This is a genomic window from Klebsiella sp. GN_Kp190 (assembly GCF_040061795.1).
Classification (GTDB): domain Bacteria; phylum Pseudomonadota; class Gammaproteobacteria; order Enterobacterales; family Enterobacteriaceae; genus Klebsiella; species Klebsiella michiganensis.
In genome coordinates this window covers 1-57671 of the sequence record NZ_JBEAFN010000068.1, presented here as the reverse complement: position 1 = coordinate 57671, position 57671 = coordinate 1, and the positions used below count along the sequence as shown (strand labels likewise).

Annotated in this window: 47 protein-coding genes and 1 pseudogene (1 of these 48 running past the window's edge); 17 read left to right on the top strand and 31 right to left on the bottom strand. The window is 56.8% G+C overall.

What is annotated here, in order from left to right; all coding sequences use genetic code 11:
- Positions 1 to 366, bottom strand: the 5' portion of a protein-coding gene (gene nfuA, locus ABLU67_RS25150) for a Fe-S biogenesis protein NfuA (RefSeq protein ID WP_004106660.1). Its footprint begins 210 nt before the window's first position; the window shows 366 of its 576 coding nt (coding positions 1-366); the start codon lies at positions 364 to 366; the stop codon falls past the left edge of the window.
- 58 nt (positions 367 to 424) lie between these two features.
- The gene (gene gntX / locus ABLU67_RS25145; protein ID WP_348852578.1) at positions 425 to 1099 is read right to left on the bottom strand and encodes a DNA utilization protein GntX; all 675 of its coding nucleotides are present in this window, start codon (positions 1097 to 1099) and stop codon (positions 425 to 427) included.
- Between the two features lie 38 nt (positions 1100 to 1137).
- Between gntX and bioH the strand changes: the two genes are divergently transcribed.
- Positions 1138 to 1920, top strand: a complete 783-nt coding sequence (bioH, locus tag ABLU67_RS25140) for a pimeloyl-ACP methyl ester esterase BioH (protein ID WP_048263487.1) — start codon at positions 1138 to 1140, stop codon at positions 1918 to 1920.
- Positions 1921 to 2031: 111 nt separating this feature from the next.
- Complete coding sequence (locus tag ABLU67_RS25135) at positions 2032 to 2301, top strand: YdgH/BhsA/McbA-like domain containing protein (protein WP_014227147.1); 270 nt, start codon at positions 2032 to 2034, stop codon at positions 2299 to 2301.
- 231 nt (positions 2302 to 2532) lie between these two features.
- On the opposite strand, the gene feoC is transcribed toward ABLU67_RS25135, so the two are convergent.
- From feoC to greB, 5 genes are all read right to left on the bottom strand, one after another.
- Positions 2533 to 2769: a [Fe-S]-dependent transcriptional repressor FeoC gene (gene feoC, locus ABLU67_RS25130; RefSeq protein WP_014227148.1), complete on the bottom strand. Its 237-nt coding sequence runs from the start codon at positions 2767 to 2769 to the stop codon at positions 2533 to 2535.
- Positions 2770 to 2778: 9 nt separating this feature from the next.
- Positions 2779 to 5097 carry a Fe(2+) transporter permease subunit FeoB gene (feoB, locus tag ABLU67_RS25125; protein ID WP_032694240.1) on the bottom strand — a complete coding sequence of 773 codons (2319 nt, stop codon included), beginning with the start codon at positions 5095 to 5097 and terminating at the stop codon, positions 2779 to 2781.
- Positions 5098 to 5124: 27 nt separating this feature from the next.
- Positions 5125 to 5352 carry a ferrous iron transporter A gene (gene feoA / locus ABLU67_RS25120; protein WP_004126281.1) on the bottom strand — a complete coding sequence of 76 codons (228 nt, stop codon included), beginning with the start codon at positions 5350 to 5352 and terminating at the stop codon, positions 5125 to 5127.
- Between the two features lie 411 nt (positions 5353 to 5763).
- Positions 5764 to 8094, bottom strand: a complete 2331-nt coding sequence (locus tag ABLU67_RS25115; RefSeq protein WP_064378243.1) for a Tex family protein — start codon at positions 8092 to 8094, stop codon at positions 5764 to 5766.
- 101 nt (positions 8095 to 8195) lie between these two features.
- Positions 8196 to 8675, bottom strand: coding sequence for a transcription elongation factor GreB (greB, locus tag ABLU67_RS25110; RefSeq protein ID WP_004106676.1), 480 nt, complete (start codon positions 8673 to 8675; stop codon positions 8196 to 8198).
- A 237-nt stretch (positions 8676 to 8912) separates the two neighbouring features.
- Here greB and ompR point away from each other — a divergent pair, with 237 nt between their 5' ends.
- Both ompR and envZ read left to right on the top strand, forming a co-directional pair.
- On the top strand, positions 8913 to 9632 hold the full coding sequence (ompR, locus tag ABLU67_RS25105; protein WP_001157751.1) for a two-component system response regulator OmpR: 720 nt from the start codon (positions 8913 to 8915) through the stop codon (positions 9630 to 9632).
- Positions 9629 to 10990, top strand: coding sequence for a two-component system sensor histidine kinase EnvZ (gene envZ, locus ABLU67_RS25100; protein ID WP_014227153.1), 1362 nt, complete (start codon positions 9629 to 9631; stop codon positions 10988 to 10990). Before ompR ends, envZ begins: the two co-directional genes overlap by 4 nt.
- A gap of 111 nt (positions 10991 to 11101) precedes the next feature.
- On the opposite strand, the gene ABLU67_RS25095 is transcribed toward envZ, so the two are convergent.
- On the bottom strand, positions 11102 to 12373 hold the full coding sequence (locus tag ABLU67_RS25095; protein WP_348852577.1) for a phosphatase PAP2 family protein: 1272 nt from the start codon (positions 12371 to 12373) through the stop codon (positions 11102 to 11104).
- A gap of 309 nt (positions 12374 to 12682) precedes the next feature.
- Here ABLU67_RS25095 and ABLU67_RS25090 point away from each other — a divergent pair, with 309 nt between their 5' ends.
- Positions 12683 to 13525, top strand: coding sequence for a 23S rRNA (adenine(2030)-N(6))-methyltransferase RlmJ (locus tag ABLU67_RS25090; protein ID WP_348852576.1), 843 nt, complete (start codon positions 12683 to 12685; stop codon positions 13523 to 13525).
- Between the two features lie 71 nt (positions 13526 to 13596).
- Complete coding sequence (gene gorA / locus ABLU67_RS25085; RefSeq protein ID WP_116280830.1) at positions 13597 to 14949, top strand: glutathione-disulfide reductase; 1353 nt, start codon at positions 13597 to 13599, stop codon at positions 14947 to 14949.
- A 67-nt stretch (positions 14950 to 15016) separates the two neighbouring features.
- On the opposite strand, the gene ABLU67_RS25080 is transcribed toward gorA, so the two are convergent.
- The 10 genes from ABLU67_RS25080 to ABLU67_RS25035 form a co-directional block, all read right to left on the bottom strand.
- Entirely contained in the window at positions 15017 to 16081 is a 1065-nt protein-coding gene (locus tag ABLU67_RS25080; RefSeq protein WP_224266271.1) for a galactitol-1-phosphate 5-dehydrogenase, read from the bottom strand.
- Between the two features lie 157 nt (positions 16082 to 16238).
- Positions 16239 to 16508 carry an HPr family phosphocarrier protein gene (locus tag ABLU67_RS25075; protein ID WP_134898765.1) on the bottom strand — a complete coding sequence of 90 codons (270 nt, stop codon included), beginning with the start codon at positions 16506 to 16508 and terminating at the stop codon, positions 16239 to 16241.
- Positions 16509 to 16531: 23 nt separating this feature from the next.
- Positions 16532 to 17392, bottom strand: coding sequence for a class II aldolase (locus ABLU67_RS25070; protein WP_134898767.1), 861 nt, complete (start codon positions 17390 to 17392; stop codon positions 16532 to 16534).
- 11 nt (positions 17393 to 17403) lie between these two features.
- On the bottom strand, positions 17404 to 18141 hold the full coding sequence (locus ABLU67_RS25065) for a GntR family transcriptional regulator (RefSeq protein WP_134898769.1): 738 nt from the start codon (positions 18139 to 18141) through the stop codon (positions 17404 to 17406).
- A gap of 189 nt (positions 18142 to 18330) precedes the next feature.
- Positions 18331 to 19365 carry a zinc-dependent dehydrogenase gene (locus ABLU67_RS25060; protein WP_224266273.1) on the bottom strand — a complete coding sequence of 345 codons (1035 nt, stop codon included), beginning with the start codon at positions 19363 to 19365 and terminating at the stop codon, positions 18331 to 18333.
- Entirely contained in the window at positions 19365 to 20876 is a 1512-nt protein-coding gene (locus tag ABLU67_RS25055) for an FGGY family carbohydrate kinase (RefSeq protein ID WP_224266274.1), read from the bottom strand. Before ABLU67_RS25055 ends, ABLU67_RS25060 begins: the two co-directional genes overlap by 1 nt.
- A gap of 79 nt (positions 20877 to 20955) precedes the next feature.
- Positions 20956 to 22350, bottom strand: a complete 1395-nt coding sequence (locus tag ABLU67_RS25050; RefSeq protein ID WP_224266275.1) for a PTS transporter subunit IIC — start codon at positions 22348 to 22350, stop codon at positions 20956 to 20958.
- 11 nt (positions 22351 to 22361) lie between these two features.
- Positions 22362 to 22646: a PTS sugar transporter subunit IIB gene (locus ABLU67_RS25045; protein ID WP_224266276.1), complete on the bottom strand. Its 285-nt coding sequence runs from the start codon at positions 22644 to 22646 to the stop codon at positions 22362 to 22364.
- Positions 22647 to 22682: 36 nt separating this feature from the next.
- Positions 22683 to 23147 (bottom strand): PTS sugar transporter subunit IIA, encoded by a 465-nt coding sequence (locus ABLU67_RS25040; RefSeq protein WP_134898776.1) that lies wholly within the window; start codon positions 23145 to 23147, stop codon positions 22683 to 22685.
- A 437-nt stretch (positions 23148 to 23584) separates the two neighbouring features.
- Positions 23585 to 24208 (bottom strand): glutathione S-transferase, encoded by a 624-nt coding sequence (locus ABLU67_RS25035; protein WP_014839737.1) that lies wholly within the window; start codon positions 24206 to 24208, stop codon positions 23585 to 23587.
- 121 nt (positions 24209 to 24329) lie between these two features.
- Here ABLU67_RS25035 and ABLU67_RS25030 point away from each other — a divergent pair, with 121 nt between their 5' ends.
- The 4 genes from ABLU67_RS25030 (at position 24330) to ABLU67_RS25015 (ending at position 28496) form a co-directional block, all read left to right on the top strand.
- Complete coding sequence (locus tag ABLU67_RS25030; protein WP_048263481.1) at positions 24330 to 25478, top strand: iron-containing alcohol dehydrogenase; 1149 nt, start codon at positions 24330 to 24332, stop codon at positions 25476 to 25478.
- Positions 25479 to 25744: 266 nt separating this feature from the next.
- Positions 25745 to 27397: an alpha,alpha-trehalase gene (locus ABLU67_RS25025; RefSeq protein WP_014227158.1), complete on the top strand. Its 1653-nt coding sequence runs from the start codon at positions 25745 to 25747 to the stop codon at positions 27395 to 27397.
- Between the two features lie 68 nt (positions 27398 to 27465).
- A complete protein-coding gene (locus ABLU67_RS25020) occupies positions 27466 to 28014 on the top strand; it encodes a GNAT family protein (protein ID WP_014227159.1) in 549 nt (182 codons plus the stop codon).
- Positions 28015 to 28067: 53 nt separating this feature from the next.
- Positions 28068 to 28496: a lysozyme gene (locus ABLU67_RS25015; protein ID WP_025106817.1), complete on the top strand. Its 429-nt coding sequence runs from the start codon at positions 28068 to 28070 to the stop codon at positions 28494 to 28496.
- On the opposite strand, the gene ABLU67_RS25010 is transcribed toward ABLU67_RS25015, so the two are convergent.
- Positions 28493 to 29101: a response regulator transcription factor gene (locus ABLU67_RS25010; protein ID WP_033836812.1), complete on the bottom strand. Its 609-nt coding sequence runs from the start codon at positions 29099 to 29101 to the stop codon at positions 28493 to 28495. The two genes, ABLU67_RS25015 and ABLU67_RS25010, sit on opposite strands and share 4 nt — an antisense overlap.
- 349 nt (positions 29102 to 29450) lie before the next feature.
- Positions 29451 to 30208 (bottom strand): annotated as a pseudogene (locus ABLU67_RS25005) (SDR family oxidoreductase).
- 119 nt (positions 30209 to 30327) lie between these two features.
- On the opposite strand from ABLU67_RS25005, the gene ABLU67_RS25000 reads away from it, so the two are divergent.
- From ABLU67_RS25000 to ABLU67_RS24990, 3 genes are all read left to right on the top strand, one after another.
- Positions 30328 to 31227, top strand: coding sequence for a LysR family transcriptional regulator (locus tag ABLU67_RS25000; RefSeq protein ID WP_014227163.1), 900 nt, complete (start codon positions 30328 to 30330; stop codon positions 31225 to 31227).
- A gap of 272 nt (positions 31228 to 31499) precedes the next feature.
- Positions 31500 to 32531, top strand: coding sequence for an inner membrane protein YhjD (yhjD, locus tag ABLU67_RS24995; RefSeq protein ID WP_004134249.1), 1032 nt, complete (start codon positions 31500 to 31502; stop codon positions 32529 to 32531).
- A gap of 270 nt (positions 32532 to 32801) precedes the next feature.
- Positions 32802 to 34124 (top strand): MFS transporter, encoded by a 1323-nt coding sequence (locus tag ABLU67_RS24990; protein ID WP_004126314.1) that lies wholly within the window; start codon positions 32802 to 32804, stop codon positions 34122 to 34124.
- A gap of 49 nt (positions 34125 to 34173) precedes the next feature.
- Here ABLU67_RS24990 and ABLU67_RS24985 read toward each other — a convergent pair whose 3' ends face one another.
- Positions 34174 to 36225 (bottom strand): AsmA family protein, encoded by a 2052-nt coding sequence (locus tag ABLU67_RS24985; RefSeq protein WP_048263471.1) that lies wholly within the window; start codon positions 36223 to 36225, stop codon positions 34174 to 34176.
- 195 nt (positions 36226 to 36420) lie between these two features.
- Between ABLU67_RS24985 and ABLU67_RS24980 the strand changes: the two genes are divergently transcribed.
- Positions 36421 to 37350 carry a sugar kinase gene (locus ABLU67_RS24980; protein ID WP_042946099.1) on the top strand — a complete coding sequence of 310 codons (930 nt, stop codon included), beginning with the start codon at positions 36421 to 36423 and terminating at the stop codon, positions 37348 to 37350.
- A gap of 191 nt (positions 37351 to 37541) precedes the next feature.
- Here ABLU67_RS24980 and ABLU67_RS24975 read toward each other — a convergent pair whose 3' ends face one another.
- From ABLU67_RS24975 to bcsR, 9 genes are all read right to left on the bottom strand, one after another.
- Complete coding sequence (locus ABLU67_RS24975; protein WP_049071605.1) at positions 37542 to 39047, bottom strand: pitrilysin family protein; 1506 nt, start codon at positions 39045 to 39047, stop codon at positions 37542 to 37544.
- Positions 39048 to 39268: 221 nt separating this feature from the next.
- A complete protein-coding gene (gene dctA, locus ABLU67_RS24970) occupies positions 39269 to 40555 on the bottom strand; it encodes a C4-dicarboxylate transporter DctC (RefSeq protein WP_014227166.1) in 1287 nt (428 codons plus the stop codon).
- Between the two features lie 154 nt (positions 40556 to 40709).
- Positions 40710 to 42716, bottom strand: a complete 2007-nt coding sequence (gene hmsP / locus ABLU67_RS24965; RefSeq protein WP_025106810.1) for a biofilm formation regulator HmsP — start codon at positions 42714 to 42716, stop codon at positions 40710 to 40712.
- A 703-nt stretch (positions 42717 to 43419) separates the two neighbouring features.
- Positions 43420 to 46905 (bottom strand): cellulose synthase complex outer membrane protein BcsC, encoded by a 3486-nt coding sequence (bcsC, locus tag ABLU67_RS24960; RefSeq protein ID WP_348852575.1) that lies wholly within the window; start codon positions 46903 to 46905, stop codon positions 43420 to 43422.
- Positions 46887 to 47996, bottom strand: coding sequence for a cellulose synthase complex periplasmic endoglucanase BcsZ (gene bcsZ / locus ABLU67_RS24955; protein WP_181919023.1), 1110 nt, complete (start codon positions 47994 to 47996; stop codon positions 46887 to 46889). The genes bcsC and bcsZ overlap by 19 nt, the downstream gene beginning before the upstream one ends.
- 3 nt (positions 47997 to 47999) lie before the next feature.
- Positions 48000 to 50342 carry a cellulose biosynthesis cyclic di-GMP-binding regulatory protein BcsB gene (gene bcsB, locus ABLU67_RS24950; protein WP_049070380.1) on the bottom strand — a complete coding sequence of 781 codons (2343 nt, stop codon included), beginning with the start codon at positions 50340 to 50342 and terminating at the stop codon, positions 48000 to 48002.
- A gap of 10 nt (positions 50343 to 50352) precedes the next feature.
- Positions 50353 to 52971 carry a UDP-forming cellulose synthase catalytic subunit gene (bcsA, locus tag ABLU67_RS24945; RefSeq protein ID WP_348852574.1) on the bottom strand — a complete coding sequence of 873 codons (2619 nt, stop codon included), beginning with the start codon at positions 52969 to 52971 and terminating at the stop codon, positions 50353 to 50355.
- Positions 52968 to 53705, bottom strand: a complete 738-nt coding sequence (bcsQ, locus tag ABLU67_RS24940) for a cellulose biosynthesis protein BcsQ (protein WP_032694187.1) — start codon at positions 53703 to 53705, stop codon at positions 52968 to 52970. The genes bcsA and bcsQ overlap by 4 nt, the downstream gene beginning before the upstream one ends.
- A gap of 11 nt (positions 53706 to 53716) precedes the next feature.
- Positions 53717 to 53905, bottom strand: coding sequence for a cellulose biosynthesis protein BcsR (bcsR, locus tag ABLU67_RS24935; protein ID WP_004855289.1), 189 nt, complete (start codon positions 53903 to 53905; stop codon positions 53717 to 53719).
- A gap of 167 nt (positions 53906 to 54072) precedes the next feature.
- Between bcsR and bcsE the strand changes: the two genes are divergently transcribed.
- The 3 genes from bcsE to bcsG are packed head-to-tail and all read left to right on the top strand — an operon-like array spanning position 54073 to position 57496.
- Positions 54073 to 55629: a cellulose biosynthesis protein BcsE gene (bcsE, locus tag ABLU67_RS24930; protein ID WP_025106804.1), complete on the top strand. Its 1557-nt coding sequence runs from the start codon at positions 54073 to 54075 to the stop codon at positions 55627 to 55629.
- Positions 55626 to 55823 carry a cellulose biosynthesis protein BcsF gene (bcsF, locus tag ABLU67_RS24925; protein WP_014227175.1) on the top strand — a complete coding sequence of 66 codons (198 nt, stop codon included), beginning with the start codon at positions 55626 to 55628 and terminating at the stop codon, positions 55821 to 55823. The genes bcsE and bcsF overlap by 4 nt, the downstream gene beginning before the upstream one ends.
- Positions 55820 to 57496: a cellulose biosynthesis protein BcsG gene (gene bcsG / locus ABLU67_RS24920; RefSeq protein ID WP_025106803.1), complete on the top strand. Its 1677-nt coding sequence runs from the start codon at positions 55820 to 55822 to the stop codon at positions 57494 to 57496. Before bcsF ends, bcsG begins: the two co-directional genes overlap by 4 nt.
- A gap of 83 nt (positions 57497 to 57579) precedes the next feature.
- Here bcsG and ABLU67_RS24915 read toward each other — a convergent pair.
- Positions 57580 to 57671, bottom strand: a 92-nt coding sequence (locus ABLU67_RS24915) for a type I toxin-antitoxin system toxin Ldr family protein (RefSeq protein ID WP_075209344.1), incomplete at its 5' end; no start/stop codon positions are given.

Here is a 57671-nt window from a genome sequence, read left to right as displayed (position 1 = left end):
CTGCGGGTTAATCTGCGACTGCAGCAGGTACTCAACGCGCTCCATGAGCGGGGCATCGTCGGACACTTTGCGCATCTTGGCGTTTGGCGCTTTCAGCGTCAGCTGGGAGCCCAGCTGGTCGGTAACAAAATCGATTTCAGCGTCTTCCAGGTACGGCGCGCTAAGCTCATCGACGTAGGCGGTGAGTTGCTCAAACTTCAGCGCGGTATCGGAATCTTCCACCGCATCCGGTGGGCAGTAGGACACGCCGCACTCGGCGTTAGGGGTGCCGGGATTGATCACAAATACGCGAATTTGTGTCCCTTCTTCCTGATTTGCCAGCAGTTTGGCAAAGTGCGCTTGTGCAGCATCGGAAATACGGATCATAGCGTTGGCCTAATAGTTGACTATTTTACTGGGTTATTATACGCCCATCAGCAGGGGTCTACAAGGTACGGCATATACACCATACCTGAACCGTCGCGGCGCCGTTTCGCAAAAGCAGGCGGGATATCTCGGCGACGGTGCTTCCGGTTGTGACGACATCATCCACAATGGCGATATGGTGGCCCTGGAGCGACAATTCAAGCTGGAAGGCGTTTTTCAGGTTCCGTTTGCGCAATCTGGCGCTGAGCTGATGCTGGGTGGCGGTGCGGCGCCGGCGGGTTAGCGCATCGCTGCGCCAGGCGCAGTCCAGCCAGCGGGAGAGCGGTCGGCACAGCAGATCGCTCTGATTAAATCCCCTCTTCCACTGACGACGCTGCCAGAGCGGCACGCTAATTATCCGGTCCGGGCGGGGAAGATCCCGACGCTGGCGAATGCGCAACAGCAGCAGACGCGCCAGCGCCGGGGCCAGCTCGGGCCGCTTATTGAATTTCAGTTGGTGAATCAGGCCGCTCAGCGGCGGTCGATAGTCATTCACCGTCACCAGCCGCTGCCACGGCGGCGGTTTTTGCAGGCAGCGCCCGCAGGGCAGCGTGCTTGATTGGGCCGGCAGGCCGCACTGCGGGCACAACGGTTCAGACGCCAGCAGCGCCGACGCGCATCGCGAGCAGATCCCCCAGTTGGCGATGGCCAGCGGCATTTGGCATAGCCAGCATAAGCTGTGTGCTGTTAGCATATTTCCCCCTCGTATTGGTGGAAAGAGAACAGTAACTGATGAAAACGATCGCGTGGCAGACCACGGGCGAAGGAAATTGTCATCTTGTGCTGCTGCACGGATGGGGGCTGAATGCCAAAGTGTGGGATTGCATCACGCCGCAGCTGGCTTCGCATTTTACGCTGCACCTCGTCGACCTGCCTGGCTATGGCCGCAGCGGCGGCTTTGGCGCGATGTCGCTGGAAGAGATGGCCCAGCGGGTGCTGGAAAACGCGCCAGAGCGCGCTATCTGGCTGGGCTGGAGCCTCGGCGGGCTGGTGGCCAGCCAGGTCGCGTTATCCCATCCCGATCGCGTGCAGGCGCTGGTCACCGTGGCCTCTTCCCCCTGCTTTAGCGCTCACGACAGCTGGCCCGGCATTAAGCCCGACGTGCTGAGCGGGTTTCAGCAGCAGCTGAGCGAAGATTTTCAACGCACCGTCGAACGCTTTCTGGCGCTGCAAACCCTGGGTACCGAAAGCGCGCGTCAGGATGCGAGAGCGCTGAAGAGCACGGTGCTGTCGCTACCGATGCCGTCGCCGGACGTTTTAAACGGCGGGCTGGAGATCCTCAAAACCGCCGATTTACGCCAGCCGTTGACCGCCCTCGACATGCCTTTTTTGCGCCTGTACGGTCGGCTGGACGGTCTGGTACCGCGTAAAATCATTCCGCTTCTCGATGCGCTGTGGCCCAAAAGCACGTCGATTGTCTTCGATAAAGCCGCCCATGCGCCGTTCATTTCACATCCGCAGGCGTTTTGCGCTCCGCTGATCGAGCTGAAGCGTGAGATCGATAAATTTTTTTAGCGGGACGTGGTAAAAACGCTGGGTGCAGCAATACTTAGGTTGTTGCGGGGGTTGACTATTTCATGCTGGCCCCGTGACCTAAAAAAAACAACCTAATGGAGAGTAGAGGCTATGAAACTTGTTACAGGAATTGTTGCATCTCTGGTGATTGGCTCCCTGTCCTTCGGCGCGTTCGCCGCCAAGGAAATTCAAAAAGACGAAGTGGCTAAGTTGAACCTGACCAAAATTGGTTCGATTACCACCTCCAGAACAACCTCTCCGATGGATGCAAAGCGCGATCTGTCGAAAAAAGCGGATGAGCTGGGCGGCACCTATTTTGTGGTGATTGCAGGCGAGAAGAACGAGAAAACGGTTCACGCTAACGCGGACGTCTACAAGTAAGCCAGAAAGCGGGTCTCAGGACCCGCTTGCGGTATATGCCGCAGTCGGTTCCCGGAGGCGGCGCGTTGCGCCTGTCCGGGCAACCCACCCCAGAACCGTACAAATCTGTGGTCGAATCTCCCGGGTCGCGGCGTAAACGCCTTACCCGGGCTACCAAGCCCAAAACCGCACAAACTCGTAGCCCGGATAAGGCGTTAGCCGCAAACCGGGAAACCTGCCTTCACAGCCCAATCAGCGCAGCGACCACCACTCCCGCAGGCAGGCTTTGCCTTCCGGGCAGCTTTTACAGCTGCCGGAGAGGCAGCCATCGGCATCTTCGGTCACTTTCACCGCTTTCCCCATCGCTTGCAGGCGGCCCAGCATGGCGTCAATCAGCGGCTGCGGCGTATTCAGGCGGACGCTGAGCTGCTTTGCCTCCATCCTCCCCTGCAGGGCCAGCATATCGCGGACTTCAATTAATGACGCCATCATCGCTCCTTAGTGGCAATCGCCCGCCGGACTCTGGCAGCAGGTGGACGGCGTTTTGCGCGTCGCCAGCAGCGAGACGTCCACCCGGCTGCGCGCTCTGCGCAGCAGGCCAAAGATCACGATATTGAACAGCACCACCGCCAGAATGCACACCAGGCTATAGCGCGGATGCTGGCTAAAGCTGACGGTCTGGTAGTACAGCGTAGAGAGCGAGTAAGCGATATTCAGCCCCCACAGGACGGAGAACATCATCCAGCCGCGGCTCGACTCGCGGGCAATCGCCCCCATTACCGAGATGCAGGGAATATAGAGCAGGACAAAAATCAGGTAGCTGTACGCCGCAGCGGCGCTACCGAATTTGCTGCCCATGACGCCCATCGCGCCGGTTGCCATTTCGCCGTCGCCTTTACTGGCTTCGATAGGGTTGGCCAGCACGCTCAGGCTGAACGTATCTTTCAGGCTCTGCCAGGTCTCATCTACCGCGGCCAGCAGCTCGTCGCCGAGGCTAAACGTCTGCGGATTAAACGCTTCGTTCTGGATATCTTCGGCGGTGTAGAGGGTGTTCAGCGTCCCCACCACCACTTCCTTGGCCATCGCGCCGGTGAACAGCCCGACGGTCGCCTGCCAGTTATCCTCATGTACGCCAATCGGTTTAAATACCGGGGTAATCACCCGGCTGACCGACGCCAGCGCCGAGTCGTTGATGTTATCGACGATCTTACCGCTCAGCGAGAAGCTGTTCAGCGCGCTGAGGAAGATACTGACGATAACGATCACTTTACCCGCGCGCAGGACGAAGCCTTTCAGGCGCTGCCAGGTCTGGATAATCAGACTCTTCACGTGCGGAACGTGATACACCGGCAGCTCCATCACGAACGGCGACGCTTCGCCGCGCATAATGGTATGCTTCAGCATCAGTCCGGTCGCAATCGCCATCACGATCCCCAGTACGTACAGCGAGAAGACCGCCAGCGCGCCGTTCTGGCCGAAAAAGGCGGCGGCGAAGACGGCGAAAATCGCCAGCCGCGCGCCGCAGGACATAAACGGTGCCATCATAATGGTCATCAAACGTTCGCGCGGCGCATCAAGCGTACGCGCGCCCATCACCGACGGAACGTTGCAACCAAAACCGACGATTAACGGCACGAAGGATTTCCCCGGTAGCCCCAGCGCCTGCATCAGGCGGTCCATCACAAACGCCGCCCGCGCCATATAGCCAGAGTCTTCAAGGAAAGAGAGGAACAGGTACATCATGCCGATCTGCGGTACCAGCGGCAGTACGGTATTGATACCGCCGCCAATCCCCTGGGCGAGGAACACCGTCAGCCAGTCCGGGAAATGCAGGGTATAGCCAACCCACTGAATACCGTGGATAAAGATAGCCACGGAACCGGCATCAAAAATGGGCTGCAGCGCGCCGCCGATATTAATCGCCAGCAAGAACATCAGGTACATAACGAACAGGAAGACCGGCAGGCCGAGGAAGCGGTTGAGGATCACTTTATCCATCGCCGCGGTAAAGCGGCTGGGCTCGGCGGTAAGGGTGTTACTGACCGCATCGCAAATGGCGGCAATGCTTTGGTAACGGGCATCGGCGATATGCAGCGCGGGGTCATCCATCTCTTCGCTCAGGTGCGCCAGGGACACGTCCAGCTTGTGGGCAGCGTCACCGGCGTAGGCGCGGCTGTAAATATCGCCTTCAAGCATCTGTAAACCCAGCCAGCGACGCTGGCGCTGCGGAATATCCGCGGCCATGGCCTGCGCCAGCTTGTCCGCCTCCCGCAGCAGCGGCTGCGGATAGTGCACCAGTTCGATAGCCTGGTTCTGCTGATGGCGATCGATCGCCATTTTTAAGGCCTCGATACCGCGCCCGCGGGTGGAAACCAGCGGGATCACCGGGCACCCGAGACGCGCGGCCAGCGCGTCGACATCGATGCGGATCTTCTGTTTTTCCGCGATATCGAGCATATTCAGCGCGACCACGCAGGGGATGCCAAGCTCCAGCAGCTGCAGCGTCAGATAGAGGTTACGTTCCAGATTGGACGCATCGACCACGTTAATCAGCATGTCGGCGTCGCCGCTGAGAATATAGTGGCAGGCAATCTGCTCATCCAGCGAGGTTTGCGAGGAGATGGTGGTCAGGGAATACGTGCCCGGAAGGTCTACCAGCGTGACCTGATGATCGGTGGTGTTGAAACCACCCTCTTTGCGTTCAACGGTCACTCCCGCCCAGTTACCGACGCGCTGGCGCGCGCCGGTGAGCTGATTGAACAGCGTGGTTTTACCGGAATTAGGATTACCAATTAAGCCAAGGGTTAATTTTTTCATATTCATACTCTTAGTGCCGGTCAGGCATTATTGTGCAACCGCTTCCAGCTCAATTAACGCAAGATCCTTTTTACGTAATACCAGGCTAACGCGTCGGGTTTCAATATGAATAGGGTCGCCGAGCGGCGCCACGCGAACCACATTGAAAGAAGAACCCGGCAGCATCCCGAGGGACAGCAGCTTCTGCCGATACGCCGGACTAATATCGCGGGAGAAACCGGTGATTTTCCACGCACTATCAGGTGTAAATTGCATAGGACCTACTTGTTTATCGCCAACTGAAAAGAGAGTTTTCCGTATGCGCCGGAGACGCGGCGCCAGGGACCGTAGCTAACGAAGAAGAAAAAATACTCAATGCAAATAATGATAATGAGAATAGTTTTTATCATCAATACATATAATGCGGCCGTTTCGCTTTTTAAAGAGAAAATTGAGCTTTTGTTGATATTGAGCAAACTCTTTTTTCTCGCCGTCGCGGAGGTGATGATTATTCTTAATGACTAAATGTTTAATTAAAGTTTCGATAGTTAACGAAATGAAAATAATAATATCGCCGTCCGTAATTCGCGCTTATTACGACGTTATAAGAAAATACTGATGCTTGTTTGCACAATATGGCGAATGCCGGAAGAAATGCGGCCCCTTAGCAAAAGGGGCCGGAAAGAATTAACGTTTTTTACCCATTGCCGCCGCCAGCGCATCCATCATCGCGCTGTTACCCGCAGGCTGCGCCTCGCGACCGCGAGGTTTAGCGGCCTTCGCCGCCGGGCGGTTGCCCTGAGGACGATCGCTTCCGCCGCCGCGGCGCGCGTTGCTGTCGCCAGGCTGTTCGTCCAGACGCATCGTCAGCGCGATGCGCTTACGCGGCAGGTCGACTTCCATCACTTTCACCTTCACGATATCGCCCGCTTTGACCACCGTGTGCGGGTCTTCAACGAACTTATTCGACAGGGAAGAGATATGCACCAGGCCGTCCTGATGAACGCCGATATCAACGAACGCGCCGAAGTTGGTGACGTTGGTCACCGCGCCTTCGAGGATCATCCCCGGCAGCAGGTCGTTCATCGTCTCTACGCCATCGGCGAACTGGGCGGTTTTAAACTCAGGGCGCGGGTCGCGGCCCGGCTTCTCCAGCTCTTTGATGATGTCGGTCACCGTCGGCACGCCGAATTTCTCATCGGTGAAATCAGCGGCTTTCAGATGACGCAGTTCACTGCTGTTGCCCATTAAATCTTTCAGCGCCTGCTGAGTCGCCGCCAGAATGCGCTCCACCACCGGATACGCTTCCGGGTGCACGGTTGAGGCGTCCAGCGGGTTGTCGCCGTGGTTGATACGCAGGAAGCCCGCGCACTGTTCAAAGGCCTTCGGCCCCAGACGGCTGACCTTCAGCAGCTGCTGGCGATTCTGGAACTGGCCGTTCTCATCGCGCCAGGAGACGATATTCTGCGCCATCATGCGGGTCAGACCGGCGACGCGGGTAAGCAGCGGGACGGAAGCGGTATTCAGATCGACGCCGACGGCGTTTACGCAGTCTTCCACCACCGCGTCCAGCTTACGCGCCAGCTGGGTCTGGCTGACATCGTGCTGATACTGGCCGACGCCAATGGATTTCGGATCGATTTTCACCAGTTCGGCCAGCGGGTCCTGGAGACGACGGGCGATAGAGACCGCGCCGCGCAGGGAAACGTCGAGATCCGGGAACTCCAGCGCCGCCAGCTCGGAGGCGGAGTACACGGACGCGCCCGCTTCGCTGACGATGACCTTCTGCGCGGTCACTTTCGGGAACTGCTTCTGCACGTCGAGGAAGAAGCGCTCGGTTTCACGCGAGGCGGTACCGTTGCCGATCGCCACCAGCTCAACGTTGTACTTTTCACACAGCGCGGCAACCGCCACCGCCGCTTTTGCGGCCTGGCCGGTATGCGGGTAAATGGTATCGGTAGCCACCAGCTTGCCGGTACCGTCAACGACGGCGACTTTGACGCCGGTGCGCAGGCCCGGATCGAGGCCCATGGTGGCGCGCAGCCCGGCCGGCGCGGCCATCAGCAGGTCGTGCAGGTTGCGGGCAAAGACGTTAATGGCTTCGTCTTCCGCGCGTTCGCGCACGGTCCCCATCAGCTCGGTTTCGAGGTGCATCAGCACCTTGATACGCCACGTCCAGCTCACCACGCCCTTACGCCAGCCGTCCGCTGGGGCGTTGTTCAGGCGCAGGCCGAGATGGTCGATAATGATTTGCTCGCCGTGGCTCTCTTTCGGCGGCTCGTCGAACTGCGGGTCGGCGTTTAAAGAGAGCTGCAGCACGCCTTCGTTGCGGCCGCGGAACATCGCCAGCGCGCGGTGCGACGGGACGGTGGAGATCGGTTCATGGTGATCGAAGTAGTCGCGGAATTTCGCCCCTTCCTCTTCCTTACCGCTGACGACGGTCGCCACCAGGTGGGCGTTTTTCCACAGATAGTCGCGCACTTTCGCCAGCAGGCCCGCGTCTTCAGCAAAGCGCTCCATCAGGATATAGCGCGCGCCGTCGAGAGCGGCTTTTGTGTCCGCTACGCCGTTGTCGGCGTCGATATATTTAGCGGCTTCGGTTTCCGGGTCGTGAGAGGGTTCGTTCCACAGCAGATCGGCCAGCGGTTCCAGCCCGGCCTCAATGGCGATCTGCCCGCGCGTGCGCCGCTTCGGCTTGTACGGCAGATAGAGATCTTCGAGCTCGGTTTTACTCAACGTCCCGTTGATGGCTTTTTCCAGCGCCTCGGTCAGCTTGCCCTGCTCGCCGATGGACTTCAGGATCGCCTGACGACGGTCTTCAAGTTCACGCAGATAGCCCAGGCGGGTTTCCAGATTACGCAGCTGCGTGTCATCCAGACCGCCGGTGACTTCTTTACGATAGCGTGCGATAAACGGCACGGTATTCCCTTCATCAAGCAGGCGAACGGCAGCTTCTACCTGTTCAGCCCTGGCCTGAAGTTCACCCGCAATAATGCGGCAGAGCGAATCATTCATCATCGGTTTAATTCATCTTTAGGATCAAAAATCAGGGGGATAGTTATACGGACTGGCACGCTAAAATGCCAGCCGCGACCAAAGCCTCTCGGAATGTTCCGGACCTATTTGGCTTTGACGTATTCAATTTCGTTCACGTACCAGGCCGCCTCGCCCGCGGGGGTGTTCACGATAGCTAAATCACCGACCTCTTTTTTCAGCAGCGCGCGCGCCATTGGCGAATCAATGGAGATGTAGTCGTTGCGGCCAAAGATTTCATCGTAGCCGACAATCCGGAAGCGCTTCGTCTCGCCCGCATCGTTTTCAATCTCCACCCACGCGCCGAAAAAGACCTTACCCTCCTGCTGCGGCGAATAATCGACGATTTTCAGCTGCTCAAGGCACTTGGTCAGGTAGCGCACCCGGCGGTCGATTTCACGCAGGCGCTTTTTATTGTATTGGTAATCGGCGTTTTCACTGCGGTCGCCGAGGCTCGCCGCCCAGGTCACCTTTTTGGTGACTTCCGGACGTTCTTCGCGCCACAGGGTATCCATCTCTTTCTTCAGTTTTTCATACCCTTCACGGGTGATCAGCGGCGTTTTCATCGAAGGTTCCGGCTCCTGATTACAGATCTTTGTGCAATGCTGCGCACAATTCGTCGCACGTCATCATACCAACAGGATAAATAATGTGTCTTATGCTTAAATGTATACTTAAGCTGCTGTTAAATATGCTTTGTAACAATTTAGCCTGGAATATATACCAGATTTCGCTGGTGGGCGACCCGGGCTTTTTTGAGAATACGTACTGACAATTGCAGTGAACCTTTGGGAGTATAAACAATGCAAGAGAATTATAAGATTCTGGTTGTCGATGACGACATGCGCCTGCGTGCGCTACTCGAACGTTATCTGACCGAGCAGGGCTTCCAGGTTCGTAGCGTGGCGAACGCTGAACAGATGGATCGCCTGCTGACCCGTGAATCCTTCCACCTGATGGTGCTGGATCTGATGCTGCCGGGCGAAGATGGCCTGTCCATTTGCCGCCGCCTGCGCAGCCAGAGCAACCCGATGCCGATCATTATGGTCACGGCGAAAGGGGAAGAAGTTGACCGTATCGTGGGCCTGGAAATCGGCGCCGACGACTACATCCCAAAACCGTTCAACCCGCGCGAGCTGCTGGCCCGTATCCGCGCCGTACTGCGCCGTCAGGCTAACGAACTGCCGGGCGCGCCTTCGCAGGAAGAAGCGGTTATCGCCTTTGGTAAGTTCAAGCTGAACCTCGGCACCCGCGAGATGTTCCGCGAAGATGAGCCTATGCCGCTGACCAGCGGTGAATTCGCGGTACTGAAAGCGCTGGTGAGCCATCCGCGCGAACCATTATCCCGCGATAAGCTGATGAACCTCGCTCGCGGCCGTGAATATTCGGCCATGGAGCGCTCCATCGACGTACAAATCTCCCGCCTGCGCCGCATGGTGGAAGAAGATCCGGCGCATCCGCGCTATATCCAGACCGTTTGGGGCCTGGGCTACGTTTTCGTCCCGGACGGCTCTAAGGCATGAAACGCGTGCGCTTTTCGCCGCGAAGCTCGTTTGCCCGCACCCTGTTACTGATCGTCACCCTGCTGTTCGCCAGCCTGGTGACGACATATTTAGTGGTGCTGAATTTCGCGATCCTGCCCAGTCTCCAGCAGTTTAATAAGGTTCTGGCCTACGAAGTGCGTATGCTGATGACCGATAAACTCCAGCTGGAAGACGGCACTCAGCTGGTGGTGCCGCCGGCGTTTCGCCGCGAGATTTACCGCGAGCTGGGCATTTCGCTCTATTCCAACGAAGCGGCGGAAGACGCAGGCCTGCGCTGGGCGCAGCATTATGAATTCTTAAGTCAGCAGATGGCGCACCAGCTCGGCGGGCCAACCGAAGTGCGGGTCGAGGTAAACAAAAGTTCCCCCGTGGTGTGGCTGAAAACCTGGCTTTCTCCCAATATCTGGGTGCGCGTACCGCTGACCGAAATCCACCAGGGCGACTTCTCGCCGCTGTTCCGCTACACCCTGGCCATCATGCTGCTGGCGATTGGCGGCGCCTGGCTCTTTATTCGTATTCAGAACCGACCGCTGGTCGACCTGGAGCACGCGGCGCTTCAGGTCGGGCGAGGGATTATTCCCCCGCCGCTGCGCGAATATGGCGCATCGGAAGTGCGATCGGTGACCCGCGCCTTTAACCACATGGCGGCTGGCGTGAAGCAGCTGGCGGATGACCGCACGCTGCTGATGGCCGGGGTGAGCCATGATTTACGCACTCCCCTTACGCGTATCCGCCTGGCGACGGAGATGATGGGCGAAGAGGACGGCTACCTCGCCGAGTCGATTAATAAAGATATTGAAGAGTGTAACGCCATTATCGAGCAGTTTATCGACTACCTGCGCACCGGCCAGGAGATGCCGATGGAGCTGACGGATCTTAACGCGGTGCTGGGGGAAGTGATTGCGGCGGAGAGCGGCTACGAGCGAGAAATCGCCACTGACCTGCAGCCGGGCGAGATCCCGCTGCGCGTGCATCCGCTCTCCATCAAGCGCGCGCTGGCGAATATGGTGGTCAACGCCGCCCGCTACGGCAACGGCTGGATTAAAGTCAGCAGCGGCAGCGAGGGGAACCGGGCCTGGTTCCAGGTGGAAGATGACGGTCCGGGAATTAAACCGGAGCAGCGTGAGCATTTGTTCCAGCCGTTCGTGCGCGGCGATAGCGCCCGTACGATTAGCGGGACCGGCCTCGGCCTGGCTATCGTTCAGCGCATTATCGATAACCATAACGGTAAGCTGGAACTTGGCTCCAGCGAACGCGGCGGATTATTAATTCGCGCCTGGCTGCCGGTGCCGATGCAGCGCGCCCTGCCCGCGATAAAGCCCGCCAAAGAGATCTAATTCTGCCGGTACGCCCGCATTAAAACACCCGGCGGCGCCACGCTGTACGCCGCCGCATTGCCCTTGTATCCAGGAGAGGTGCGCCAGCACCGCCTCCGGACTGCACCAGGTTTAATGCGCTTTATTCGCCATCGCATACGCCGCTGGCAAATTCAGCCGCTGCCAGAACTGCTGCGCGTCGTTATCACCGGATAGCGGATACCCTGCGGGCAACGCCGTTTTGATCATCAGCGCCCGACGCTGCGCGGCGGACAGATTCGGCAGCGCAGCCTCCAGCAGCACTTCAGCCCCTTGCGGCACCTTCAGGCTCTGTTTTTCGCCCTTCTGCTGCGGCAGATCGTAGGTCATGGTAAAGCGATAAAACGCGACCATCGCCGGGTCGCGATACGGATCGTCTTTCGCAGGCACTTTCGCGCACTCCGCCAGCGTCGTGCCGCACTCTTTCTCCAGCGCGGTACGCAGCTGGTCGCGGGCCTCATTAAACATCCCGCGATACTTCGCGTCATTCAGGTAGTGGGCGACATTGCGCTGCGCCACCATCCGCGAACCCATCACGTCCAGCGGATAGTGCACGCCCAGCACGATGCGCGAATAGCCATAGCGGGCGCCGCGCGTCACCAGCGCGTCGAAGCGCTCCGGGATCATCTCCGCCATCAGCAGAGCGTCGGTATAGCCGGTGTTGGTGTGCCCGCTCGGAAACGAGCCGCCGTCGGCGGTATAGGGCTTATTGTCCTTAACCACCACATCGTCCGGCACCAGATGGATGGTATTGCCCTGAATCAGGAACGGGCGCGGGTTATTGAAGTGCTTTTTCGCCGCCCCGGTACTCACTTCCGAAGCTTTGATCAGCGCCGCCGCCTTACCAAGCTCGCCTTTGTCGTAGGCGGCGAGGAACGCTTTGCCGAGGCGCGGCCCCAGCGCATCGCTGAGGAAATAGAGATAGCTGATGCCTTCGGCATCCGCCAGCGCCTGGTGGCGAGCGCTCTGTGCGGCATCGCGGTTAATGGCGGTGACGGTCGCCAGGTTTTGCTGTATGACCGCCTTCGGCAGCGCGCTGAACGCTGAGAGCAGCTCGATTCCCGCCTGCTGGTTGGCTTTTGTCTGGAAGTCATAACCGCTGGCCTTCAGCCACGCAGTATCCGCCTGTGTTTTATTCTGTCTGGCGTGTTCAAGCTGGTCGCGAGTCAGGGTTGCCGCATCGCCCTTCAGCGCGTTGCGCAGCTGCGACAGGCTTTGGCTCTCCAGCGCGTCAAACCCCGGACTGGCGGCGGCTGGCGTCACGCCGTTGGCGATTGCCGCCGCCTGATTCAAAGGAACCTCTTTCGCCAGCGCCGGCAGCGCCAGCATGAGCGCCGATGCGAGAAGCGTGATGTGCAGTTTCATTATTTTCCTTTTATACCCTAAATAATTCGAGTTGCTTAAAGGCGGCAAGGGAGTGAGTCCCCGGGAGCATAGATAACTATGTGACCGGGGTGAGCGAACGTAGCCAACACATAAGCAGCTTGAAGTATGACGGGTAAATTCAAACCATTACCTTGCCTTTACGTGACGCTAGCCCTTCTGTTTGACGCTTTTATGACACGGTTATGTTTTGCAACGCTTTAAGCGGAATGGAAACAGCGCGGCGGTAATCCAGGCCGATCTGCGGTAAACTATCGGTCATCTTGTCTCAATCCCGGAATCACCGTATCCATGCTCAGTTATCGTCATAGCTTTCACGCAGGCAACCACGCCGACGTTCTTAAACACACCGTTCAGAGCCTGATCATTGAATCGCTCAAAGAGAAAGAAAAACCGTTTCTCTATCTGGACACCCACGCCGGCGCAGGCCGCTATCAGCTGAGCAGCGAACACGCCGAGCGTACCGGTGAATATCTCGAAGGCATCGCCCGCATCTGGCAGCAGGATGACCTGCCCGCCGAGCTGGAGACGTATATCTCCGTCGTTCAGCACTTCAACCGTAGCGGCCAGCTGCGCTACTACCCCGGCTCGCCGTTGATTGCCCGCCAGCTGCTGCGTGAGCAGGACAGCCTGCAGATGACCGAACTGCATCCCAGCGATTTTCCGCTGCTGCGCGCCGAGTTTCAGAAAGACGACCGCGCCCGGGTTGAAAAAACCGATGGCTATCAGCAGCTGAAGTCGAAGCTGCCGCCGGTTTCTCGTCGTGGACTGGTGCTGATCGACCCGCCTTACGAAATCAAAAGCGACTACCAGGCGGTCGTGACCGGTATTCATGAAGGCTACAAACGCTTTGCTACCGGCACCTACGCGCTGTGGTATCCGGTGGTGCTACGGGCGCAGATTAAGCGCATGATCAAAGAGTTAGAGGCCACCGGCATTCGCAAAATTCTGCAAATCGAGCTGGCGGTGCGTCCGGATAGCGACCAGCGCGGGATGACCGCCTCCGGGATGATCGTCATCAACCCGCCGTGGAAGCTGGAGCAGCAGATGAACAACGTTCTGCCGTGGCTGCATAAAAAGCTGGTGCCGACCGGCATCGGCCATACCACCGTCAGCTGGATCGTGCCTGAGTAATCGCAGTCATCGGTGGAAACTATTGATTTCAGGTATACAATCGCGCCAATCAGACATTAAGGATAAGACTCATGAGCAAGCATTATGACTATATCGCCATTGGCGGCGGCAGCGGCGGTATCGCCTCCATTAACCGTGCCGCTATGTACGGCCAGAAGTGCGCGCTGATTGAAGCCAAAGACCTGGGCGGTACCTGCGTGAACGTCGGCTGCGTGCCGAAAAAAGTCATGTGGCATGCGGCGCAGATCCGTGAAGCCATCCATCTGTATGGCCCGGATTACGGTTTTGATACCACTATCAATCACTTCGACTGGGACAAACTGGTCGCCAGCCGTAGCGCCTATATCGATCGTATCCACACCTCCTACGATAACGTGCTGGGCAAAAATAAGGTCGATGTGATTAAAGGCTTCGCCCGTTTTGTCGATGCGAAAACCATCGAAGTTAACGGCGAGACGATAACCGCCGATCATATTCTGATCGCCACCGGCGGCCGCCCGAGCCATCCGAATATCCCCGGCGTCGAATACGGCATTGATTCCGATGGTTTCTTCGAACTGCCGGCGCTGCCGAAACGCGTTGCGGTTGTCGGCGCGGGCTATATCTCCGTTGAGCTGGCGGGCGTGATTAACGGCCTGGGCGCGGAGACGCACCTGTTCGTGCGTAAACACGCGCCGCTGCGTAGCTTCGATCCGCTGATCGTGGAAACGCTGGTTGAGGTGATGAACGCCGAAGGCCCGCAGCTGCATACCCATGCCATTCCGAAAGCGGTTGTGAAGAACGCCGACGGCAGCCTGACCCTGGAACTGGAAGATGGCCGCAGCCAGACCGTGGACTGCCTGATTTGGGCGATCGGTCGCGAACCGGCAACCGATAACTTCAACCTCGCCGCGACCGGAGTGGAAACCAACGATAAAGGCTATATCGTCGTCGATAAATTCCAGAATACCAACGTTCGGGGTATTTACGCCGTCGGCGATAATACCGGCGCCGTCGAGCTGACCCCGGTCGCCGTTGCCGCAGGCCGTCGTCTCTCCGAGCGCCTGTTTAACAACAAGCCGGACGAACATCTGGACTACAGCAATATCCCGACCGTGGTGTTCAGCCATCCGCCTATCGGCACCGTCGGCTTAACCGAGCCGCAGGCGCGCGAGCAGTACGGCGATGAAGCGGTGAAAGTGTATAAATCCTCTTTCACCGCCATGTATACCGCCGTGACCTCACACCGCCAGCCGTGCCGCATGAAGCTGGTCTGCGTCGGCCCGGAAGAGAAGATTGTCGGTATTCACGGTATCGGCTTCGGAATGGACGAGATGCTGCAGGGCTTCGCGGTGGCGCTGAAGATGGGCGCAACCAAGAAAGACTTCGACAATACCGTGGCGATCCACCCAACCGCCGCGGAAGAGTTTGTGACGATGCGGTAAGACGCGGAACCCCGTGCTGGCACGGGGTTTTTTCCTTAATCATTCCAGCCCGTAGAATTTCGCACCCTCACTCGTTGTCTCTACCACTTCCTATATCGATCAGTACCTTCACAAAAAAGTTCTGCCGGTTATATAAATCCGGGAAAACGGCAGGAGCGTCCTTAAGAGCAATTTGCCGACTGATTAATGGCTTTATATCAATCGCTCCAGAGCTCAGATAGCGTATCGAGGTTGTCCACTCCTGTCCTGGAAATGGGGCTGATATTGAGTTCCATGAACCAAGCACTCTCAGCTCATTACGCACAATTTTCTCGAAGTTAAGTCTCGGCAAACTGACATCACCATAAGGAATGCCCATCAGGACGATGGCACCGCCTTTTGCCGCAAGAAGCAGCGCGCTGGCAATACCGCCCGCGTTTCCGGAAGACTCGATAACTATATCCACACCGAGATTTTCGGTCAGCGTCTGAAAACGGGTAAGATAGCCTTCATCGAGTACCGAAAATACATGGCTGGCCCCCGTACGCTTAGCAATAGCAAGCTTCTGCTCATCAGTATCAAAAGCAAAAACGTCCCCAGCCCCGCATATTTTTGCCCACTGCACGGCTAAAAGACCGATCGTTCCGCAACCCACTACGGCCACCCGGCTGCCGGCTTTGATATCAACCTGCCGTAGCCCATGAACCACCACGCTGGAAGGCTCAATAAAGCTTGCTGTGGCGAAATCCATGGCGTCAGGTAGCTTCAGAACGTTGCGCGCAGGCACAAGAATATACTCGGCAAAAGCGCCATTTTTATGGCCACCTAGCACTTTAAGATCGGTACACCGCGCGTAATATCCCTGCTGGCAATAACAACACTCAAAACAGGGGAAGCAGTTACATGCCGTCACCCGATCGCCCTTTTTCAGGTCGGTCACGGCAGACCCCGCTTGCTCTATAACGCCAGAGAATTCATGCCCCCACGTTAACCCAGGGTGATAGGAACCCAGCTTTCCAAACCGTGAAATATCCGAGCCGCAGATACCGGCAATCTTAACCTTAATTAAGACATCACGATCGTTAACTAAGGCTGGTTTTTCCACTTCCTCATATCTTACGTCCTGTATGGAATAAAGATTTAACGCTTTCATATAATCACTCCTGGGCAACTAAAATGAACTGGCATTAAAGGAAAAAATAAAATCTGGGTGAGAAGTGGCAATGAAACACCCAAGAGCAAACAGCAAATTAGTCGCTCTCTTATATGAAAACCAATTCTCACCCAAAAATAAAAAATCTCTTTTAAAACTAATCCTTTTCACCAAAACCAGCAGCAAATGCTGTTTTTAATTCCGTCATTAATTCATGCTCATCCTCGCCATTGCAGATAAGGTCAACCATGGTATTACCTTTCACTCCTGCGCCAAGAATGCTCATCATCCCTTTAATTTGAACCTCTTTACCATTGTTTACCAAGGTTAATGAAGAGGTATACTTCTTCACAATTTTGGCAAGAGAGGCTGCCGGTCTGGCGTGTAACCCGGTACTGTTCACTACTCTGACACTTTGTCTAATCATGATTCTTCCAGCTACAATTATTTTCAGGATGCCTGACGTAAAAAATGATGACCTTTATTCATCATCAGGATCTTAGAATACACATCATCTTCCACCGCCTGCTTGGCTGTGGCCATAACTCGAGCAAGGTTGGCTTCATTATTATTATGTTCATAAGCTTTCCCCACCGATGTGATAAATGCTTTACGCAGATCGCTGGCAATATTCACTTTGACAACGTTATAGTTAACAAAGCTGCGCAGGATCTCCGCATCAATCCCCGAGCCGCCGTGAATCACTAAAGGGACCGGGGAAACTTCAGCAATTTTTTGTAATAACGGAATATCAATACGTGGGATATCATCCAGACCATGTACGTTGCCAATAGAAATCGCCAGCATATCGCAGCCGGTTTGCTCAACAAAGGTACGAACTTTTTCTGGCTCCGTTTTACAGTCGGCTTCGCTGACGTGATCGTCCTCTTTACCAAGAATTGCGCCGAGTTCGGCCTCAACCGGGACGCCGTAAGATTTGCAGAAATCTACGGCAGCAGCGGTAAAAGCGATGTTTTCTTCGAAGGAAAATGCTGCGCCATCAATCATAACGGAGGTAAAACCTGCCCGCACGGCTTGCTTAACGTCGTCAAAGGTTTTGCCGTGATCAAGATGCAAACTGACTGGAACATCCATCTTATCAGCATGACGTTTAACGATTTCATAAATATAGTCGTAGCCTGATAGCTGCGCATTCGTCGGTGCAATCTGAATAAAATTCGGTAACCCAGAACGCTCAATTGCATTAAGAATGGAGATCGTTGTTTCCAGGTTTGTCGTATTAAATGCACCGGCAAGGACACGTTTTTCACGGATACGGTCCAACAAAATTTTACCGTTAACTAATGGCATAGCATTATCCTCTATCTTCGTTGCAGAATAGTACCTAAATAATATTTATCTGATTTTAACCAGACGTTACCTAAATCAAATGGCATTTTGTTTTCAAGAAATACCAGCTGTTCCAGATGTAGAACTGGAGCATCTTCATTAACCTCCAGATAATGTCCACGTTCGCTACCGACAATTTTGGCAGCGTACCGACTCTCTGAATAGACTATCTTTTGCCCGGAGAGCGCCTCCACCGTAGGAAAAAGATTTTGTTTATTAAAATCAATCTCGGTAATGCCGGGGCAAAGCGCAATATTGATCCTGTTTTCAATCAACATGACTCTTTCCCCTTCCACGCTTCGTACACGCTTGAGATAAAGAATGGGAGCGCCCGGCTCAATTCTTAGCTTTTCAGCCACGCTTTTAGACGCATTCTCAATGTGTGAATCAATAACCTCGGTGGTGAAAGATAAATGCTGGCTGGCAAGTGATTCAGCAAACGATAACAATCCTTCGCCCAGAGCATATGAAATATTCTCTTTTTTAACGAAGGTTCCCTTCCCCTGCACCTGAACCAGCAGCCCCTCATTCACTAGCATGGTGACGGCTTTCTTTACCGTGCCCCGGCTGACATGCAGAATATCCATAATCTGGTTTTCAGAGGGAATTCGGTCACCTTTGCCTAATTCACCCTTATAGATATTTTCACGAATCCATTCCGATACCTGCATATACAACGGAATTTCTGAATCCTTAAGTACGCTGCTCATGCTGTGCTTCTCCTGTGTAGATCATCTGTATACAAGTATGAACAAGTTACGATAATACAGAGTTTTTTAAAAATCTAACTCTATGATCAACTTCACAGTTTCAGCCCAACCTTCAGCGCTTCTGACGACCTGGCGTTATACCCGACAGAAACGGTCCCCACGCATTCTGCGCCTGACGCCTCTGGCTCGTTACTTATCAGCTTTAATAATCACTTTAAGCACGTCATTTTCAGGATTTGCCGCAAATTCAATAGCTTCACCAATACGAGAAAGCGGCCAGGTATGAGTAATCATATCTCTGGTGTTAATTTTATCTTTCTCTACGATTTCAATAGCTTCTTTCATTTCATAAGGCGTCAGTGAATAGGTGCCGACGATAGATATTTCGTCGCGGAACAAGCGGCTGGCGTCAATCTCCACCACCGGGTTTTTATCAAACGGAGAGAACACTACGATCCTGCCGCCGCGACGAACAATATTCACCGCCTGAGAAACCAGCGATGATACGCCAGCCGCAATGATCACCACATCAGGCCCCTTATCATGCGTAATTTCCGCCACCCGCATTTCAAGATTTTCATTGGCGGGATCAATCGCATGGGTCACGCCGACCTTTAACGCCAGTTCACGTTTGAAGCGCGAGAGATCGGATACGATGACGGTCGATGCGCCTTTTAAAGCGGCGAGCTGAGCGCTCACCAGACCAATCGTGCCGGACCCCAGAACCAGAACGGTATCTTTAGCGTGAATATTGGCTGATTTCAGCCCATGCAGGCAGCAGGCCACAGGTTCAATCATCGCCGCCCGCTCCCAGTCAAGACCGTCGATAATTCGATGCGTAAGATGTTCAACGTGCAGTCGCGGGATACGGATAAACTCGCTAAATCCGCCGGGCTCAAGATTGGTTTTCTTGAATCGATCACACAGCGTGAAAAAACCTCTGTCACAATAGTGGCAGTTAAAGCAGGGAACATGAATTGCCGTGACGACTCGTTCGCCTGGGCGATAGCGGGTTACCTCTTTCCCCACCTTCACGACCTCTCCTGATACTTCGTGACCCAGGATAATCGGTCCGGTCACGGTCTGATGCTGCGCCTTATGAATATCGGTCCCGCAGAGGCCGCAAGCGTGCATTTTAATGAGCATATCGCCATCGCCGATTTCCGGCACATCGACATCTTCATAACGAATATCATTTTTACTGTAATAAACGCTGGCTTTCATTAATTAACTCCATAACAAAGATGTTCAGTTCGCATCTTGGATTCATAAAGCGGTTTATACACCTGAGTAAAAATTTGCTGATAATGCGCCACCGCATCGCGCTCTGGCAGATAACGCGTCAGCGGCTCCGCTGCCGTAACGGAACGGCTATCGATATCAACGCCAACGGCTTTTGCCGCTAACATCGCCGCCCCTTTCCCCACCGCTTCATCAACATTACAGGCGATGATTTCACGATTCAGAATGTTCGCTTTAAGCTGCAGCCAGTACGGGTTTTTGCAGGCTGCGCCGATAACGTTGACGATCGGATAATGTTTCCCGGTCAGGGTTTCATACAAATCGAGCAAATTCTTAAGTTCAAAACACAGTCCCTGGAAAACAAAACGCAGGACATCTTCAGGCCGCGATTTATCGTCCAGGCCGTAGATCAGCGCTCGGGACCAGGTATTACGGTCCGGGGGGCCACTCCCGCGCAGATGTGGAATAAAAATGCCATCCATCTTCCCGGCAGCAGCTAAATTTTTCTCATTACTGAGCGTATCAACCATCCTCAGAAAGGCGGGCATATCCAGCTCAAACAAATTTCTGAACCATTCAATGGCATATCCCGCAGAAGGTAATGAGGCGTACAGAGAGTGCAGCCCTGGCAGCACATGCACGCCGTTCGAAACGCGAGCACGGAAGAAATCTTTACTATTATTGACGGCCTCGGTCACCACCAATAAACCTTCAGTGGTGCCCGTAGAGTTCAGGATCTGGTTTTCGTTATTCAACCCTACCGCTACAGAACCGCACATATGATCGTGCCCGGCAATGGAGACCTGAGTATCGGTCGATAGCCCGGTCAGAAGGCAGACATCAGAAGTCACGCCACCGATAGGCGTTCCTGCGTATACTAATGGGCTAAAAAGTGACGGTGAAAGTTCAGCGACTTCCAGCACTCTCTTATCCCAGGCCATCTGGGCAATATTCAACGCCATTGTCCGCGAGGCAAGAGAGTATTCAGAGCGTTTCTCTCCCGATAACTTAAATGCAATATACTCTGCCAGACAAAGCCACTTGCGCCCTTCTTTGGCATTTTTGATATTATCGTGAAGCCATTTAATTTTATTAACGCTGTAATTTGAATGCGCCGGGATGCCCGTTATCTGATAAATACTTTCTATATCCAGCACCGATATAATATTTTCGAGCTGAGGTTTTGGTCGCGTATCATACCAGGTCAAAGAAGGCCCAATAATGTTATCCTTTTCATCGAGAAGCACGCCAGCTTCGCCGACGCTGGCTATCCCAACAGCACTGATATGTTGTCCCGTAGACAGTTTCTTTGTTATCGTTTTAAGACCGTGAACAACGCCCTCCCATATCAGGCGAACGTCAAAATCCGTGTTATCCCCATCAATAATTTTGGGTGTTCTGAAACTATATTGGTCCACGAGTTCAAGTACAGGAACCTGAAACAAACACACCTTACAATTGGTCGTACCAATATCGATTCCGATCGTATACATCACTCTCCCCTTATAGCTGTAAGGGACATCTGTTTGTTTTATTCTGAAGCAGAAATATTCTGCTTCAGAATAGACGGGATTATTTAACTACTGGAATGTCGCTCGCCGAAGTTTCACTATTTTCTGCCGCTTCTTCCGCCAGCAGCTGTTTCTTCGTTACGCGATATAGCCACAGGCAAAGCAGCAATATGATCGGAATAAGCGCCAATGCAATGCCATTACCGTCAAAGATTTTTACTGCCCAAAAACGATAGGGATTACCGCCGTCAAGCAGACTCGAGATCTCGCCATCCGTTTTAATTGGAAAGTTCATATCTCTGGCAATCTTTGTCAAAATGGGTGCGGCTGCGGAAGCGACGTACAAGTTCACCGCCAGACATGGGATACCAATAATAAATGCCCTAACGATATTCCCACGACAGGCCAGCACAACCATCGAAATAGGTACCCAAATGTTAGCCAGGTCACCTAATGGCAACAGTCTGTTACCCGGGAGAATCACCGCCAGCAGAATACCAACCGGAATTAACAGTAAGGCCGTCGAAAGGACTGATGGATGGCCTACCGCAACCGCAATATCCAGGCCGATATACAGGTCGTGACGATCCGGGTAACGCTTCCGCAGGAAATTACGCACAGCATCCGATAGCGGCAGTAGTCCTTCCATGAGCAGTTTTACCATCCGCGGCATAATCAACATCACCGCCCCAAGACTCATGGCAAGGTTCAACACGCCTTTCAGGTCATATTCCGCCAGAAGACCAATACCGGCTCCCAGAATAACGCCCAGCATCATGGGTTCACCAAAAACCCCAAACCGTTTCTGGATTTGATCCGGATCCGCATTCAGCTTATTAAGTCCCGGGACCTTATCGAGCACCATGTTCCCCAGAACGCCAATCGGAAAGAAAATCACTGCGGACAACGTGGGCAATGAAATTCCCGGCAGATTAAAATACTTCTGAATCATCGGAGCACACCAGTCTGCCATAATAAAAGTGATAGCAGCGGTAACGCCAGCGACGAGCAAGCCAAAGAAGAAGTTCCCGGTAACCCCGTAAACCATGGCGCCAACCATCGAAAAATGCCAGAAGTTCCAGACATCAATATCAACCGTCTTCGTCCAGTTCAGCGTTAGCATCAGGACGTTAATGCCGATGGTCATCGGTACCACAAACGGTGCAACCTGCGAAGCCCACGCAATTGCCGCGAGCGGCGTCCAGCCCAGGTCGACAACCGGCAAATCAATCCCGGTGTGATTGACCATCTCTTTTGCCGCTGGCCCAAGCGTATCCACCAGCAGGCCAAACACCAGAAAGATACCGATAAATCCCATACCGATGGTCAGAGCAGAGCGTAATGCCCGGCTAAACCCCGTCTGCAGACACATTGCCATAATAAAAATAATTATCGGCAGCATGATCGTTGGCCCCAGCCCCAGAATAAACTGGACTGCGGAAAATACTTTATCCATCACGCTCACCTTTATTGTTTAAGGATGGCAACGATTTTTTCCAGCAATTCCTCTTCACCAAAACCAGTCAGAAGCGGAAGGCCATTGAGAACCGGAGTTTTCAGTTCTGTTTTCACCGCAGAAGTAACAATAATTAAATCAGCCATACCGTCCTGTTTACCGATAGTGCCAATATTTGATTGAATAGGTTCAACGTTAATCCCTTTACTTTTGCAATACTGAACAACTTTCTCAGTCGCAACAGCCGAAGTAGCAATACCACTAGTACATGCAAAAATAATTTTCTTGTTCATCATAATCTCCGGGTACATTTATTTGATTAATAGACTATTTTAATTAAGTGCTGCGGTGAGGAGTTTCTTCACTTCTTCAGGTGATTGGGTTGTTAAAAACGTATCCATTTGTTCTGTTTGTCTGAATAATCCAATTAGCTTCATCAGGAAATCGATATGCGCATCTTTTTCTTTCAGTAACAGAAAAAATATGACATGTACTGTCATAACTTCATCAGGGTCTTCCGCTTGTTTAAACTCAATGCCTTCGGGGCATGAAACCACGACAAGCTTTTCTTCTTTGATATGTTCAACATCCACGTGCGGGATTGCCACACCGATTCTTTCAAGCTGCATAGCGGTCGGATTATTCTCTTCCCTGTTAATCAGGGCCTGGAGATAGGTTTCCTCGACAAATCCTTTATCCGCTAAAAGGTTGTTAATCTCACGAAACAGGGCTTCGCGTTCACCCCCCGGATGGTTAAGCAGGATAAAATCGTTATCAATACTGGATGCAATTGACATAAAAATACCTCTGATCCTGAAAAGGGATTTACGTGCAACATATCTACTGTTGGTTATGGTTGTCTATGTACAACCATGTTCAAGTGACTTTAAGCTATACCCCGTACGAATTTGCTTCAATAGCGCCGGTTTTTTTTTGTGCGATGTATCACATAAAAGATCCTTCAGGTTTTGAATTAAAAATAAATTCATTATTTATCATAAAGATAAATTAGAATGCATTACGCGAGGGACGACCGACTTGCTGATTTAAAGCACAAGGGGGGAGATCGGGCCGTATTGTGGCTATCACGCAACCTCAATACGGTCGGGGAAAAGTCTGGGGGTTTGCTTACCCGCGCGTCAGCGGGTGTAAATGACTATGGACTGAACGTTTAAAAGCAATATTTATCAAAAATATTAATCATTCATTACGCTCCCAAAAGAAAAAATAACCTCTACGCCACGCCGTTGTTGCCGTGACGCTTAAACGCCGGCCGCTGATTCAGCGCCATATACCAGCGCTCCACTTCCGCCATTTCAGGATGGGCGAACGGCGTCATTTTCCAGCGATGCACCGACAGGCCAAGGACAATATCCGCCAGCGTAAACTCGCTACCGGCGACCCATGCCCCGGTTTGCTGCAGCTGCGTATTGACGATCTGCACGCAGCGGGTCCAGGCGGCAATGCTCTCTTTGATAGCCGTCGGATCCTGAAAGCGCGGGTCCTTGCGTACCAGTCCCATAAAGGCATAGCGCCAGGCAGTATTAAATTCCGTCGCCTGCCAGTCCATCCAGTGCTCAACCTCGGCGGCAGCCCGCGGCGCCGTGGGGAGCAGGTCTTCCCGCCCGGCTTTGCGCGCCAGATAGCGGCAGATGCTGTTCGACTCCCATAACACAAAGTCGTCATCCCGCAGCACGGGCACCAGGCTGTTCGGATTAAGGGCGCGAAACTCCGGGGTCTCAATCGACTGAAACCCGCTGCCGTAATCCTCCTGCTGATATTCAAGCCCCGCTTCTTCGCAGGTCCACAGCACTTTGCGCACGTTAATTGATGAGCGTTTGCCCAGTATTTTTAGCATTGTCAGCAATTCCTCAATCAAAAGAGATGGTTGTTTCACAATACTGCATCGGCGGCGCATGTACAGCCGGATAATGTGTATAGTGGATTGCACGATTTTTCTCCAGGACAGGTTACCCGACATGTTGACCTCTTTTAACGTTTTAACACCGGGCAATATCCGCTTTGGACGCGGCCTTGCTCGCAGCGCCGCCCCCTGGCTCGCCGCCCGCTCCGCACAGATACTGCTGATTCACGGCGCCAGCCTGCAGCGCGCGGCGTTCTTATTAAGCGAACTCCACGCTCACCAGCTGAACGTCACCACGCTGTCTGTCGCCCATGAACCCGACCTGCAGGATATTGAACGGGGCGTTCGTCTGGCGCGGGAAAAAGGCGTCGGCGCGGTGGTCAGCCTCGGCGGCGGCGCGGTGATAGATGCCGGCAAAGCGATTGCGGCGCTGGTTCCCGCGCAGGGGCCCGCGATCGAGTATCTGGAAGTGGTGGGTACCGGGCGCCTGTTAGAAGCCAATCCGCTGCCGTTCGTCGCCATCCCCACCACGGCCGGTACCGGGGCGGAAGTCACAAAGAACGCGGTGATCAACGTCCCCGAGCAGCAGCGCAAGGTCAGCCTGCGCGACGACCGCATGCTGCCGGACCTGGCGATTGTCGACCCGTCGCTCACCGACAACACCCCGCGCGCGGTGACCCTCGCTTCCGGCCTGGATGCCCTCACCCAGGTGATTGAGCCCTGGCTGTGCGCCCGGGCGAATCCTTTTACCGACGCTCTCTGCCGGGAGGCGATCCCGCGCGGCATCAAAGCGCTCAGAACGCTGATGGCCAAAGAGTGTCCGGATAGCCGCGATGAGATGGCATGGGTCAGCCTGTGCGGCGGGCTGGCGTTAGCCAACGCCGGTCTCGGCGTCATTCACGGTCTTGCGGGCCCATTAGGCGGTCTGAGCAACGCCCCCCACGGTGCGCTTTGCGGCAGCCTGCTTCCCTTCGGCCTGGCGCTCAATGAAACGCAAATTAGCGACGAACGCCTCCGCCAGCGTTTTGCCGACGTACGCCAGTGGCTGGCCGCCGGACTGGACGCCGATCCAAACAGCGCCTGGGAGAGCCTGCGCGAGTGGAGCCAGCGATCCGGTCTGGGCAATCTGCGCGAGCTCGGCGTCCCCCGCGAAGCGCTGGAACCCGCGGCCCTCGCCGCCAGCAGCTCATCCTCCATGAAGGCTAACCCGGTTATGCTCACCAGCGAGCAGCTGCTGGAAATGCTGGAGGCCGCGTGGGAGTAATGGCTTAATCGCTAAAGCGCCTGGAAATTTAGATTTTGTTGCAAAACGAAATCTCCGAATTTTTCGGCGCAATACGAAGCGGTTAAAACGGTTTTAATGCGCCAGGTCAACGAGTTAAAGCAGAAACCCCGGGCAGACGGTTTAGAACAAAGCGTGATCTACCGCACACTTCTCTTTTCGTTTCCCGCTGCGAATGTCTAAGCTTAATAGACAGGTCGGGCGCGCCCGGCATCCTCTACTGACGCAATCCGGAGGTCCGTACCACTATGTTCAGCCAGAAATTACGCAACGTTGATGACGATGAGCTCAGGATCGAAATCGATCCGTGCTACGAAGCCGATCCGTATGAGTTAAAGCTGGATGAAATGTTCGACGCCGAACCCGAACCGGAGATCATCGAAGGGCTGCCCGCCTCGGATGCCCTGACCCCTGCCGATCGCTATCTGGAACTGTTCGCTCACGTCCAGAAGTCGCGAATTTTCGCCGATAGCAAAACCTTCCCCGACTGCGCGCCGAAGCAGGACCCGCTGGATATTTTGATTCACTACCGTCGCGTCCGGCGCACCCCCGGATTCGATCTCCGCCAGTTTGTTGAAGACCACTTCTGGCTGCCGGAAAACCGCGCCGAGGATTACGTCTCCGATCCCACGCGATCGTTAAAGGAGCATATTGATAATCTGTGGCCCGTCCTGACCCGCGAGCCGCAGGATCATATTCCCTGGTCATCGCTGCTGGCGCTGCCGCAGTCTTATATTGTGCCTGGCGGGCGGTTTAGCGAAACCTACTACTGGGATTCCTACTTCACCATGCTGGGGCTGGCGGAAAGCGGCCGCGAAGACCTGCTGAAATGCATGGCCGACAACTTCGCGTGGATGATTGAAATCTACGGCCATATTCCTAACGGCAACCGCACCTACTATCTCAGCCGCTCGCAGCCGCCGGTGTTTGCCCTGATGGTCGAACTGTTTGAAGAGGATGGGGTTCGCGGCGCCAAACGATACCTTGACCATCTGCGGATGGAGTACAGCTTCTGGATGGACGGCGCGGAATCGCTGATCCCCAATCAGGCCTACCGTCACGTGGTGCGGATGCCGGACGGCTCGCTGCTGAACCGCTACTGGGACGATCGCGATACGCCGCGCGATGAGTCATGGCGGGAAGATGTCGAAACGGCGAAGCACTCCGGGCGCCCGCCGAACGAGGTCTATCGCGACCTGCGCGCCGGGGCGGAGTCCGGCTGGGATTACTCCAGCCGCTGGCTGCGGGATATTACCCGGCTGGCGAGCATCCGTACCACCCAGTTTATCCCCATTGATTTGAACGCCTTCCTGTTCAAGCTGGAGAATACCATCGCCAACCTCTCCGGCCTGAAGGGCGACCGGGAAACAGAGGCCGCTTTTCGCCAGAAGGCCAGCGAGCGCAGGGCGGCGGTAACCCGCTATCTGTGGGATGACGAAAGCGGCTGTTTCCGCGATTACGACTGGCGCCGCGAGCAGCTGGCGCTGTTTTCCGCCGCCAGCCTCGTCGCGCTGTACGTCGGCATGGCGACCCATGAACAGGCCGACAGGCTCGCCGACGCGGTACGCGCCCGCCTGCTCACCCCCGGCGGTATTATGGCGACGGAATATCAAAGCGGTGAGCAGTGGGATAAGCCCAACGGCTGGGCGCCGCTGCAGTGGATGGCGGTACAGGGTTTTAAAATGTACGGCCAGGATCCGCTGGGCGATGAGATAGCCCAAAGCTGGCTGCAAACGGTGAATCATTTCTATAAACAGCACTATAAGCTGATTGAAAAGTACCATATCGCCAGCGCCACGCCCCATGAAGGCGGAGGCGGTGAATATCCGCTCCAGGATGGCTTTGGCTGGACGAATGGCGTGGTGCGCCGGCTTATCGGCCTGTACGGCGAACCGTTGTAAAAGCGGACTATTCCCGCGGTCGATGTCCTGCTATGTTCATGGCATCGACTTTCGCCGGAAGCCCAGCTATGCCTGAACTGGTTACCCCACGTCTGCGCTGCTCGCCGCTGCAGCTTGACGACTGGCCCTTTTTTCTCAGCTTACAGCAAGACCCCCAGGTGATGCTTTACGTCGCGGATCCCCGCCCGGTAGCGGACATTCGCGACGCTTTTGATGCCCGGCTTCCCGCGTGGTCGCCGGGCGCGGCCCACTGGCTGTGCCTGGTAGTGCGCGACCGCTACACCCACGCTCCCCTGGGCCTCACCGGCTATCAGCATCACGCTCCCGATAGCGCCGAAGCGGGCTTTCTGTTCGCTCCCCGGGCGCAGGGCAAAGGTTACGGCTATGAGTCTCTGCGCGCACTGTGCGATTACGCTTTCTCCGCCGGCGGCATCCGGCGGCTGACGGCAACCGTCACCGCGGGCAATCTGGCGTCAAAAAATCTGCTGCAAAAGGTCGGTTTTCACCAGGAGGGCGAGCTGCGCGACTGCTACTGGCTCAACGGTCGCTGGCACAACGATTGGCTGTTTGGCCTGCTGCGCCGCGATTACCACCAGCCTGGGCCATCTGGCGAATAGGGCGCGACGCGCTTTTCCTCTACACTGCAGGCCGACAACAGAGGAAGCGATAAATGTCCCCAACCATACCGCCGCTAAGCCTGCACGGGCTGGAGTTTATTAAGCGAATGCAGGGGTTAGCGCTCGCCCCCTATCGGGACGAAAGCGGCCTGCGCGTGATTGGCTACGGCCACGTTCTCAATGATTACGAATCGTTCCCTCACTTCACGCGCGAGATCGCGGAGACTCTGCTTATCGTCGATCTTCTGCAGTGCCAGCGCGAACTTAAGCGCAGGCTCCAGGTCACGCTTAATCAAGCGCAATATGATGCGCTGGTCTCTTTAGCCTTTAGCTGCGGGGCGGCGTCTCCGGCGCTTGATACCGTCCTGACCCATCTTAATCATCAGCGGTTCGCTGACGCGCTGAGCGCATGGGAAAATATTCACAGCGGCCGCGAACAGCGGCGCGAAGAGTGCGCAAGATTCAAAACCAGAGCCGATTAAGTTTCGCTAACGCGATGAAAGACCATCGCCGCCTGGGTACGATTCTTCACGTCCAGCCGACGGTACAGCGACTCAAGATGGGCCTTTACCGTGCCGGTGCTGATATTTAACGTCCGGCTAATCTGTTTATTAGAGTCACCGGCGGCCAGCAGCTGCAAAATCTCCCGCTGGCGCTGGCTCAAATGAACTCGTTTATTATCGCTCACCTCCGCCATTATTAATCCATTGTCCGGCAAGCAGGGCAGCCCCCGCCGGAGACGGTTGATGGTCTGAGCGAAAGTGGGCAAACTTTCCTCGCGCTGCACGATGGCCCGCACATTATAAGACAGCGCGCGCTGTAGCCAGCCCTTATTATCGTCAGAAACGATCAGCAGGACCTGAGCGTGCGGAAAACGACGCTGTTTTTCCTCCAGCAGCCAACAGCAAAACTCACCGTGCATATCCCCGTCCAGCATGAGCAGCGCGTCAGGATGCGCCGTCAGCTTCTGCCAGAGCTGTTCAGCCTGACAGGTGCCAAAAATATCAATCTCTGGAATGTATTGCTGGAGGCCAATTTTCATTCCATGAATAAATATCGACTGCCTGTCAAACATGAGTATCTGCATGGGTTTCGCTCCAATAAATAAATGCCCGATGAAAAGGCAAACATCAGCCAAAATAAATAACAACTTGCCGTTTGGCCTGGGGCATTTTACCGATAGGGATGCGAAACTAAATATCATAACAATGAATAGTTACAGGGCTTATTGGCCCCATTACTTATCCACAATATTTATTACATTTGAATTAAGGAAATTCTTAATGAAACTGGCAAGAAAAAATAAAAATAATACTAATTTTCTAGTTTAAACGAAGCCGGAAACGCAGGCGATGGCGAAATGAGAAAAGTCTGTTACGAAATAAGAAGCGCATGAAATACGTTAGCCCCTCCATACTCTATGGAGGGGCGCGGGATTACAAGAACATCCCACCGGAGACTTCTACGCGCTGGGCGTTCATCCAGCGCAGGTCATCGCTAAGCAGCGCGGCGATGGCATCGCCAATATCATCCGGCAGCCCCACTCTTCCGAGCGCCGTTTGCGCGGCAATATGCTGATTCACCTGCGCGTTATCCCTGACCACACCGCCGCCAAAATCGGTTTCAATCGCGCCGGGCGCAATAATATTGACCGAAATTCCGCGTTCTCCCAGCTCCTTCGCCTGGTAGCGCGTCAGCACCTCCATCGCGCCTTTCATTGAGGCGTAGGCCGCATAGCCCGGCAGTGCGAAACGCGCCAGTCCGCTGGAAACGTTGAGGATCCGCCCCCGTCCTGCAATAACGGCAGCAGGCGTTGGGTAAGGAAAAACGGCCCCTTAAACTGGATGTTCATTAATTCATCAAACTGCGCCTCGCTGGTTTCAGCAAAGGGAATATTCAGGCCAATTCCGGCATTGTTCAATAAATAGTCGAAGGTCTCCCGCTGCCAGCGCTGCTGAAGCACTTCTCTTACCTTCTGAGCAAAACTGCCGAAACTGCCAACATCACCGACGTTTAGCGGTAATGCCGCGGCTTTCACGCCCGTTTGCTCAATTTCAGCCACCACGTCCAGCGCCGCCTGCGGGTTACTGTGCCAGGTCAGAATAATATCGGTTCCCTTTGCCGCCAGCTTTAATGCGGCGTTTTTTCCCAGTCCACGGCTACCGCCGGTGACTAAAGCGATACGTTGCGTCATCAGAAAACCCCTTCTTGGTTGCGTTTGCATCGCTGAAGAGCTTATTAGATGCTATAAAAACAATAAATATGGCAAATTACGTTTTACTGTTTCATTAAAAACAACAATAGGCCGCCGGCATGGATAAAATTCACGCAATGCAGCTGTTCATCAGAGTCGCGGAGCTGGAAAGTTTTTCCCGCGCCGCCGATACCCTTGGCCTGCCGAAAGGAAGCGTCTCGCGCCAGATTCAGGCGCTGGAGAGCCACCTTGGGGTTCGTCTGCTGCATCGCACAACCCGCCGGGTACAGCTGACGCAGGATGGTATGGTTTATTACGAACGCGCCAGAGACCTGCTCAGCAATCTTGAAGAGCTGGACGGCATGTTTCAGCTCGACCCCTCCAGCATCAGCGGGCGTCTGCGGGTTGATATGCCCGTCGCCGTAGCGAAAAAGCTGGTCATTCCACAGCTGCCGGCATTTCTGCAGCAGTATCCCGGCATTGAACTGGAGCTCAGCAGCAGCGATCGGTTAGTCGACGTGGTTCGCGAGGGCTTTGACTGCGTGGTGCGCGTCGGTACGCTGAAAGATTCCGGGCTCATCGCGCGGCCGCTGGGCAAGCTAACGCAAATCAACTGCGCCAGCCCGCAGTACCTGACGCGCTTCGGCTATCCGCAATCGCTGGACGATCTCGCCGATCATGCGCTGATCCACTACGCAAGCAGCCTCGGGGTGCGCCCGCTGGGCTTCGAAGTGGTCAGCGAGGGCGCCGTCCGCTGGATCAAAACCGGCGGCGTCTTGACGGTGAACAGCACCGAGACCTATCAGGCGTCGTGCCTGGCGGGGCTGGGCATTATTCAGGTGCCGCGGGTGGGGGTTCGGGAATGGCTGCGCACCGGGGAGCTGATAGAAATTCTGCCCCACTACCGCGCCGAGCCGCTGCCGGTGTCGCTCATTTATCCGCACCGGCGTAATCTCTCGCGCCGGGTACATCTGTTTATGGAGTGGCTGGGCGGCTTGATGAAAAACTACGTTGATTAGGCCGAATGATGAAAAATCTGTATTTGAGAGCGTGCCGATATTCCCTGCCGGGTGCCGGCTGACGCCTTACACGGCGTAAAAAAACCAATAATATCATTATATTATTAATTTCGCCCAGGGCCATGCAAACGCAGCGCTGCCGGGGAATAACACAAGAACGCGCTTCAGTGATTCGCAGATTCCGATGCCCGCTCCCCCCCGATACGCCCCATCCGTGATTTTACGTATATAATTTTTGAAGAATATCGCTGTAAAAAAGGAAGAAATAATTTATGACGCCGGAAAACGACGCTCAACGCCCAACCGAGGATCCGGGCCAGCAGCCGGATAAAAACAAAAGCGCGATGGCTGCGATAAACGACTCTACCGTGGCGAAAAAAGCCAACCAGGCGCTGAAAAGCGTCACCGGAACGGCGGAAAAAGTTCAGCGTAACCATATGGTCGCCCATATCATCCGCGCCGCGGAGCGCTTTAACGACAGGCTGGGTAATCAGTTTGGCGCGGCAATCACCTACTTCTCGTTTTTATCGATGATCCCAATCCTGATGGTCTCTTTTGCGGCCGCCGGTTTTGTTCTCGCCTCGCATCCCACGCTGCTACAGGACATCTTCGATAAAATCCTGCTTAATGTTAGCGACCCGACGCTGGCGGCAACGCTGAAAAATACCATCAATACCGCCGTACAGCAGCGTACCGCCGTCGGTATCGTGGGTCTGCTGGTGGCGCTCTACTCCGGCATTAACTGGATGGGCAACCTGCGTGAGGCCATCCGCGCCCAGTCGCGCGACGTCTGGGAACGCACGCCGCAGGATCAGGAGAAAATTTGGGTTAAGTATTTCCGCGACTTTATCTCGCTGATCGGCCTGCTGGTTGCGCTGGTCATTACCTTGTCGATCACCTCTATCGCCGGCTCGGCCCAGCAGATGATTATCTCGGCGCTTTATCTTGATTATATCGAGTGGCTGAAACCGGCGTGGCGGCTGATTGGCCTCGCGATTTCCATCTTCGCCAACTATCTGCTGTTTTTCTGGATTTTCTGGCGACTCCCGCGCCACCGCCCTCGCCGTAAGGCGCTGATTCGCGGCACCCTGATTGCGGCCGTCGGCTTTGAGATAATCAAAATCATTATGACCTGGACGCTACCGGCGCTGGTGAAATCCCCATCCGGGGCGGCATTCGGTTCGGTGTTGGGGATAATGGCCTTCTTCTATTTTTTTGCCCGCCTGACGCTGTTCTGCGCCGCATGGATTGCCACCGCCGAATATAAAGACGACCGCCGGATGCCGGGCAAAGCCCACGACTAAACCATCACTGGGCTGAATAAAAGACGCAAAATTCAGCCCAACCTGGCATTTCAGCATATAAATCCAACATGTAACTTTTATTTAACCTAAACCTGGTTTTATCGACCATTATTTGAATTTTGTGAAGCATTTCATAGAAGTTATTTTTCTGGCACAGAAATTATTCACTTTTTGCTTCTTTTTTCGCCTCCCCCGCCCCTTGTTACAGATTGAAATGTCCCCAAGGCTGTGGCTATATGGCCTTTCGTTCGCAAAAAATAAGAAAGATCTATGCAAGCCACAGCCACAACACTCGACAACGCGCAGGACACCGTTCCGGTTAACTCACGCAATAAAGTCGTCGTCGCCTCACTCATTGGTACCGCCATCGAGTTCTTCGACTTCTACATCTATGCCACCGCGGCGGTTATCGTATTCCCGCACATTTTCTTCCCGCAGGGCGATCCCGCCGCCGCGACGCTACAATCGCTGGCGACCTTCGCTATCGCCTTTATTGCGCGCCCTATCGGTTCAGCGGTCTTTGGCCACTTCGGCGACCGCGTAGGCCGTAAAGCGACCCTCGTCGCCTCGCTGCTGACGATGGGGATCTCCACCGTGGTTATCGGCCTGCTGCCCGGCTATGAAACCATTGGCATTATGGCACCGGTGCTGCTGGCGCTGGCGCGCTTTGGTCAGGGGCTCGGCCTTGGCGGCGAATGGGGCGGCGCGGCGCTGCTGGCGACGGAAAACGCCCCGCCGCGCAAGCGCGCGCTGTATGGCTCATTCCCACAGCTGGGCGCGCCTATCGGCTTCTTCTTCGCGAACGGCACCTTCCTGCTGCTCTCCTGGCTGCTGACCGACCAGCAGTTTATGGAATGGGGCTGGCGTATGCCGTTTATCTTCTCCGCCGTGCTGGTCATTATCGGCCTGTACGTCCGCGTTTCGCTGCACGAGTCGCCGGTGTTCGCTAAGGTAGCCGCCGCGAAAAAACAGGTCAAAATCCCGCTGGGCACGCTGCTGACCAAACACGTGCGCGTCACCGTTCTCGGCACCTTTATCATGCTGGCGACCTATACGCTGTTTTACATCATGACCGTCTACTCCATGACCTTCAGCACCGCCGCCGCGCCGATTGGCCTCGGCTTGCCGCGTAACGAAGTGCTGTGGATGCTGATGATGGCGGTTATCGGTTTTGGCGTGATGGTACCGGTGGCGGGCCTGCTGGCGGATGCATTCGGCCGTCGTAAGAGCATGGTCGTGATTACGACCCTGATCATCCTCTTCGCGCTGTTTGCCTTTAAACCGCTGCTCGGCTCCGGCAACCCGCTGCTGGTCTTTGCCTTCCTGCTGATTGGCCTGAGCCTGATGGGGCTGACCTTTGGCCCCATGGGCGCGCTGCTGCCGGAGCTGTTCCCGACGGAAGTTCGCTATACCGGCGCATCGTTCTCCTATAACGTCTCGTCGATCCTCGGGGCGTCCGTGGCGCCGTATATCGCCGCCTGGCTGCAGGGCAACTACGGTCTGCCTGCGGTAGGGCTCTATCTGGCCGCCATGGCGGCGCTGACGATGATCGCGCTGCTGCTGACTCACGAAACGCGTCATCAATCGCTGTAACTCTCCCTCCACGCCCCTGGCCATCCGGCGAGGGGCGTCTCCGTGCCGACTATTTTTTCATCTGCGACAGGATTGCCCGACACTGGTTCGCCTCGCCTTCGGCGGGTGAGATCAGCGCCAGCAGCGCGGCGGCCGGCGTCACCAGGGTCGCCAGCGCTGCCGCTACCGCGCCGCGGGCAATCAGCGGCCCCGCCTTCACGCCCGCATTCGGCGACTTAAAGGTGCCGCGCACGTAGAGCGGTGAACGCAGGGTGATAATGCGAAAGCCCTTACTCTCCGGATCGATAGTGAGGTCCAGCTGCTCTGAGGCAAAGCTGGCGGTACCGGTGACGTTGATCAACGCGTTTTCCGTATCAAAGGCAAACACCTGCGGCCGGGCGACGCCGTTGACCACGTCGATATTGGCCGCCGCGCAGTTCACCCGCACCTCATCATCGCCAAAGATCTGCCCGATGATAAAGTTACCGACGTTCAGGCCGAGGATCTCCATCAGGTTGCGGCTAATTAAACCGTCGTTCATCAGCAGCTTCAGGTTACCGTTACTGTTGCCCAGCAGCGCGGCGACGGAGTTGCCGGTGCCGCGAAGCTGCACATCGCCGTTCATTTCGCCGAGGGTTTTCTGCATCATCTCCACGTTTGGCATCAGCGCTTTCAGCTTCAGGCGGCGCGCCTGCAGGTTCGCCGTCCCCTGCAGCGGTTTTTTATCCCCTTCAAGATGAATGCTGCCGGCAATCGTGCCGTTGGCCAGCCCCAGACGCAGCGGCTGCAGGCGCAGGTCGCCCCGTTCGAGGATCACGTGGGTGGAGAGGTCGCTGATGGGGAGCGTGCCGCCGTGCTCAATGCGCCGTCCTTTAAAGCGCACATCGGCATCCATCACCTGCCACTTATCGGTTTCAAAGCGGTCATACGGCAACACTTTTCCGGCCGGCTGCGGGGAGGCTTCGCCTTTGCGCCGTTCGGTCTGGCTGCCTTTACCGCCGGAGTCGACGCCAATCAGCGGCCCCAGATCCGCCAGCCTTAGCTGCCTGGACTCAAGGTCGCCCTCCAGCTTAGGCCGGGGTTTACCGGTGGTGTAGGTCAGCGAGCCGTGGATATCGCTCTCGCCGATGCGGCCATTAAAATCCTGATAGGCGAAGCGTGAACCGTTTTTCTCCTTGAAGGTGGCCCGCAGATGCCCGTCGGTCGAAAAGGCCGGCGTATCCGGCAGCAGCACGCCGGTCAGGTCATAGAGATCGCCCAGCGAGTCCCCGGAAAACTTCAGCCGCAGATCGACGCCGCCGAGGTTAAGCGGATCGCTGACCGTGCCGGTAAACGCGACCCGGGTATTGCCGGAACGAAAATCCCCCTGCAGGGGGAACGGCGTCCCTTCGCTGCGCAGCGCCAGCATGCCGCCGATTTTGCCGCTACCGGAGAGCGGCTGTCCGTTGTAGCTCCCTTTCGCCTGCAGGCCGAAGACGTAATCGCCCACTTTCTGCGGCTGCCCTTTCCCCTTCTCGCCGGTCACTTCACTGAACGCCAGCGGCTTACCGAGCGGATCAACCACGATCGTCACGTCAGCGCGCGACACTTTGTCATCAACGGCAATCTTGCCGCGATCGAAAAGAATATTGTCGAGGCGGAAAGACCAGCTGGAAGGCGCCGCATCTTTCTCCGACGACCCCGCCGAAGCCAGGTCGAAAGTCCAGTTGTTGGTCTTCTCCGACAGTCGGATCAGACGCGCGTCGGGCTGTTCAAGCTTAATCCACGGCAGATAGACCGTTTTGCTGAGCAGCGCCAGCGGGGCGAGAGTCGCCTCAACGCGCGGCAGGTGGACCATTGTGACCTGCGGGATATCAGGGGGGTTGCCAAGGACGATATCTTCGGCATGAACGTGCGGCCAGGGGATCCAGCTTCGCCAGCCGCTCTCGCCGGGCTGGCGTTCCCAGACGACGCCCAGATCGCCGCGAATCGCGAACGGGCGGTTCAGCTCGGCAGAGACTTTCTGGTTGATCGTCGGCTTCAGGCGGTTCCAGTCAAAGGTCGCCAGCACGATAAAAAACAGAACGATCAGTACGACAATCGTTCCCAGGATAATAGCCACGGTTTTTCGGGTTCTGCTCATCCCTTCTGCACTCCTTTTGCGTCTCGTCACTCCTGAATATAGTTGAGAAACGCCATTTGCTCCGCCGAATGAGGTTTTCGTCACATAATCCGCGTCAGGTCAAAAAAATAATGGAACGTTGTTTTAATATCATTGACCATCAAAGCGCCCCAGCGCACACTAGGGTTAATATTGATTTAATTTCAGGTCATCACTATGTCGAAGAAAATTGCCGTCATTGGCGAATGCATGATTGAGCTGTCAGAGAAAGGCGCAGCGGTTAATCGCGGCTTTGGCGGCGACACCTTAAACACTTCCGTCTACATCGCTCGCCAGACCGACGCCAGCGCGCTGGGCGTACACTACGTTACCGCCCTGGGCACGGACACCTTCAGCCAGCAGATGCTCGAATCCTGGCAGCGCGAGAACGTTCAGACTGACCTGATTCAGCGCATGGCAGACCGTTTACCGGGCCTCTACTACATCGAAACCGACGAGAGCGGCGAGCGCACCTTTTACTACTGGCGCAACGAAGCCGCGGCGAAGTTCTGGCTGGAGAGCGAGCAGTCTGCGGCCATCTGCGAAGAGCTGGCGACCTTTGATTATCTGTATCTTAGCGGGATCAGCCTGGCGATCCTCAGCCCGACCAGCCGCGAGAAGCTGCTGACCCTGCTGCGGGAATGCCGGGCAAACGGCGGCAAGGTTATCTTTGATAATAACTATCGTCCGCGCCTGTGGAGCAGCAAAGAGGAGACGCAGCGGGTTTATCAGCAGATGCTGGCCTGCACCGACATCGCGTTCCTGACCCTCGATGACGAAGACGCGCTGTGGGGCGAGAAGCCGGTTGCGGAAGTGATTGCCCGCACCCACGCCGCCGGCGTTGAAGAAGTGGTGGTTAAGCGCGGCGCAGACTCCTGCCTGGTGGCGATTGCCGGCCAGCCGCTGCGGGAAGTCCCGGCCGTTAAGCTGCCGAAAGAGAAAGTGGTTGATACCACGGCGGCGGGCGATTCGTTCAGCGCCGGCTACCTGGCCGTACGCCTGACCGGCGGCGACGCCGAATCTGCGGCAAAACGCGGACACCTGACCGCCAGCACGGTGATCCAGTATCGCGGCGCGATTATCCCGCGCGAGGCGATGCCGCAGTAATTTTCGATTGCGTGACGCCCGCCTGCGAGAACCCCGGCTGGCGCTGCGCTTAGCCGGGCTACGGGTTTACCGCCGTCTGCGGGCCGGTAGCCCGAAGCGCCGCCTCCGGGAAAATCTCCGGGCCAACCCAGCAATACGTAAAACAGATTAGCCATAAACCTCACCGGATAGCCACGCTATCCGGTTTTGCTTTACTGTGCTGGCGGGATATCCGTCGCTTCGTTACGCCCTTCCACAACATCACCGGCGGCGCTCGACGCCGCTGCGGCCGCTGGCGCGGGCACCATCAGCTTTTCCCACGTCGCCTGCAGTTCCTTCATGTTGTATTCCGGCTCGCCCTGCGGCTGCTGCAACACCAGCGCCATATCCTGCGACAGCTGCTGACGCAGGTACTGATTCAGCATGTCGACCGTCAGCGAATTGAGAAACTCCTGACGCAGTTTCTGATACTGCTCGGGCGCGATATCCACCACCTGATTTTGCAACGAACGCATCCGCTGGCTAATCAGGATGTACGTATCGGTGCGCGCATAGGTGGCAAACAGCTTCTGCAGTTCGAGGTTTTTCTGCGCGATCAGGGCATCAAACTCCTCCTGCGGCAGGCCGCGATCGCGGACTTTCGCCAGTTCGCGCGCCACGGTCGTTAAGTTGGCGTTCAGGCGCTCGCCCGGCGATTCGATATTGATCGCGCACTGGGCGCGCTGGTAGAGCACGCGGCAGTCAAAGCCAAGGCCGATATCCTTGATATTACTTTTGCTCAGATTCTGCTGTACGTGCCAGAACAGCGCTTCTCGGGCAAGATCGTCGCGCCAGTAGCGCTGCAGCGCGACCGAGTCGCGGATCGGCTGCCACGGCGCATCCCACATCAGCGACAGCTTATCCTGGCGCACCGCATCGGTCATGATGCTGACCGGCGTCGTCGGCAGCGGCGACAGCGTAGGAACCGCCACCGGCGTTTCGCGCTTGCCCTTCAGGCCGCCGAAAGTTTTGTTGATTTGTTCCGCGACGCTGCGGCTATCCACGTTGCCGACCACAATCAGGGTCATGGCATCCGGGGTGTACCACTTGTGGTAATACTCTTTTAGCTGAGCAATATCCACCGGCTGCTTCAGCGGCGCCGCCGGATCGTGCCCCAGCATGGTGGAGCCTTTCAGCCGATAGCGCCACCAGCCTTCTTTGGTATCCGCAGGCCAGGTCGCCACCATGTCTTCGCCCTGCAGCGCGTGGTTGACGGTTTCCGGGGAGATCGACATTTTACCGCTGGCGCTGGCCAGCCAGCTCAGCGCCTCTTTCAGCAGGTCGTTACGGTTATTCGGTATGCTCAGGTTAAACAAACTGTAGTCATAAGAGACGATGGCGGGCGGCAGAGGACGCTTCGGGTCAATACTCTGCTGCCATAGCGAACGGGCCTGCATGGTCGGGAGGCCACCGTTTTGCGTCAGCGCGAGGCGCGGGATAAAGTGGCTAAAGCCGCTCTGCTGAGTGCTTTCGCTCAGCGAGCCAATATTCACGGACAGGCGAACTTCGATACGATCGCTGGGACGCTGCGGGGTGGCTAAAACCTGCCACTGAAATCCATTCGCCAGTGTCCCCTGTTGCCAGGCCGGGTCCGGCTGGAGCGCTTCTGCCTGCACATAGCCGACCGTCGCCATCATCAGCAAACCACCGGTTAAGAGTCGAATTTTTGTGCCCTGCATGTGAACCCCTGATGAACAATCCTGGTTACAACAGCGGCCCACGGGAGGGCCGCCGAAAAAATATGGTGAGTTAAGTACGTCGGTTAGACCACACGGAGATGAAAATGTCGCATGTTGACGTGAAATAAACATAAGGGTCACCGCCGCGCAAGCGACAGTGACCCCTAATTATGCGCAGGAGCCCGTAGTCCAGCAAGGGACAACGGGCCTAACAGATGGATTTATGAGGATAATTCGTGCGATTTGCTTACCGGAGTACGGTTGTTCAGCACATCATCCAGCTGTTTCGCGTCCAGCTCTTTGACCCATTTAGCGACAACGATGGTCGCGACGCCGTTACCCACCAGGTTGGTCAGCGCGCGCGCCTCGGACATAAAGCGGTCGATGCCAAGAATGAGCGCCAGACCGGCGACCGGCAGGTGCCCGACGGCGGAAATCGTCGCCGCAAGGACGATAAAGCCGCTGCCCGTCACCCCCGCCGCGCCTTTTGAGGAGAGCAGCAGCACCACCAGCAGGGTGATCTGATGGAAAATATCCATATGGCTGTTCGTCGCCTGGGCGATAAACACCGCCGCCATCGTCAGGTATATTGAGGTGCCATCGAGGTTAAAGGAGTACCCCGTCGGGATCACCAGCCCCACCACCGACTTGCGGCAGCCCAGCTTCTCCATCTTATCGAGCATACGCGGCAGCGCCGACTCGGATGAAGAGGTCCCCAGGACAATCAGCAGCTCTTCGCGGATATAGCGGATAAATTTAAAGATGCTGAAGCCGGTGGCTTTGGCGATCGACCCCAGCACTACCACCACAAACAGGATGCAGGTGATGTAGAAGCAGACGATCAGTTGGCCAAGCTGCACCAGCGTACCGACGCCGTATTTCCCAATGGTAAAGGCCATGGCCCCGAACGCGCCAATCGGCGCCAGGCGCATGATCATATTGATGATGCCGAAGATCACCTGCGAGAAGCTTTCGATAACGTTAAAAATCAGCTGGCCTTTGCTGCCGAGGCGATGCAGCGCGAAACCAAACAGCACCGCAAACATCAGCACCTGCAGAATGTTACCGCTGGCAAAAGCGCCAATCACGCTGCCGGGGATAATATCGAGCAGGAACGCTACGATGCCCTGATCTTTCGCCTGTTCGGCGTAAACCGCCACGGCCTTCGCGTCGAGGGTCGCCGGGTCAACGTTCATTCCCGCGCCGGGCTGCACCACGTTTACAATGATCAGGCCGATGATCAGCGCAATTGTGCTCACGATTTCAAAGTAGAGCAGCGCCACCGCCCCGGTGCGGCCGACGGCTTTCATGCTCTCCATCCCGGCAATCCCCGTCACGACGGTACAGAAGATAACCGGGGCAATAATCATTTTAATCAGCTTAACGAAGGCATCGCCGAGGGGTTTCATCTGCGCACCCAGTTCCGGGTAAAAATGGCCCAGCAGAATACCGATCGCTATGGCCGAGAGAACCTGGACATAGAGGCTTTTAAAGAAAGAGATTTTCATAGGGTGTCCTTTGGAGATAACCACAGACCTTGAGGGGGTATTGCGTCCGTGGCTTAAAAATAACACCCATGAAACATTTCAGAAATAACGAGTGATGAAATTGCAATGCAATTGTTAATTTATTTGAACTGACTCGCATAAGCTAACAATGTTGTTACAAACTTGCATCCTCAACATCACCGGGTAAAAAACGGGCCATAAAAGCCTCAGGCGGCATGGCGCAGCCAAAAAGATACCCTTGCACCGTCTCGACGCCCGCCTCCTGCAGCCAGCGATACTGGGTATCGGTTTCGACGCCCTCCGCGACAATGTGCAGATTCAGCCCCCGCGCCAGCTGGATAATCGCGGGCACCATGCTGATGTCATCGGGCAGCATATCGATAAAGACTTTATCGATTTTCAGGATGTCTACCGGCAGCGATTTAATATGCTGCAGCTGGCGCAAGCCCGCGTAGCCCATACCAAAGTCATCGAGGGCAATCCGCACGCCCGCTTCACGCAGCGGACGCAGCAGGGAAATAATCGCCTGCGGGTCGTCTATCCGACGGCTTTCAGTGACTTCCAGTACCAGCGTCCCCGGCGCGATACGATAGCGCGCGAGCAGCGCCAGCATCTCCTCGCCGCGATCGTGATGCAGCAGTTGCAGCAACGACACGTTGACCGACAGCGGCAACATGATCCCCTGATTTTGCCAGGCGGCAAGCTGCCGGCAGGCCTCTTCCATCACCCAGTAGCCGACCGGCACCATCAGCCCGCAGGCTTCGATACGCTCAATCAGATCGCCCGGCAGCGACCAGCTGCCGTCCGCCTGACGCTGACGCAGCAGCACTTCCGCACCGCACACCTCGCCGCTGTGGGTATCCACCTGCGGCTGCAGCCAGATGGCAAACTGCTGGTTATCAAGCGCCGTCAGAATATCGTGCTCTTCCATTAAGCGGCGCTGCGCTTTTTCCATCTGCTGCGGATCGAAGAACTCAATCTGGTTTTTCCCTTTACGACGCGCGGTTACGGCGGCGGAAAACGCCCGCCGGTAGAGCTGTTCGGCGTTAATTTCGCCGTTAAACATCGCGATACCGACGCTGGCGCAGGGGCGCAGCTGGATGCCGTGCAGAGGCAAACGTTCATTTAAGACAGTGAGTACTTGCTTACTTAACGTCACCGCCTGCCAGGGTTCGTCAATACCGTGGGCCAGAATCGCGAAGTCGTAGCCGCTCACCTGAGCCAGCACCATCTGCGCCGGGATAATCGCCCGCAGCTTTTCAACCAGGGTTAGCAGCAGCATTTCACGCTGCGTCTCTTTCAGTACGCCAGCGGTATCCTGTAGCGTTTCGCAGGCGATAATCAGCAGCGCCGAGGCCTGCGGTCGCGCGACGGTTTGCTCCAGCATGGCCATTAGAAAGGCTTTGTTCGGCAGCTCGGATACCGGAAAACGGGTCGATTGCAAAGAGAGTTCGTCGTGCAGGCGCAGCAGCGTCTGCTGATTACGGTTGTAGCTGCGCACCAGCATGCCGATTTCATCGTCATGATGGAGACGCGGCAGCGTGAGCTGATGGCCCAAACGCTCGTGCTGCGGGACATCATTTAGCTCACGGGCGATTTTACGCAGCGGTCGTACCATCAGACGGTTGATGCACCAGGTGATCGCCACCGTCAGCATCAGCACCAGAAGCAAGTAAGCGGTCACTAACGTCGCCAGCGCGCTCATGACGAATTTATACATGCGGTATGAGTCGGCCTGGAGCACCAGATAGGCCAGCGGCTGTGGGTTAGCGGGCCGTTCAAGGGAGTAGATAGGCAGCGAAATCTGTACCGGCAGTTCAAACATACGGGTGATGGTTACCGGTACCGGGCGCTCGGGGATAAAGCGCATCCGCAGCGCCTGGAACTGATTGGGCAGGACAACATCCGCCCGGCTGACGATGCCTGCGGGTTGAATACGGCTCAGAATGGCTTCCGCCTCAGGGATATCGGCTTTCAGGATAGCCGCTGACAGCGGTTCGCGAACGGAGCGCGCGATGCTTTCTAACTGCGTGGCCGTGGTAAAACGACTCTGCTGAACAAAGTGGAACAGCAGAATAGAACAGAAGACCAGTACAAACGCCATGGACACGCTCGCGACCATCGCCATCTGTTTAATTGTAAGTGAACGGCTGACGCGCAACGGGGTTCTCCACTGAAACTGAACGCATATCGGGTATAGGTCCCTCTCACCGATCGTTATCAGGCTGATTATATACTCAAATTGTTTGCTCACGCCCGCAAGGCGCGAAGCAATGCCATCAGGCCGCTTTCCCGGAGGCGGCGCAATGCGCCTGTCCGGCTACAAAACCCGCAGGCAGCGCGGCCGGTGGCCCCGGTAAGCATAGCGCGACCGGCGGACATTCCCGGGTCGCGGCTGACGCCTTACCCGGGCTACGAAATTGCCCGGCCTACACGTTCACAGCCGCCATCAGGCCGCTTTCCCGGAGGCGGCGCAATGCGCCTGTCCGGGCTACAAAACCCGCAGGCGGCGCGGCCGGTAGCCCCTGTAAGCACAGCGCGACCGGGGAACATTCCCGGGTGGCGGCTGACGCCTTACCCGGGCTACAAAATCCGCAGGCGGCGCGGGCCGGTAGCCCCGGTAAGCATAGCGCGACCGGGGAACATTCCCGGGTGGCGGCTGACGCCTTACCCGGGCTACACGCTCACAACCACCATCGGGCCGGTAGCCCGGACAAGGCGCCCCTGGCGCCGCCTCCGGGATGCAGCGCGCTATGCAGCTTCCGCGCCACCGGAGGGGAAATCGGGCTGCCTGGCCGGAGGCAACGAGTATACGCGAAGAGCGCCGTGGAGTGGCGCCCTGTCGCATAATTCAGCCTAATCTGCTACCAGTCGGCATAAGGAACCAACGGCTGCGGCGGCATATCCATATCGCCCTGCCAGCCGGAAGCCGAATAGCGAACGTACAGCAGCGCATGGCTCGGGGTGTAATCCTTCGCCTGCTGGATATCCACCGCCGCCCCGACAAACCAGTTGCTGGTCACCCGTCGTTCAATCAGCGCCCGTGCGGTATAGCCGACGCCAGAACTGCTGCTGCCTTCTTCCGTGAGCTGGCTGGCATCATGACGATACTGCGAAGGAATCAAATTGAGCAGCGGATAGCGCGCCTCGGTTTTGGTGCGCGAGTGGGACCACGATACCGAGCCCCCCAGCTCCCATGACCAGTTCGCCGTCCGCTGACGCCAGGTGACCGGCACCGAGAAGGAGACATATTCCTGCGGACTGTAGTAACCGCCCTGACCCAGCGTATAGCCGCTGAGATCCTTATCGTAGTGCCAGAGCATATTGTTCAGGCCGACGGTGACCCGGCGGTTATCTTCGTTAATCACTTTATAGTAGTAGCCGGTCATCCAGCGCACGCGCCAGTTGTCGGCGACGTTTTTCCCGGTCAACTGGTCGACGCCCAGCGAAGACCAGACGCCGTTGGCCTCGCCTTTATCGTAGCTCAGACTCAGACCGCCGCCGTCGGCGCGCACCCCGCCCCAGGTCTTGCCGGTATGGCCGTCGTTAGGGTTGTCCTTCTGCCCGCCAAAGGCCAGCAGCGAGCTGGAGATGGGGCGTCGGTGGAGGTTCACGGTGTAGCCCAGCGGGCCAACGTCGCTGCTGTAGCTCAGGCCGCCCACCACATCAACGACGTTAAAGCCCATCGGCGTGGTGCCGATATCGCCGCTCCAGGTATCGTTCTTCCAGCCCACCGCGACGCTGGCGCCGCTATCGCTCTGATGTTTGCTGCCGCCGCTACAGGCGATTTCACCGCAGGTGCCCCAGCTCGGCGAATAGCTGCCGTCGCTGTTCGTCGAAAAACTCCCGGCATCCATATTAACCAGATCGGTACGGAAGAACATTCGCCCGTCGGCCAGCGGCGCATCCACATGCAGCATCGTGGTATGGGCTTTCAGGTCGGAATAGCCGCCGGTACCGCTGGAGCCCCAGTAATCATGTTCGAGGGTGACGTTAAGATCCTGCTGACGATAAAGATCGGCGGCGTCGCTGCGGATCCCGCGCTTCAGCCAGTCATCGCTGCTGTCGTTACGCGTCAGCCGCGTAAACGTGTCGTTATCCTGCGGGCGCTCGCGGGCGACGCCGGAGGCCACCATTGCATCTTTATAGCCTTCCAGCGCCTGCTGCGGCTCGCCGTTCTGCGCCTGGAAACGCGCGGCGTCGCGCAGCACCAGCGCGCTTTCCATTGACGGCGGCTGCGCTTTCGCCTGCGGAACGATGCGGGCGAAGGTTTGCTGCGCCTGAGCGCGATCGCCCAACCCGGCCTGCGCCTGGGCGATACGCCGCTGCATATTGATAGAATCGATGTCTTCGCCCTTGAGCTGCGCCACCTGGGCGCGGGCGGCGTTTTTATCGCCATCGGCAAGATACACTTCCGCCAGGCCCAGACGCGCATCGCCGTTGTCAGGCTGCTGCCCCAGCGCCCGCTGATATTCAGCAATCGCCGTCTGGCTGTCGCCGCGCTGCTGCGCCCAGTCCGCCAGCGTGAGCGCGTAGCGCACCGACGTCGGCTGCTGGTTAATCAGGGCGATCGCCCGGGCTTCCTGGCCGCTATCGCGCAGCTGATTCGCCTGGCGCAACACGTTATCGCTTTGCAGGCGCGCCTCCAGCTCGCGAATATTGTCCGTCCACTGCCCGCGCGGCAGGGCGTTAATCTGCGCCAGCGCCATCTCATCCTGATTATTCCCGGATAGATAGAGGCCGTAGGCGTAAACCCGGTCGGCATCGCCGGGCTGGCGGTTGACCATCGCGCGCATGATGGCATCGGCTTCGCTGCGGCTGCCCGCGCTGACCAGATCCCGCGACAGGCGGTAGGCGATCCATACGCTATCCGGATCCAGCGCCAGCCGTCTGCGCTGCACTTCCGCCGCCTGCGCCCAGTTGCCCTGGCTCTCCAGCGCTTCGGCCTGTTTCTCCAGCCGATCGTTCGTCAGGCTGCGTTCGATATCATCAATGCTGCGCCGCTGGCCCGGCGACAGGCTGGCGATGTACGCGCTGGCTTTTTCCGGCGATTCGGCGCGATACAGATTCGCCAGACCGCGCACCGCCAGGCTGTTGCCGCGATCCATTCTCAGCGCGCGCTGGTAGTAGCGCTCCGCCGCCGCGTTTTCTTTACGCGCCGCCGCCACGTCCCCCAGCCCCAGCACCGCATAGCTGTCGGTATTGTCTATGCGCTGCGCCTGGGCGTAATGATTTTGCGCCTGCGCCAGCTGGCCGCTTTTGAGGGCGCTATCGCCCTGCTTAATCAGCAGCCAGTAGCGGTTAGTCTTGAGCAGGCTGTCCCACTTATCGCGGCTCGGGCTATCCGGGTCCATTTTGATGGCTTTACTCAACTGGGCAACCGCCCGCGCCCGATCGCCGCGCTGGGAGTACGCCTGCCCCAATGCGCCAACCGCGTCGCTGTCTTTGGCATCCGCCCGCACAGCCTGCTGCAAATCGGCCACGGCCACCGAACCTTTCCCGGCCTTCACCGCCGCCAGCCCCTCTGCGCGATCGCGGAACGTCGGGTCTTTTAGCTGCGTCTGCTGCTGAGCGAGCAGGACGCGGGCATTCGCCGAGGTGGAACCGGTGGGAAACTGCATGAGAAAGCGCTGCAGCGCCTGCACGCTGGCCCGGCTGACCGGCATACTTTTCACTTCGTTAAACCAGATGTCCGCCGCGATACCGCGTCCCGCCGCCGAGCGGGACATCTGCTCCAGATAAGCAAATCCCTCTTCCGGCTTATTATCGCCAAACATCTGTTTCGCCAGCGCCGTTTGCAGCGGGACGTTGCCCGGCAAGCGGGCGTTGAGTCTTTTCAGCTGATTGATGCCTTCGTTATGACGGGCGGGCAGCCGCGCCACCAGCGTCCAGTACTCAATCGCCGCGTCATCATCATCAGGAACGCCGTTAAACAGCTTCTCGTAAGCGGCGATGGCCTCATCAACCTTCCCGGCCACGCCCAGCAGACGAGCCTGCTGCAGCTCCTGGCGACCATCGCCGGTGCTGCTTTTCATTTCGTCACGCGAGGCTTTCAGCTCGGGCGATTCCGGCGCCAGCTTCGCCAGACGCTCCAGCTGCTGCTTCGCGCCGGCGGTATCGCCCTGGCGGAGAAGATAGCGCATCCGCGCGGCAACAACGTCCGGGTTATTCGGGTCGATCAATTCCAGGCGATAGAGCGACTGGCGCACCAAATCCTCACGTTTGCTGGCCTCGCCGAGGCGGACCTGCTCCAGTAGATGTTCCTGAACAGGCGTAGTCGCGGCGTGCGCCAGCGGCATCAGCGCGACGCCTAAGGAGAGGGTGAATAAGCTTAGTGAGAACTTGTGCATTCCTGGTTCCAGTCAGGCCGTAATTCGCCACCGGCGGTGAAGCGAAAACGGTGTTGATCCCATCCCTGGCCGAAAAGGGTCAGGACCGCGCTGTAGTAAGCATCCGCGCCGGGATAGTTATCGGCGACGCGCTGGCGCTGAATGGCGCGTGCATCTTCCTTCTGCAAGAAAGGCAGTAGCGCAGCGGAGAAGCCAACCGGACCGTTGCCGGTAGTTTTACCGGTCGCGATGTTGGTTTTTTCCGGCGGCACGCCCTGGTCAATTGTCCGGGTCGCCATCGGTTTAAAACGCGCCAGCAGGCGAGCTTTTTGCTTATCGCCGTCATCGAGCATACCGGCCCACAGATAGACGCGAATGGCGTCATAGCTGCCGATAATGGGTTTATCCGCTTTCAGCTGCCAGCCTTTGCTTTTTTCGTAACGCACCCAGTCAGGCGAAAAACCTTTCGGCGCGGTTTCCAGCAGCAGACGCAGATTGCCGTCGCGTATCTTCGGCCAGGGAGCGCCAAACGCGGCAAAGTAGGTCGCCAGCTGCGGCGGCAGATAGCTGGGATTAAAACGCCAGCCGCGGTCATCGACGAAGCCGACTCTCCCCGGCAGAATCATCGGCCCCAGCCCCGGTACGGTGGCGACCTCTTCGTCGGCAATGCGCGCCAGCAGCGCCTTGCCTACCTCGGTGTACTGAGGCGTGTCCCACAGACGTCCGGCCTCCAGCAGCGCCCAGGCTATCCACAAATCGGAGTCCGAGGCTGAATTGTTGTCCAGCACCGTCCACTCGTCATCGCTCTTTTTCCCCCACAGCCAGCCCGGGAGATGCGCGCGCAAATCGCCCTCGGCAAGGTTGTTTTGCGTCCACTCGAACAGCTTGCGGAAGCCGTCGCGATCGTTAGCCGCCAGAGCAAAGAACAGCCCGTAGCTTTGCCCTTCCGAGGTGGTGATTTTTCGCGCATCGCTGGGGTCGATAATTCGCCCTTCGGCGCTGACATACTCTTTTTTAAACTGCTCCCAGGCCGGCCACTGGCAGGCGGCGCTCACCTGCGCCGCCGCCAGCATCAATACCGATAACACCACACCGCGCACCGCGTTCATCATCAATTACTCATCATCAAGGTCGAGGCGGCGACGGCTGATAATACGCAGCATGCGCCATAGCACCCATGCCAGCAGGACGATGCTGACCGCGGCCAGAATAGCCAGCAGCACCGGATGGCTGGAGAGCGCAAACCAGATACGTTCGAACCACGGCAGGTGCCCGATATAGTAAATATCGCCCACCCTCAGGCTGTTGACGCCCGACTCACGAATCACCGCAACGGAACCAAACATCGCCGCGCGTTTACCGCTGTCGTTAAGCGCCTGGGTCAGCAGTTCGTTGCCGCGCGGGCTGTCGGCCAGCAGCGCCACGACGCTGCGCTGATCGTTGTACGGCGACTGGAAGCCAATAATCGCCGCCATCGGCCCGGTGGACGTGACGTCGGTGCGGGTATTCGGCGTTCTGGCCTCGGTATCGGGATAGATGCTGGCCAGATCGTAGTGGCGCATCGGCGTTTTCACCCAGCTTTTGGTCGCTTCAACCAGCAGGTTGATTTTCGTGTCGTCCTTCAGCGCCTGCGGAATGGAGCCAATCAGCAGCAGGTCGGCGTCTTTGTCCTTAATCTGGCTGCCGTCGTCGGTCATGCGCAGGTTAATGGCCGCCAGGCCGGTTTGCGCGCCAATGCCGCCGGCCGTCTCCAGCAGCGTGGCAACCTGGCCCTCGGTCGGCGATTTGGGCACCACGACCAGGGTATCGGCGAGATCGGCCATCCGGCTGTACGGGAAGCCCGCGTTAGCAAATACGCGCAGATCCGGCATCGCCATAAAGTGATAGTACTTCGAGAAATCGATGGTCGAGTCGTCGCCTATCACCACGTGGTTCTGCACCGGCTGGAAGGTAATACAGTTATCGATAGAACCGCCCGGCATCGGGTTCATATACTGAAAGTCAAAGCGCAGCTGATTCATGGCGCCGAGGCGCAATGCCGGGATCGTCACTTCCGTTTTGCCGTCCAGCAGCCCCTGCAGCACCGGCAGGCGTAGTATCAGCTTATTCACATCCTGCGAGCTGTTGAGGCTGAAGGACTGTAAGAACCGATCGTTCAGGCTGATATCCATGCGCGAGCTGTCCTTGATAGGCGGCATGGTGTAGCGATAGTTCAGGTTCATATCGATGCCGTTGGCGCGCAGCAGGTAGAGGTCCGGCGGCAGGTTCAGCGCTACGTTGATGGAGTCCGGCACCAGGCCGCTGGATTGCAGCTGCTGTTCGTAGGTTTTCAGCTCGGCAAAGGTCACCGCCCGATCGGTACGCACCCAGTTCGGCGCATCGTAGGGTTTACGCGCCTGCAGCTGTTTGACATCGTCAACCGTCACGCTGCTGCCGCGGAACAGAATATTGCCCTGGGCTATCCCCTTCGCTGCCTGCAGCAGGTCGTTGTCATCCCGCCCGAAGACCACCAGCAGCTTGACGTACGGATTATCCGGGTGGTCGATCATTTCAATCGTCGGCGCCTTAACCGGCGGATGCTCGCGCAGGAAGTCAGGGCGCTTATCGTTGGTCGCAAACACAATGGCGTTACGGTCCGGCAGCGCGTTGAACTGCACCGGGAACTGCTGGCCGCGCCAGCCCGCCTTGCTGCCGAACCAGGAGGCGACGATGGCCGCTGCCTGCTGCTGCAGGACACCCGGCGCGGAGGCGAAGACCATCGGTAGCGTCAGCTGGCGGTTATCGCGCGAATCGTAGAACGGTATCGGGAAATGCGAAAGATCGTTGCGCACGTTCAGCGACTGGTAGGTTAAATCCAGATAGCTTTCGCGACCGACGTCCAGCCACAAGGTGCTGCTGGCCGGGTTTTCACAGACATCGCGATAGTGGCCGACAAACTCAAGGCGCACGCGGTTAAAGTCGGTGATATAGAGCGGATCGATAGGGATCTGCGCGCTGACTTTTTTACCCAACTGCTCTTTGGTGACCGGCAGCACGCCCATCAGCTCATCGTTAAGATACACCTTCAGCTGCGACTGCACCGGCAGCAGCGACGGAGAGGGCGTGTAGTCGAGATTCAGTAGCGCTTTTGCCACCACTTCATCGCTGCGCATACCGAACTCTACCGACCCCTCAGGGCGCGCGCCGCGCAGCACCATGCTGCCCGGAGGCGGGGCGATTTTGGCGAAGGTCAGCTTCACGTCGCGGGTCGGAGCGTTATCCAGCACCACCACCGGCGCTGCCGGATCGGCAAGCGTCGCCGTGGGCTGGCTGTCCGCCACCGTACCAGCGATACCGGGCACCGTCGTCGTCGGCGCGGCCTGAGTCGCCGCCGCCGTCGGTTCCGCATACGAAGCGAAGGGAGACCATCCGCTAATACCCACCGCTACTGCACAAATCAAAGAGAGTTTTCTGTTCATCGCATTATCATCATTGTTGAGCCATCGCCGGTTCTGCCGAAAGTGTCGCCGCTGCGCGTTCCGGACGGCGCGGAATAAACGAGACAAACCAGGCCACCAGCATGGTGAGCGAGCGGAAAATAACCTTCACCGACGGCGGAGAAAACTCCGCCAGGTGACGATATCCACGGAACCCCAGCTTCAGGATATCCAGCAGGCTTTCCATCGGCTTATCTTCCGGGAAGCTATCCTGCCAAAGCGCCCACGTATCTGCGCGGGCAAACGTACACTGTACAAAATCAATATGCTGTTGATTGCTTAACGGCAGCAGCTGTAGCCCGACCTCGCTGCCGTTGACCCGCGCGACCCGCACCGGGAAGGCGTACTCCTGCTGCCCGCGTTTCAGCAACAGCTTGACGTGCTGGCTTTCCAGCACCTGCGCCTCGCCGTGAATCTTGACCCCAAGGCCCCCGTCTGAGTAATCATGGACGGTACAGGAGAACAGGTGCCCGTCATCGCGGGCAATCGCCGCCGGCATCGACATCTCCACGCGGTGCGATCGCCGCACCTGCTTGCTTTCAACCGAGACTGCCACCGCGCCGCCGAGAATAATCAGGTTATAGAACACCCAGATAATGCTCACCCAGACGGTCAGAATTTCGTTTTCCGGGCCGTACATAAAGCGCCAGATCCCCACCCCGACGCCGACCAGGTTCAGCAGCACGAGATAGATATAGGGACGAGAGATTACCCAGTCGACGTACTCGTCCTCCACCAGTCCGCCTTTTGCCGTCACGTTGAATTTGCCCTTATGCGGGTTAATCAACGCGACAAAGGTCGGCGGCGCGATATACCACGCCAGCACCGTTTCATAGATCTCGCTCCAGAAAGAGTGGCGGTATTTGCCCTGAATCTTCGAGTTGGTCAGGCTGGCGTGAATCATATGCGGTAGCACGAACAGGGCGATCATCAGCGCTGGCGCATAGATGATATAGGCGTGCAGCAGCAGAAACGCCAGCGGCGCGGTCAGGAAGATCAGCCGCGGAATACCGGACAGAAAGTGCAGCATCGCGTTGACGTAGCAGATGCGCTGCGCCAGCTTCAGCCCTTTGCCAAACAAGGGGTTATCAAGGCGGAAAATTTGTACCATCCCGCGGGCCCAGCGGATGCGCTGGCCAATATGCGCCGACAGGCTCTCCGTCGCCAGACCGGCCGCCTGCGGGATACGCATGTAGGCTGAAGTGTGCCCGCGACGGTGCAGGCGCAGAGAAGTGTGGGCGTCTTCAGTCACCGTTTCCACGGCAATGCCGCCGATTTCATCCAGCGGGCCGCGGCGGATCACCGCGCAGGAGCCGCAGAAGAAGGTCGCGTCCCACATGTCGTTCCCGTCCTGCACCAGGCCATAAAACAGCGTGCCTTCGTTCGGGGTTTTGCGGAATCGTCCCAGGTTGCGCTCAAACGGGTCCGGGGAGAAGAAGTGGTGCGGCGTCTGCATCATCGCCAACTCTTTCTCTTTCAGGAACCAGCCCATGGTCATCTGCAGGAACGAGCGGGTCGGCACGTGGTCGCAGTCAAAAATCGACACGAACTCGCCCTTGGCGTACTTCAGGGCGTTGTTGATATTCCCGGCTTTGGCGTGTTCGTGGGTGGTGCGGGCGATGTAGTGCACCCCGACGTCTTTGGCGAACTGGCGGAACTCTTCGCGCCCGCCGTCGTCGAGGATCCAGATATTGAGCTTGTCCTTCGGCCAGTCGATCCCCTGGGAAGCGTAAATGGTGTTTTTCACCACGTTGAGGTCTTCGTTGTAGGTCGGCACTAAAATATCGACCGTCGGCCACTGCGCCATATCCTCCGGCAGCGGGACCGGCTGACGGTTCAGCGGCCAGACGACCTGGAAATACCCCAGCACCAGCACCACCCAGGCGTAGGTTTCAGCGAACAGCAGAATTATCCCGCACACGAGGCTCACGGGATCATCCCAGTTGAGTGTCGAGGTGTAGCGCCACCAGATGTAGCGGCAGGAGACGGTCAGCGACAGCACGATCAGCATCAGGGCCGAAAAGCGTCCCGGAATGCGGCGCACCAGCAGCGCCACGCCCCACAGCAGCAGCAGGAAAATAAACTGCGAGAGCGGGTTAAACGGCTGGGTAATACAGAGCAGCGCGAGGATTAGCGAGAAAAAGGTTATCGTGCCCAGAATAAACCGCCGCAGCTTTGGCGACAGGTGAGCCAGCTCTTTATGCTTATCCAGATGACCGGTGCGGGCGTTAACCTTTTCCGGCAGCTTTTCCAGCCACTGGGCATAGCGCCCCTGGACGCCTTCCAGCGCCGCCAGCGAACGCCAGTTGATCTTTTTATCCGGCTCCGGCACCCGCGTCGCCAGCAGCCACACGCACTGCAGCAGGTAGCGAATCGGGTCCAGCGGGCGCGGCCGATGCGGATTAATATGCGGGAAAAACTCGCCGTGACGTTCGCGAATAGCCTGCCAGCGCGGCGTTTCCAGCGGCATAAACGCCCATGCCAGAGATGCCCACAGGCAGCCCAGCGCGGCCGACAGCCACGACGCGCCGTGCTGGCGATAGTCGCGATAGCGCTCGTTCAGCCGTTTCCCGACCGGCGGCGCCAGCAGTAAGGTGCTCAGGCGAATCATTCCGCCCCCTTCCCGGCGTAGTGCAGCAGACACCAGTTGGCCAGCGTCAGTATCTCCTCCGCCGCCAGAGAGTCCTGCCGGTACTCGCCGAGCGGCTGCTTCGCCGCCAGACACTCCGCCATCGCCTCATCACGATGGATAGTCACCGGCAGAATGCGGCGCTGGCTCTCCAGCCACAGCTGATACAAATCCTCCTGCAGCTGGCTGCCGACGCGCAGATCGTTAATCAAAATATCGCTATTGACCGGCAGCGCCTGCTGATGCAGGCGAATATGGCTGTTGCCGTCCGGATGCACAATGACCAGCGTGCGGTCGCAGACGTCAATGAGGGAGCGGGTCAGCGGCGAGTAACCGTCCGGCAGGTCAATCAGCAGCCAGCGGTGATCGCCCTGCTGATGGAGCTTCTGCACCATCCCGGCCATCGGCGCCAGCGTCGGCTGAAGCTGGTCAATGTTCGCGCGCTCGCCCGGCGTCAGCTGACCAAAGGGCAAAAGATCGATATGCGAGGTATAGCGCAGACCGGCGTCGCGCCAGTCGCTGCCGTCGATCGTGGCGCGCGCCCAGCCCGCTTTGTGGCTGAAATCGACGTTGAAAAAAAAGCGCAACATGTTGTCCGGGCTGGCGTCCACCACCAGTACGGTTTCACCGAGTAATTGCAGCGCCCAGGCCAGCGCAGCGGTAATCGACGTGGTGCCGGTACCGCCGCGCACGCCCTGTAATCCCAGAATCGCCATCGACGGCTTCCTTACTTTTTCTCTGCTAATTCAGCCAGTAATGGCCAGCGTTTTAGCGCCGCGGTTAACTGCTCGCGTCGGGAAATATCGTGGTAGTGAATATCAGGCAGGGAAAATGCCCGGCTTAACGCCAGGAAATCATTTTGAAACGTGTAGCCCAAAGTCGCATCGGTGGGTACAGCAGGCTCTTTTGCTGGCATTTCTCTGTCCGTTGGAAAATACAATAAATTAAACCGAGAGGCGTAAGATCATCCTTAAAATATGTTTACATGCTAAAACTGATGTCCTTTAATTTCAATGTTAGGTTTACTCTGACGCTTTCGCTAGTAAACTAATCAAGTGTAAATCAAGTCTCACGAGGGACGCCGTGGATATCGTATATTCTTTGGGTATTTCATCATTATGGGACGAAGTACGCCATATGCCCGTGGGTGGAGTATGGTGGCTGAATGTCGACCGCTATGCCGACGCGGTAAGCCTGCTCAACCATACGCTGGCGGCCCAGGATAAACAGAGCCAGGTTGCGGCGATAGTCATGGGTGATAACCCAAATAAAATCATTGAACTAGAGAAAAATTGCGGGCCAGAAAAGGTGGCGTTATTTAGCATGCCGAACCGTGCTGAGGGGCTGCAAGAAATGCACCGCGATTTAGTTTGTTCCCTCGAACCTGGCAATTATTTGTTTATTCTGCTATGCGCTGAAAATGCCTGGCAGAATATAAAAAGCGATGATTTATGCAATTGGGTTGAGAAATCGTATCGATGGACTAATTATCATCGTTGTTCATTACTAGTACTTAATTCCGGGCACGATATCGATAAGCAACTCTCCCCTTTATTACGCGAGTACCGTTCGCTTTCCGGCCTGGCAAGTATTCGTTACCAGGGGGATAACCACCTGTTCGATATCGCCTGGTGGGGGAGCGAAAAAGGCATCAGCGCCCGGCAGCAGCTCATTGTTCTTCAGGATGAAAACGGCTGGCGGCTGGCACAGGATGAAGAAACGGTGGTGCAACCGCGCAGCGACGAAAAAGTCATTCTTAGCAATCTGCGCGTACTGGAAGGTGCCCCCGCGCTATCCGAATACTGGACGCTGTTCGATACCAATGACGCCGTTTTCAACGCCGGGAGGATGGCGCAGGCGGCAACGCTGATCTTCTCCATTACCCAGAACGAACAGATTGAACAGCTGGGACGCTATATCCATACCCTGCGCCGCCAGCGCGGCAGCGCGTTAAAAATCGTCGTCCGCGAACAAACGCCAAGCCTGCGCGCCACCGATGAACGCCTGCTGCTGAGCAGCGGCGCCAATATGGTTATTCCCAGCGGCGCGCCGTTATCCCGCTGCCTCACGCTTATAGAAAGCGTTCAAAAACAGCAGTTTACTCGCCATATCCCGGAAGATTTTAATACTCTGCTGACCTGGAGCCAGCCGCTAAAACTGCGCGGCTACCAGAAATGGGGGGACTTCTGCGAAGCGGTGCACAATATTATGGCCAACACCATGCTGCCCGCCGATGGCAAAGGCGTAATGGTGGCGCTGCGCCCGGCGCCCGGCCTGCGCGTAGAGCAGGCGCTGACGCTGTGTAAGCCCAACCGTATGGGCGACATTATGACCATCGGCAACAACCGCCTGGTGCTGTTTCTGTCATTTTGCCGGGTGAACGACCTGGATACCGCGTTAAACCATATTTTCCCTTTACCAACCGGCGATATTTTTTCTAACCGCATGATTTGGTTTGAAGATAAGCAAATAACGGCTGAAATCATGCAGATGCGCGGGATTCTGCCGGAGAACTGGAACACGCCGCTGCCCATTTCGCTTGGCAAAAATGAAACCATCAACGCCACCCATGACGGGCGAAGCTGGCGGCGCAACCCCGAGGCGCACCGTCTGTCCATTGATGGGGAGCCAACCTTATGATGTCTATCGCCGATATTATTCAGCTGGTCGTCCTGTGCGCCCTGCTGTTCTTCCCGCTGGGATACCTGACGCGCCACTACCAGCGGCGTATTCGCACCACATTAAGACTGATGTTCTTTAAACCCCGTTATGTCAAACCGGCTGGCGTGCTGCGCCGGGAAGCGACATCCAGGCAAGGCAAATCAACGAAATGACCAAACCCAAAACACCCACCGCGTCGCTTCCGCTCTGGCGGTACTGGCGAGGCTTATCTGGCTGGAACTTCTACTTTCTGGTGAAGTTCGCATTGCTATGGGGCGGATACCTCAATTTTCATCCCATGTTAAACCTGGTGTTTCTGGCCTTCCTGCTGGTGCCAATTCCGCAGTATAAGCTGCACCGTATCCGCCACTGGATAGCGATCCCGCTGGGTTTTATGTTGTTCTGGCACGACACCTGGCTGCCCGGCCCGGAAAGCATTGCCAGCCAGGGCTCGCAGATTGCCGGCTTCAGCGCCGACTATATCTGGGATCTGGTGACCCGCTTTATTAACTGGAATATGGTCGGCGCGTTCTTCGTGCTGCTGGTCCTGTGGCTGTTTATCAGCCAGTGGCTACGAGTGACGGTTTTCGTCTCGGCGATCGTGGTCTGGCTGGTGGTCAGTCCGCTGCTGCCCTCTTTCAGCCTTTGGCCGGCAGGTCAGCCGACGACCGCGGCGGCGAACACCGCCGTTAATACGGCTGGCGGAACGGCCATCGCGACCAATACTGCGCCGGCGAATAACGATATTCCGCCGCAGACCGAGCCGCCGACGTCGGCCAATCTCACCAACTGGCTGAATGCCTTTTACGCTTCTGAGCAAAAACGTAAAACCACTTTCCCGGATGCGCTTCCGGCCGATGCCCAGCCGTTTGATGTGCTGATAATCAACATCTGCTCGCTCTCATGGTCGGATATTGAAGCGGCCGGGCTGATGGATCATCCGCTGTGGAAGCATTTCGACCTGCTGTTCAAAAACTTTAACTCGGCGACCTCTTACAGCGGGCCGGCGGCGGCGCGTCTGCTGCGCGCCAGCTGCGGCCAGCTCTCTCATGCGAACCTTTATCAGCCATCGGGCAGCGAATGCTATCTGTTTGAAAACCTGGCGAAGCTGGGCTTCACCCAGCAGCTGATGCTCGGCCACAACGGTATCTTCGGCGACTTCCTGAAGGAGCTTCGCTCGCTGGGCGGGATCCAGAGCCCGCTGATGGATCAAAGCGGCCTGCCGGTCATTCTGCAGGGCTTTGACGGCTCTCCGGTCTATGACGACCAGGCGACGCTGAACCGCTGGCTGCAGTCGCTGGATAAGCTGAATACGCCGCGCACGGCGACCTTCTACAACACGCTGCCGCTGCATGACGGTAACCACTATCCGGGCCAGAGCAAAACCGCGGACTATAAAGCCCGTGCGCAGAAGTTCTTCGATGAGCTGGATAATTTCTTCACCGAACTGGAGAGATCGGGGCGTAAGGTGCTGGTCATCGTCGTACCGGAACACGGTGCGGCATTGAAAGGCGACAAAATGCAGGTTTCCGGCCTGCGCGATATTCCCAGCCCATCCATTACTAACGTACCGGCGGCGGTGAAATTTTTCGGCATTAAGGCAAGACACCCCGATGCGCCGATTATCATCAACCAGCCAAGCAGCTACCTGGCGATTTCTGAGCTGGTGGTCCGCGCCCTCGACGGCAAGATGTTTGACGAAAACGACATCAACTGGCAGCAGTATATTGCCAACCTGCCGCAGAGCGCGGCGGTGTCGGAAAACTCCAACGCCATCGTCATTCAATACCAGGGGAAACCGTATGTTCAGCTGAACGGCGGCAGTTGGGTCCCTTATCCGCAATAAACGAAAAAGGCCGCAGGATGTTACCCCTGCGGCCCCGTTCGGGTGCATGCTGCCACTAAGGCAGGCAGATACCCACCGGCCGGCTACTTCCGGTTATCCATCCGGCTCACGATAATGCTAACCAGAATGCCAGCAATCACCGGAGCCGCCAGATCGTCCCACAGCACCAGGCCCA

Coding starts and splice junctions, on each gene's coding strand:
- gntX (WP_348852578.1), bottom strand. CDS start 1,099: ATGCTAACAGCACACAGCTTATGCTGGCTATGCCAAATGCCGCTGGCC.
- bioH (WP_048263487.1), top strand. CDS start 1,138: ATGAAAACGATCGCGTGGCAGACCACGGGCGAAGGAAATTGTCATCTT.
- ABLU67_RS25135 (WP_014227147.1), top strand. CDS start 2,032: ATGAAACTTGTTACAGGAATTGTTGCATCTCTGGTGATTGGCTCCCTG.
- feoC (WP_014227148.1), bottom strand. CDS start 2,769: ATGGCGTCATTAATTGAAGTCCGCGATATGCTGGCCCTGCAGGGGAGG.
- feoB (WP_032694240.1), bottom strand. CDS start 5,097: ATGAAAAAATTAACCCTTGGCTTAATTGGTAATCCTAATTCCGGTAAA.
- feoA (WP_004126281.1), bottom strand. CDS start 5,352: ATGCAATTTACACCTGATAGTGCGTGGAAAATCACCGGTTTCTCCCGC.
- ABLU67_RS25115 (WP_064378243.1), bottom strand. CDS start 8,094: ATGATGAATGATTCGCTCTGCCGCATTATTGCGGGTGAACTTCAGGCC.
- greB (WP_004106676.1), bottom strand. CDS start 8,675: ATGAAAACGCCGCTGATCACCCGTGAAGGGTATGAAAAACTGAAGAAA.
- ompR (WP_001157751.1), top strand. CDS start 8,913: ATGCAAGAGAATTATAAGATTCTGGTTGTCGATGACGACATGCGCCTG.
- envZ (WP_014227153.1), top strand. CDS start 9,629: ATGAAACGCGTGCGCTTTTCGCCGCGAAGCTCGTTTGCCCGCACCCTG.
- ABLU67_RS25095 (WP_348852577.1), bottom strand. CDS start 12,373: ATGAAACTGCACATCACGCTTCTCGCATCGGCGCTCATGCTGGCGCTG.
- ABLU67_RS25090 (WP_348852576.1), top strand. CDS start 12,683: ATGCTCAGTTATCGTCATAGCTTTCACGCAGGCAACCACGCCGACGTT.
- gorA (WP_116280830.1), top strand. CDS start 13,597: ATGAGCAAGCATTATGACTATATCGCCATTGGCGGCGGCAGCGGCGGT.
- ABLU67_RS25080 (WP_224266271.1), bottom strand. CDS start 16,081: ATGAAAGCGTTAAATCTTTATTCCATACAGGACGTAAGATATGAGGAA.
- ABLU67_RS25075 (WP_134898765.1), bottom strand. CDS start 16,508: ATGATTAGACAAAGTGTCAGAGTAGTGAACAGTACCGGGTTACACGCC.
- ABLU67_RS25070 (WP_134898767.1), bottom strand. CDS start 17,392: ATGCCATTAGTTAACGGTAAAATTTTGTTGGACCGTATCCGTGAAAAA.
- ABLU67_RS25065 (WP_134898769.1), bottom strand. CDS start 18,141: ATGAGCAGCGTACTTAAGGATTCAGAAATTCCGTTGTATATGCAGGTA.
- ABLU67_RS25060 (WP_224266273.1), bottom strand. CDS start 19,365: ATGAAAGCCAGCGTTTATTACAGTAAAAATGATATTCGTTATGAAGAT.
- ABLU67_RS25055 (WP_224266274.1), bottom strand. CDS start 20,876: ATGTATACGATCGGAATCGATATTGGTACGACCAATTGTAAGGTGTGT.
- ABLU67_RS25050 (WP_224266275.1), bottom strand. CDS start 22,350: ATGGATAAAGTATTTTCCGCAGTCCAGTTTATTCTGGGGCTGGGGCCA.
- ABLU67_RS25045 (WP_224266276.1), bottom strand. CDS start 22,646: ATGATGAACAAGAAAATTATTTTTGCATGTACTAGTGGTATTGCTACT.
- ABLU67_RS25040 (WP_134898776.1), bottom strand. CDS start 23,147: ATGTCAATTGCATCCAGTATTGATAACGATTTTATCCTGCTTAACCAT.
- ABLU67_RS25035 (WP_014839737.1), bottom strand. CDS start 24,208: ATGCTAAAAATACTGGGCAAACGCTCATCAATTAACGTGCGCAAAGTG.
- ABLU67_RS25030 (WP_048263481.1), top strand. CDS start 24,330: ATGTTGACCTCTTTTAACGTTTTAACACCGGGCAATATCCGCTTTGGA.
- ABLU67_RS25025 (WP_014227158.1), top strand. CDS start 25,745: ATGTTCAGCCAGAAATTACGCAACGTTGATGACGATGAGCTCAGGATC.
- ABLU67_RS25020 (WP_014227159.1), top strand. CDS start 27,466: ATGCCTGAACTGGTTACCCCACGTCTGCGCTGCTCGCCGCTGCAGCTT.
- ABLU67_RS25015 (WP_025106817.1), top strand. CDS start 28,068: ATGTCCCCAACCATACCGCCGCTAAGCCTGCACGGGCTGGAGTTTATT.
- ABLU67_RS25010 (WP_033836812.1), bottom strand. CDS start 29,101: ATGCAGATACTCATGTTTGACAGGCAGTCGATATTTATTCATGGAATG.
- ABLU67_RS25000 (WP_014227163.1), top strand. CDS start 30,328: ATGGATAAAATTCACGCAATGCAGCTGTTCATCAGAGTCGCGGAGCTG.
- yhjD (WP_004134249.1), top strand. CDS start 31,500: ATGACGCCGGAAAACGACGCTCAACGCCCAACCGAGGATCCGGGCCAG.
- ABLU67_RS24990 (WP_004126314.1), top strand. CDS start 32,802: ATGCAAGCCACAGCCACAACACTCGACAACGCGCAGGACACCGTTCCG.
- ABLU67_RS24985 (WP_048263471.1), bottom strand. CDS start 36,225: ATGAGCAGAACCCGAAAAACCGTGGCTATTATCCTGGGAACGATTGTC.
- ABLU67_RS24980 (WP_042946099.1), top strand. CDS start 36,421: ATGTCGAAGAAAATTGCCGTCATTGGCGAATGCATGATTGAGCTGTCA.
- ABLU67_RS24975 (WP_049071605.1), bottom strand. CDS start 39,047: ATGCAGGGCACAAAAATTCGACTCTTAACCGGTGGTTTGCTGATGATG.
- dctA (WP_014227166.1), bottom strand. CDS start 40,555: ATGAAAATCTCTTTCTTTAAAAGCCTCTATGTCCAGGTTCTCTCGGCC.
- bcsC (WP_348852575.1), bottom strand. CDS start 46,905: ATGCACAAGTTCTCACTAAGCTTATTCACCCTCTCCTTAGGCGTCGCG.
- bcsZ (WP_181919023.1), bottom strand. CDS start 47,996: ATGATGAACGCGGTGCGCGGTGTGGTGTTATCGGTATTGATGCTGGCG.
- bcsB (WP_049070380.1), bottom strand. CDS start 50,342: ATGAACAGAAAACTCTCTTTGATTTGTGCAGTAGCGGTGGGTATTAGC.
- bcsA (WP_348852574.1), bottom strand. CDS start 52,971: ATGATTCGCCTGAGCACCTTACTGCTGGCGCCGCCGGTCGGGAAACGG.
- bcsQ (WP_032694187.1), bottom strand. CDS start 53,705: ATGGCGATTCTGGGATTACAGGGCGTGCGCGGCGGTACCGGCACCACG.
- bcsR (WP_004855289.1), bottom strand. CDS start 53,905: ATGCCAGCAAAAGAGCCTGCTGTACCCACCGATGCGACTTTGGGCTAC.
- bcsF (WP_014227175.1), top strand. CDS start 55,626: ATGATGTCTATCGCCGATATTATTCAGCTGGTCGTCCTGTGCGCCCTG.
- bcsG (WP_025106803.1), top strand. CDS start 55,820: ATGACCAAACCCAAAACACCCACCGCGTCGCTTCCGCTCTGGCGGTAC.